The 57,671-nt window shown below is 54.1% G+C and carries 48 protein-coding genes, 3 pseudogenes and 1 other annotated feature; of the genes and pseudogenes, 38 read left to right on the top strand and 13 right to left on the bottom strand.

Annotation, left to right across the window (positions count from 1 at the left end):
* Nucleotides 1-18 precede the first annotated feature (18 nt).
* From hutC to FS819_RS28375, 3 genes are all read right to left on the bottom strand, one after another.
* The gene (gene hutC, locus FS819_RS28385) at nucleotides 19-768 is read right to left on the bottom strand and encodes a histidine utilization transcriptional repressor HutC (RefSeq protein WP_060716469.1); all 750 of its coding nucleotides are present in this window, start codon (nucleotides 766-768) and stop codon (nucleotides 19-21) included.
* 229 nt (nucleotides 769-997) lie between these two features.
* Nucleotides 998-2,527: a histidine ammonia-lyase gene (hutH, locus tag FS819_RS28380; RefSeq protein ID WP_060716468.1), complete on the bottom strand. Its 1,530-nt coding sequence runs from the start codon at nucleotides 2,525-2,527 to the stop codon at nucleotides 998-1,000.
* Nucleotides 2,528-2,695: 168 nt separating this feature from the next.
* The gene (locus tag FS819_RS28375; RefSeq protein WP_060716467.1) at nucleotides 2,696-3,658 is read right to left on the bottom strand and encodes a cucumopine synthase-related protein; all 963 of its coding nucleotides are present in this window, start codon (nucleotides 3,656-3,658) and stop codon (nucleotides 2,696-2,698) included.
* 403 nt (nucleotides 3,659-4,061) lie between these two features.
* Between FS819_RS28375 and FS819_RS28370 the strand changes: the two genes are divergently transcribed.
* The 5 genes from FS819_RS28370 to FS819_RS28350 all read left to right on the top strand — a co-directional run bounded on the left by FS819_RS28370 (nucleotide 4,062) and on the right by FS819_RS28350 (nucleotide 9,328).
* Nucleotides 4,062-5,009, top strand: coding sequence for a cucumopine synthase-related protein (locus FS819_RS28370; protein ID WP_071208191.1), 948 nt, complete (start codon nucleotides 4,062-4,064; stop codon nucleotides 5,007-5,009).
* A 510-nt stretch (nucleotides 5,010-5,519) separates the two neighbouring features.
* On the top strand, nucleotides 5,520-6,542 hold the full coding sequence (locus FS819_RS28365) for an ABC transporter substrate-binding protein (RefSeq protein ID WP_060718526.1): 1,023 nt from the start codon (nucleotides 5,520-5,522) through the stop codon (nucleotides 6,540-6,542).
* Nucleotides 6,542-7,624 (top strand): ABC transporter ATP-binding protein, encoded by a 1,083-nt coding sequence (locus FS819_RS28360; protein WP_060718525.1) that lies wholly within the window; start codon nucleotides 6,542-6,544, stop codon nucleotides 7,622-7,624. The genes FS819_RS28365 and FS819_RS28360 overlap by 1 nt, the downstream gene beginning before the upstream one ends.
* Entirely contained in the window at nucleotides 7,602-8,504 is a 903-nt protein-coding gene (locus tag FS819_RS28355; RefSeq protein WP_060718524.1) for an ABC transporter permease, read from the top strand. The genes FS819_RS28360 and FS819_RS28355 overlap by 23 nt, the downstream gene beginning before the upstream one ends.
* Nucleotides 8,501-9,328 carry an ABC transporter permease gene (locus FS819_RS28350; RefSeq protein ID WP_060718523.1) on the top strand — a complete coding sequence of 276 codons (828 nt, stop codon included), beginning with the start codon at nucleotides 8,501-8,503 and terminating at the stop codon, nucleotides 9,326-9,328. The genes FS819_RS28355 and FS819_RS28350 overlap by 4 nt, the downstream gene beginning before the upstream one ends.
* Before the next feature lie 145 nt (nucleotides 9,329-9,473).
* Here FS819_RS28350 and FS819_RS28345 read toward each other — a convergent pair whose 3' ends face one another.
* Nucleotides 9,474-10,835: a formimidoylglutamate deiminase gene (locus FS819_RS28345; RefSeq protein WP_060718522.1), complete on the bottom strand. Its 1,362-nt coding sequence runs from the start codon at nucleotides 10,833-10,835 to the stop codon at nucleotides 9,474-9,476.
* A gap of 121 nt (nucleotides 10,836-10,956) precedes the next feature.
* Here FS819_RS28345 and hutI point away from each other — a divergent pair, with 121 nt between their 5' ends.
* From hutI to FS819_RS28325, 4 genes and pseudogenes are all read left to right on the top strand, one after another.
* Entirely contained in the window at nucleotides 10,957-12,204 is a 1,248-nt protein-coding gene (hutI, locus tag FS819_RS28340; RefSeq protein ID WP_060718521.1) for an imidazolonepropionase, read from the top strand.
* A gap of 73 nt (nucleotides 12,205-12,277) precedes the next feature.
* Entirely contained in the window at nucleotides 12,278-13,090 is an 813-nt protein-coding gene (gene hutG / locus FS819_RS28335) for an N-formylglutamate deformylase (protein ID WP_060718520.1), read from the top strand.
* A 7-nt stretch (nucleotides 13,091-13,097) separates the two neighbouring features.
* A pseudogene (gene hutU, locus FS819_RS28330) lies at nucleotides 13,098-14,784 on the top strand (urocanate hydratase).
* Nucleotides 14,785-14,841: 57 nt separating this feature from the next.
* Nucleotides 14,842-15,585, top strand: coding sequence for a HutD/Ves family protein (locus FS819_RS28325; RefSeq protein WP_060718519.1), 744 nt, complete (start codon nucleotides 14,842-14,844; stop codon nucleotides 15,583-15,585).
* A gap of 106 nt (nucleotides 15,586-15,691) precedes the next feature.
* On the opposite strand, the gene FS819_RS28320 is transcribed toward FS819_RS28325, so the two are convergent.
* Nucleotides 15,692-16,213: a hypothetical protein gene (locus FS819_RS28320; protein WP_498724795.1), complete on the bottom strand. Its 522-nt coding sequence runs from the start codon at nucleotides 16,211-16,213 to the stop codon at nucleotides 15,692-15,694.
* A 145-nt stretch (nucleotides 16,214-16,358) separates the two neighbouring features.
* Here FS819_RS28320 and FS819_RS28315 point away from each other — a divergent pair, with 145 nt between their 5' ends.
* Nucleotides 16,359-17,393 carry a cucumopine synthase-related protein gene (locus tag FS819_RS28315; protein ID WP_234889422.1) on the top strand — a complete coding sequence of 345 codons (1,035 nt, stop codon included), beginning with the start codon at nucleotides 16,359-16,361 and terminating at the stop codon, nucleotides 17,391-17,393.
* Between the two features lie 572 nt (nucleotides 17,394-17,965).
* Here FS819_RS28315 and FS819_RS28310 read toward each other — a convergent pair.
* A complete protein-coding gene (locus FS819_RS28310) occupies nucleotides 17,966-18,460 on the bottom strand; it encodes a RolB family protein (RefSeq protein WP_234614366.1) in 495 nt (164 codons plus the stop codon).
* Between the two features lie 221 nt (nucleotides 18,461-18,681).
* On the opposite strand from FS819_RS28310, the gene tnpA reads away from it, so the two are divergent.
* The 4 genes from tnpA (at nucleotide 18,682) to FS819_RS28290 (ending at nucleotide 22,720) form a co-directional block, all read left to right on the top strand.
* A complete protein-coding gene (tnpA, locus tag FS819_RS28305; protein ID WP_060718545.1) occupies nucleotides 18,682-19,134 on the top strand; it encodes an IS66-like element accessory protein TnpA in 453 nt (150 codons plus the stop codon).
* On the top strand, nucleotides 19,131-19,484 hold the full coding sequence (tnpB, locus tag FS819_RS28300) for an IS66 family insertion sequence element accessory protein TnpB (protein ID WP_010975401.1): 354 nt from the start codon (nucleotides 19,131-19,133) through the stop codon (nucleotides 19,482-19,484). The genes tnpA and tnpB overlap by 4 nt, the downstream gene beginning before the upstream one ends.
* A 62-nt stretch (nucleotides 19,485-19,546) precedes the next feature.
* Nucleotides 19,547-21,235 (top strand): IS66 family transposase, encoded by a 1,689-nt coding sequence (gene tnpC, locus FS819_RS28295; RefSeq protein ID WP_060718544.1) that lies wholly within the window; start codon nucleotides 19,547-19,549, stop codon nucleotides 21,233-21,235.
* Nucleotides 21,236-21,628: 393 nt separating this feature from the next.
* A complete protein-coding gene (locus FS819_RS28290; RefSeq protein ID WP_060718542.1) occupies nucleotides 21,629-22,720 on the top strand; it encodes an NAD/NADP octopine/nopaline dehydrogenase family protein in 1,092 nt (363 codons plus the stop codon).
* Between the two features lie 163 nt (nucleotides 22,721-22,883).
* Here the strand turns inward: FS819_RS28290 and FS819_RS28285 are convergent, their stop codons facing one another.
* Together FS819_RS28285 and FS819_RS28280 are read right to left on the bottom strand one after the other, a co-directional pair.
* Nucleotides 22,884-23,609 (bottom strand): isopentenyl transferase family protein, encoded by a 726-nt coding sequence (locus FS819_RS28285; protein WP_060718541.1) that lies wholly within the window; start codon nucleotides 23,607-23,609, stop codon nucleotides 22,884-22,886.
* Nucleotides 23,610-24,230: 621 nt separating this feature from the next.
* Nucleotides 24,231-24,986: a RolB family protein gene (locus FS819_RS28280; RefSeq protein ID WP_147274085.1), complete on the bottom strand. Its 756-nt coding sequence runs from the start codon at nucleotides 24,984-24,986 to the stop codon at nucleotides 24,231-24,233.
* Between the two features lie 696 nt (nucleotides 24,987-25,682).
* Here FS819_RS28280 and FS819_RS28275 point away from each other — a divergent pair.
* Nucleotides 25,683-26,768 carry an IS3 family transposase gene (locus FS819_RS28275; RefSeq protein WP_422387234.1) on the top strand — a complete coding sequence of 362 codons (1,086 nt, stop codon included), beginning with the start codon at nucleotides 25,683-25,685 and terminating at the stop codon, nucleotides 26,766-26,768.
* Between the two features lie 148 nt (nucleotides 26,769-26,916).
* Here the strand turns inward: FS819_RS28275 and FS819_RS28270 are convergent, their stop codons facing one another.
* Both FS819_RS28270 and FS819_RS28265 read right to left on the bottom strand, forming a co-directional pair.
* On the bottom strand, nucleotides 26,917-27,996 hold the full coding sequence (locus tag FS819_RS28270) for an IS630-like element IS870 family transposase (RefSeq protein WP_060718543.1): 1,080 nt from the start codon (nucleotides 27,994-27,996) through the stop codon (nucleotides 26,917-26,919).
* 183 nt (nucleotides 27,997-28,179) lie between these two features.
* Nucleotides 28,180-30,471, bottom strand: a complete 2,292-nt coding sequence (locus tag FS819_RS28265) for an FAD-dependent oxidoreductase (RefSeq protein WP_060718048.1) — start codon at nucleotides 30,469-30,471, stop codon at nucleotides 28,180-28,182.
* Between the two features lie 437 nt (nucleotides 30,472-30,908).
* On the opposite strand from FS819_RS28265, the gene iaaH reads away from it, so the two are divergent.
* Nucleotides 30,909-32,327, top strand: coding sequence for an indoleacetamide hydrolase (gene iaaH, locus FS819_RS28260; protein ID WP_032489515.1), 1,419 nt, complete (start codon nucleotides 30,909-30,911; stop codon nucleotides 32,325-32,327).
* A 471-nt stretch (nucleotides 32,328-32,798) separates the two neighbouring features.
* Nucleotides 32,799-34,361 carry a C protein gene (locus FS819_RS28255; RefSeq protein ID WP_081089037.1) on the top strand — a complete coding sequence of 521 codons (1,563 nt, stop codon included), beginning with the start codon at nucleotides 32,799-32,801 and terminating at the stop codon, nucleotides 34,359-34,361.
* Between the two features lie 353 nt (nucleotides 34,362-34,714).
* On the opposite strand, the gene FS819_RS28250 is transcribed toward FS819_RS28255, so the two are convergent.
* Nucleotides 34,715-35,473 carry a RolB family protein gene (locus tag FS819_RS28250; RefSeq protein WP_060718050.1) on the bottom strand — a complete coding sequence of 253 codons (759 nt, stop codon included), beginning with the start codon at nucleotides 35,471-35,473 and terminating at the stop codon, nucleotides 34,715-34,717.
* A gap of 1,069 nt (nucleotides 35,474-36,542) precedes the next feature.
* Here FS819_RS28250 and FS819_RS28245 point away from each other — a divergent pair.
* The 4 genes and pseudogenes from FS819_RS28245 to FS819_RS28230 form a co-directional block, all read left to right on the top strand.
* The gene (locus FS819_RS28245) at nucleotides 36,543-37,592 is read left to right on the top strand and encodes an agrocinopine synthase (protein WP_233741840.1); all 1,050 of its coding nucleotides are present in this window, start codon (nucleotides 36,543-36,545) and stop codon (nucleotides 37,590-37,592) included.
* Nucleotides 37,593-38,050: 458 nt separating this feature from the next.
* Complete coding sequence (locus FS819_RS28240) at nucleotides 38,051-38,248, top strand: hypothetical protein (protein ID WP_156536362.1); 198 nt, start codon at nucleotides 38,051-38,053, stop codon at nucleotides 38,246-38,248.
* Nucleotides 38,232-38,378, top strand: a pseudogene (locus FS819_RS28235) (IS3 family transposase); the annotation flags it as partial. The gene FS819_RS28240 and the pseudogene FS819_RS28235, both read left to right, overlap by 17 nt.
* Nucleotides 38,294-38,410 (top strand) — a sequence feature (AL1L pseudoknot). Its footprint overlaps the pseudogene before it by 85 nt.
* 53 nt (nucleotides 38,411-38,463) lie before the next feature.
* Nucleotides 38,464-38,653, top strand: a pseudogene (locus FS819_RS28230) (IS3 family transposase); the annotation flags it as partial.
* Nucleotides 38,654-39,016: 363 nt separating this feature from the next.
* Here FS819_RS28230 and FS819_RS28225 read toward each other — a convergent pair.
* Nucleotides 39,017-40,168 carry an ROK family transcriptional regulator gene (locus tag FS819_RS28225; protein WP_060718053.1) on the bottom strand — a complete coding sequence of 384 codons (1,152 nt, stop codon included), beginning with the start codon at nucleotides 40,166-40,168 and terminating at the stop codon, nucleotides 39,017-39,019.
* Nucleotides 40,169-40,402: 234 nt separating this feature from the next.
* Between FS819_RS28225 and FS819_RS28220 the strand changes: the two genes are divergently transcribed.
* The 9 genes from FS819_RS28220 to traR all read left to right on the top strand — a co-directional run bounded on the left by FS819_RS28220 (nucleotide 40,403) and on the right by traR (nucleotide 50,124).
* Nucleotides 40,403-41,482 carry an ABC transporter ATP-binding protein gene (locus FS819_RS28220; protein WP_060718054.1) on the top strand — a complete coding sequence of 360 codons (1,080 nt, stop codon included), beginning with the start codon at nucleotides 40,403-40,405 and terminating at the stop codon, nucleotides 41,480-41,482.
* The gene (locus FS819_RS28215; RefSeq protein WP_060718055.1) at nucleotides 41,479-42,339 is read left to right on the top strand and encodes an ABC transporter permease; all 861 of its coding nucleotides are present in this window, start codon (nucleotides 41,479-41,481) and stop codon (nucleotides 42,337-42,339) included. Before FS819_RS28220 ends, FS819_RS28215 begins: the two co-directional genes overlap by 4 nt.
* Nucleotides 42,340-42,350: 11 nt before the next feature.
* Nucleotides 42,351-43,184, top strand: coding sequence for an ABC transporter permease (locus FS819_RS28210; protein WP_060718060.1), 834 nt, complete (start codon nucleotides 42,351-42,353; stop codon nucleotides 43,182-43,184).
* Between the two features lie 46 nt (nucleotides 43,185-43,230).
* The gene (locus FS819_RS28205) at nucleotides 43,231-44,337 is read left to right on the top strand and encodes an extracellular solute-binding protein (RefSeq protein ID WP_060718056.1); all 1,107 of its coding nucleotides are present in this window, start codon (nucleotides 43,231-43,233) and stop codon (nucleotides 44,335-44,337) included.
* Nucleotides 44,338-44,401: 64 nt separating this feature from the next.
* Complete coding sequence (locus FS819_RS28200) at nucleotides 44,402-45,178, top strand: glycerophosphodiester phosphodiesterase family protein (protein ID WP_060718057.1); 777 nt, start codon at nucleotides 44,402-44,404, stop codon at nucleotides 45,176-45,178.
* Nucleotides 45,126-45,944: an inositol monophosphatase family protein gene (locus FS819_RS28195; RefSeq protein ID WP_233741839.1), complete on the top strand. Its 819-nt coding sequence runs from the start codon at nucleotides 45,126-45,128 to the stop codon at nucleotides 45,942-45,944. The genes FS819_RS28200 and FS819_RS28195 overlap by 53 nt, the downstream gene beginning before the upstream one ends.
* Nucleotides 45,945-46,126: 182 nt before the next feature.
* On the top strand, nucleotides 46,127-47,788 hold the full coding sequence (locus FS819_RS28190) for a Na/Pi cotransporter family protein (RefSeq protein ID WP_060718059.1): 1,662 nt from the start codon (nucleotides 46,127-46,129) through the stop codon (nucleotides 47,786-47,788).
* A gap of 44 nt (nucleotides 47,789-47,832) precedes the next feature.
* Complete coding sequence (gtfA, locus tag FS819_RS28185) at nucleotides 47,833-49,299, top strand: sucrose phosphorylase (protein WP_498724791.1); 1,467 nt, start codon at nucleotides 47,833-47,835, stop codon at nucleotides 49,297-49,299.
* A 120-nt stretch (nucleotides 49,300-49,419) separates the two neighbouring features.
* A complete protein-coding gene (gene traR, locus FS819_RS28180) occupies nucleotides 49,420-50,124 on the top strand; it encodes an autoinducer-binding transcriptional regulator TraR (protein WP_114387043.1) in 705 nt (234 codons plus the stop codon).
* 22 nt (nucleotides 50,125-50,146) lie between these two features.
* Here the strand turns inward: traR and FS819_RS28175 are convergent, their stop codons facing one another.
* A complete protein-coding gene (locus FS819_RS28175) occupies nucleotides 50,147-51,049 on the bottom strand; it encodes a LysR family transcriptional regulator (RefSeq protein ID WP_156629902.1) in 903 nt (300 codons plus the stop codon).
* Nucleotides 51,050-51,198: 149 nt separating this feature from the next.
* Between FS819_RS28175 and FS819_RS28170 the strand changes: the two genes are divergently transcribed.
* From FS819_RS28170 to FS819_RS28135, 8 genes are all read left to right on the top strand, one after another.
* On the top strand, nucleotides 51,199-51,912 hold the full coding sequence (locus tag FS819_RS28170; RefSeq protein ID WP_156545328.1) for an ABC transporter permease: 714 nt from the start codon (nucleotides 51,199-51,201) through the stop codon (nucleotides 51,910-51,912).
* Nucleotides 51,912-52,649 carry an octopine ABC transporter permease OccM gene (gene occM / locus FS819_RS28165; protein ID WP_060718062.1) on the top strand — a complete coding sequence of 246 codons (738 nt, stop codon included), beginning with the start codon at nucleotides 51,912-51,914 and terminating at the stop codon, nucleotides 52,647-52,649. The genes FS819_RS28170 and occM overlap by 1 nt, the downstream gene beginning before the upstream one ends.
* Complete coding sequence (gene occP, locus FS819_RS28160; protein WP_060718063.1) at nucleotides 52,642-53,430, top strand: octopine ABC transporter ATP-binding protein OccP; 789 nt, start codon at nucleotides 52,642-52,644, stop codon at nucleotides 53,428-53,430. Before occM ends, occP begins: the two co-directional genes overlap by 8 nt.
* Nucleotides 53,431-53,485: 55 nt before the next feature.
* The gene (gene occT / locus FS819_RS28155; protein WP_060718064.1) at nucleotides 53,486-54,316 is read left to right on the top strand and encodes an octopine ABC transporter substrate-binding protein OccT; all 831 of its coding nucleotides are present in this window, start codon (nucleotides 53,486-53,488) and stop codon (nucleotides 54,314-54,316) included.
* Nucleotides 54,317-54,389: 73 nt separating this feature from the next.
* Nucleotides 54,390-55,505 (top strand): opine oxidase subunit OoxB, encoded by a 1,116-nt coding sequence (gene ooxB / locus FS819_RS28150; RefSeq protein WP_156551592.1) that lies wholly within the window; start codon nucleotides 54,390-54,392, stop codon nucleotides 55,503-55,505.
* Complete coding sequence (locus tag FS819_RS28145; RefSeq protein ID WP_060718066.1) at nucleotides 55,486-55,809, top strand: (2Fe-2S)-binding protein; 324 nt, start codon at nucleotides 55,486-55,488, stop codon at nucleotides 55,807-55,809. The genes ooxB and FS819_RS28145 overlap by 20 nt, the downstream gene beginning before the upstream one ends.
* Nucleotides 55,806-57,314 carry an opine oxidase subunit OoxA gene (ooxA, locus tag FS819_RS28140; RefSeq protein ID WP_060718067.1) on the top strand — a complete coding sequence of 503 codons (1,509 nt, stop codon included), beginning with the start codon at nucleotides 55,806-55,808 and terminating at the stop codon, nucleotides 57,312-57,314. Before FS819_RS28145 ends, ooxA begins: the two co-directional genes overlap by 4 nt.
* The gene (locus FS819_RS28135; protein ID WP_060718068.1) at nucleotides 57,311-57,655 is read left to right on the top strand and encodes a RidA family protein; all 345 of its coding nucleotides are present in this window, start codon (nucleotides 57,311-57,313) and stop codon (nucleotides 57,653-57,655) included. The genes ooxA and FS819_RS28135 overlap by 4 nt, the downstream gene beginning before the upstream one ends.
* Nucleotides 57,656-57,671: the final 16 nt, after the last annotated feature.

Raw genomic sequence — 57,671 nt, 5'->3', positions numbered from 1 at the left:
ATCGCCCGACGAGGCAGCCTAGGACACGCCCGGTTGTGCTGACGGCTTGAAGCGCACCACGAAACGGTGGCGGTCGCCAGGATAAATAAGACGGACGAAGGTAATAAGCTGTTCATCCAGCCAGGTCCGGCGCGCGATGGATATGCATGCGGTTCGCTCAACCACTTGCAACCGGCGAGCAAGTATGGCGTCAGCCGACACCGCTCGTATCGAATGTTCTCCGTCTGTGAACGGAACGTTATGAAGGAGCCAACTGCCGGGCGGTTCGTCCTTGAACTGAAGTCTCTCCACCTGGGGAACCGCGTCGAGGTTGATTTGGCGGGTTTCCATGGTGAACGGGAGATTGTCAGCGTAGTGCATGACTTCAAGGGTCAAAAGACGCGTCCCGACAGGAACGCCGACATGACGCGCATCTAGAGGGTCGGTCGCCTTGCGAATGCTCCGATCCGTGATCTCAAACGTGTAGGTCCGGTCAATCGCCATGACCTCTGCACGGATGTCCTGAATGTGCATCAACGGCTCTTCGATCCGCGGCGGAGCTACAAAGGACCCGGATCGGCGCTTCCGGGTAATCATTCCCGAAGCAGCCAGGCTCGACAGAGCCTTGTTCACCGTCATCCGAGAGCAGTTATAGATGTCGACCAACTCACGCTCCGGCGGAATCCGGGCACCTGGGCCCCACTCACCCGTGGCAATCTTGTTCTCGATGTCACGCTGGATCTCCGAGTATCGAGATGCGGCATGCTTTTCTATTGCAAGATCATCCATGGGCAAGCGACGCTGCCTTTGAAATATTGGAACTGCTCACGATCGTACCTCTTTCACCATCTGCAAAAACCGTATCAATGGTCTATAACATATGGTTGATTAATCGTACACCAAACGAAGGCCAGATCGCGATTGCTAAGGTCCATGGAAAGAAGGGTTTTCGACCGAAATGTGAAAATGCATGGCGGCGAGATTAACGTCGCCGCCACCAGGACAATATCACTGCCAATCAGAGAACCGGCAGGAGGCCCTTCGTCAACGGAGCAATCAAGCGACCGCTCGCGACAAGCTCGGTTGCGCGCTTGAGATCGTCAGCCATGTAGCGGTCATCTTCGAGCTTGGGTATTACGGCGCGGATTCCCTTGCGGACCGTATCAAGCGCCGGGCTCGAGGAAAGAGGAGCCCTGAGATCAATGCCCTGAGCGGCGCTGATAGCTTCGATCCCCACGATAGAGAACAGGTTTTCGGTCATCTGCAGGAGACGCCTGGCACCATGGCAAGCCATGGACACGTGGTCCTCCTGGTTTGCGGAAGTTGGTGTGGAGTCAACCGAAGCAGGATGCGACATCTGCTTGTTTTCCGACATGAGAGCAGCAGAGGTCACCTCGGCGATCATGAAGCCGGAATTCAGACCTGGTCTGGGTGTCAGAAATGCGGGGAGACCGTAGCTAAGAACCGGATCCACCAGCAGGGCGATACGTCGCTGTGCGATTGCACCGATCTCGCAGATGGCGATGGCAATCTGATCCGCGGCAAAGGCTACGGGCTCGGCGTGGAAGTTGCCGCCAGAGACGATCGTTCCATCGGAGAGCACGAGGGGATTGTCGGTGGCAGCGTTCGCCTCGATCATCAAAGTGTTGGCAGCCTGACGCAGGAGGTCCAGGCAGGCTCCTGCCACCTGTGGCTGGCATCGCAGGCAGTACGGGTCCTGAACCCGCTCATCGCCTTCTTCATGACTTGCGCGGATTTCGGAGCCATCCATGAGCGAGCGCAGCGCCTGTGCAGCGTCGATCTGACCCTGATGGCCGCGAAGAGTGTGGATCTCCGGGTGGAAAGGCGCGGTCGATCCCATCGCGGCGTCGGTTGAGAGCGCACCGGATACCAGCGACGATACCAGTGCCCTGTGAGCCCGAAAGAGGCCAACAAGTGCGAGGGCGGTTGAGGTTTGAGTACCGTTGATCATCGCCAGGCCTTCCTTGGCCTTTAGCGTAATCGGGGTGATACCGGCTTTGGCCAACGCCTGCTTTGCCGACATGACTTCGCCATCGAACATGGCGTCGCCTTCACCGATCACAGCCGCCGTCATGTGAGCGAGTGGCGCGAGGTCGCCCGATGCGCCCACAGATCCCTTTTCGGGAATGATCGGAAGGACATTCTTCTCGAGCATGGCGGCGAGCACGTGAATGACTTGCGGCCTGACGCCCGAAGCGCCCCGTCCTAGCGAAATCAGCTTTAACGTCATGATGAGGCGCACGATGCCGTCGGCGAGTGGAGCGCCGACACCGCAGCAATGAGAAAGGATCAGATTCCGTTGCAAGGTTTCGACGTCGTCGGCGGGAATGCGCACGCTCGCCAGCTTTCCGAAGCCGGTATTGATCCCGTAATGCGCCTCATCTCCTCCCGCAATCTCGGCCACCCTGTCGGCGGATGCCTGTACCCTTTTCAGGGAGTCCGCATCCAGCTTTGGGATCAATGCGTTCTCATAGACGGCTGCCAATGTTTCGAGCGTTACTTTTCCTGGGACGAGCGTGTTGGGCATATTCAAACCTTTAGGATGAGGGAGGGGCAGACATATTCGCGTTGTGGCCCCATATTTGTATATACCATACCAAATCTGCCCCTGTGTAAAGCTCCATCCCAAAAAATGGAGCGGGCGACCACGTCGAAACGGGCCGCCCGGAGGAATGGATATATTCTATGAGACTGATTAGTTTGGCTTAATCTGGTTGAATCGACCGGAAAATTCCTGACCGTTCACTGCACGCCCATAAAACATCCCAAGGTACCAGGGGAAGTAATGATATGACCAGGCGCATAGCCGATTGCCATACATAATGAAGGTTCGCAGCAGCGTGCGGAGCTCTTCCTTGTCGTCAGTCTCACGGATGGCGGCACGCAGCTTGTTGGAGAAGTCGAGCAGCGTGTTCAGTCCGGAGTAGCCAAGATATTCCGAATAGGCAGGATCAAACGCCTCGACCGCCGCCACAAAATCCTCATGCGAGAGTGTGTCGATCAGCTTCAGAAGTGGATACGCAGTGTACATGATGTAGTCGCGGAGCATGCCGTTGGCGAAGTCCCACGCAGTGAAATACTGACCATACGTTCCAGTGTCACCAATCTCACCCGTCCGTATGCGACGCAAGTCTTCCGGTTCGTCCGTCTGGATCCTTTTGGCTTCCGCATAAAATACCGCAGCAGCGCCCTTCAGATTTGCAAACCTGCCTTCGCCTTTGAACGCCTGTGACACGTCGTGCGGCCTTACCTCCACGAAGATCTTTTCCTTTACGAAAAACAGGTTGTTCCAGATCGCCTTGCCGACGACTGGCAGCAGATGATGATATTCCTCCAGGACTTTTCCGAGGACGGGCTGAGCGAGCGGCTCAAGTCCCTTGCCGTACTGGATCGAAAACTTGTTGCCGGTGGCTTGGGAGTATCTCAGGTCACCGATTGCGCAATCGACAATGCGTCGGCGCAACCGAACTGGTGCCGTGCTGATCGTTGGCGTCCACGCATAAAGCGACTCTCCCGACACGACCGGATGCGCCTGCATGACCTTGAATGGCAGGTCCTGCCAAAACTCCTCGCAGAGTTCGGGATTTTCCTCGTCTGCGAGCTCGGCCACCACGACGATGTCGAGCTCTGGCCACGCGATCTCAACCAATCTTCCCATTTCGCTTCCCCTTTTGGAATTTTTTCAGGTCAAACCGAAAGCCATAACCTGAATAGGTATAGACCATATTTGTTTATTCGCCGATCTCAAGCCGAAATGATGATAAAAATAGTCGTTCTCGCAGATTTATGCTATACATAATGCCATATTTGTCTACTTATCCCCCAATTTTGACCATTTATGGAAAATATTTCTCCCCAAGCAGTCACCCAGAGGACATCGACCTAGAGTGCCCGGCGTGGCTTCACGGCACTTATGTTCGCCGTACGTTCCAATTTCGGGAAGCTAAGAGCATCATCGTCCAAACCAGAATGGATAAATGGTCTATACAAAATGGCATTATTGGATATGCTTATCCCCGTGCGGCCTCGTAGCCGCACGATCAACGATAGGGATCTGCGAAATGTCGTATAATAGCTTGAGTGACGTCGTGAAGGCGGTGAAGGAGGCGACCCGTGCTTATGAAAGCACCGAGCCGAAGGAACTTCACGATATCCGCACCGGGACCTTCGCGGTCGGCACAAACAACCAGTACTTCACCAACCTGGACTTCGTGAACGGCATGCTTCGCGACCAGTCGATGTACACATGGTACCCCCTCCTGCTCACGTTCCAGGACGAGCGCTTCACCCTCGAGCAGTGCTGCGCACTGGTTCATCGCTTTGATTACGCATACAGCAACTACCTGCGTTATAGCGGCCTGCAGGAAATGGGCGCGTTCGCCGAAGCGATCACGAAGCACCTGCCGACAGCTTCCAGCCGCGGGGAAGCGGTTGAGGCGGTCAAGGCGTTCCTCGGATATCTCAACCGACTGGCTGCCTGGTCCTTCCACTATTTCCCCTGGAGCATCGGCAAGCATCTCACCTACGAGACCCCCGAAGGTTCTATCGCGGCACTGGCCGATCTCTCGCGGCGCGTGAAGATCAACGAAGGCCAGAAGGTACGCCTCACATGGCAGCCACTCGGCATAAGCGTCATTGCCTATCTTGCTACCAAGGAAAACCCGGAACTCTGCAATGACCTCATCGAGGCTTTGCCGTTCACCGTCGTTCAGGACCACGCTGTTGTCAGCGGTGAATCCATGTACGCCTGGGCTCCCGTGGTCAGCACTTCGCCGGTTCATGTGAAGGAACGTCAGTGTGACGCTCCGGTCGGCCGTATCCGCTATTCGCAGGGCACCGGCAACAAGGTCATCGTGCAATACGGCGAAGTAACCGAAGACATCGCAACGCCGGTGCTCGGTGAGATCCTGCCGCAATACGCCGAAGACCTCGCCAAGGTTGGCCGGGCGGTTCTGGACAGCAACTTTGGCGACAAAACGCCCATCATGTTGACGGTCGAACTCGCGTAAATGCGTTCAACCATGCGGCCCCCGATAGCGGGGCCGCCTTACGTTTAGGCCTGCATAAAAATTGACTTGATTGGCCATGCCAATCTGTTAATATGTATAGACCAAACCGCAGCAAAGAATGCGGAAAGAGGAGAACAGGAAATGGCATTCTGGTTCGAATTCGAAATGATCAATGAAGTTCCGAACAAGACGCTGCGCGCCGGACTAATCGCCGGCGATCCGTGGGTGTCTGGGCGTGTACACAGTTTGACAATCCGCTCGATCCGGAATGGTCTCGAAAGACTTTTGAGCTTCAGGGCTCATGCAGGACTTGCCCGACCACGCTGATTATCGCCCGTCGCCGGCAACAGACTCCTCGAGCGAGCCGCTCGTTTGCGAGTTGACGCGCCCCAGGAGGGGCCAGTCATGAAATCCGAACTCAACTGAGTGTCTGCGCGCGGCAAAGATTCCGGCGCGGAGCGGTTTGTCTCGTCTTAGTGCGGGTCGAACTTCAACCAAAGGGGAACTGATATGAAATGGCATTTTGGTAAAGCCATCGCCGGTGGCATGTTGCTGGTTGCAGCCTGCGCATTGAGCTCGGCAGCGCTCGCGCAACAGAAAGAACTTATTCTCAGCGGCTTCGGCGGCGCTTACGACGAGGCGATGGCTGCGAGCGTCAAGTCCTTCGAGCAGGAAAACGGGGTGAAGGTGACAATCGTTGCGGGTTCCGGTGCCAGCAACATCGCGCGCGTCCGCAATAAGGAAGTCGATGTGATCGTTTCCGATCCGGTCTTCGCCCTCCGTATGGAAGCTGAGAAGGCCTTTGCGCCCCTCGACCCGAAGCTTGTTCCCAATCTCAAAAACATCTACCCGAAGGCAATCTACTCCGATGCGGTCGTTGCCGCGAATTTCGGAGCATACGTCATCGCCTACAATCCGGCCGAAGTTAAGGCCCCGGAATCGTGGTACGATCTCGCAAAGCCGGAATATAAGGGCCGGATCGCACTGCGCGGCTTCCGACCCGAAAACATCGATCTGATCACGCTCTTCGCAAAGCGCGCCGGCGGCAGTGAGCGCAGTCCGGACGCCGGCTTCGCTGAAATGGCAAAAATTGCCCAGAACATCGATGTCTGGGTCGATTCCCATGCCAACCATCTCGAACTGTACCGCAACGATCAGATTTCCATGAGCATGTGGACCGATGGTCGAATTGCCTGGGCGCGTGACACTGAAGGCCTGAAAATCCAGGGTGCCATTCCGAAGGAAGGGTTCTTCCCGCTCTCATCGACACTCAGTGTCGTTGCTGGACGCCCGAACGCGGATCTCGCCCAGAAGCTGGTGAACGTACTGCTGAGCCCTGAAGCCGGTGTCATCATGGCGCAGAAGCTTGGCTACTTCCCGACGAACAAAGAAACCAAGTTGCCGCAGGATGTTCAGGCCAAGATCATGATCACGCCGGACAACGTCAATGACCTTCAAAGTGCCGACTGGAAGTACATTGTGTCGGTCTATGATCAATGGCAGCAGCGCTGGGAACGGGAAATTCAACGCTAATGGCTGAAAATTTTGACATTGAGCTTTCGCATTGCCGCAAGGCTTACGGCGACGTCATCGTTCTCGATGACGTTTCTCTCCAGGTCAAGAACGGTGAGTTCATCACCGTTCTTGGTCCGAGCGGCTGCGGCAAGACGACAACGCTGCGCATGATCGGTGGGTTCATCATCCCCGATAGCGGTCGCGTGTCGATCAGAGGCAGAGAAGTAACCCATCTGCCTCCATACAAACGCAACATCGGCGTGGTTTTCCAGAATTACGCCCTGTGGCCCCATATGACGGTCGCGGAGATACTCTCGTTTGGTCTTCGCATCCGCAAACTACCCAGAGAAGAAATTGCTCGTCGTGTAGATCGGGCGCTTGGCATGGTACAATTGACCGGGTTGAAGGATCGCTATCCGCGCGAATTGAGCGGAGGCCAACAGCAGCGCGTCGCAATGGCGCGCGCCCTTGCCATTGATCCGGAGGTCATCATTCTCGATGAGCCGCTATCCAATCTGGATAGGCGGCTGCGTGAAGAACTCCGCATTGAACTGAAGCGGCTGCAACGGTCTCTTGGCGTGACGATGCTATTCGTCACCCACGACCAGGAAGAAGCGCTCTCGATGTCCGATCAGGTCGTCGTCATGCAATCCGGCAAAATTCAGCAGATAGCAGACCCACGGACCGTATACGAACGACCAGCGAACCGTTTCGTCGCGGGCTTCCTTGGTAGCGCCAATTTCATGCATGGCGAACTGGTGCAGAATACTCAGGAGAGCAAAGCCGAGATCAAGCTTGGCAATGGTGCGATCGTGACCGCGCATGCGCCCGCGGCAAAGCCGACAGGCGAGAAGGTTACCGTCATCGTTCGACCCGAGTGGCTTGTGCTTGAGCGGCAGGGAACCGATCTGACTGCAAACCAGCTCGAAGGCACCGTGAGTGACGTGGTCTATGAGGGATCGGCGATCCGTTACGGTATCCATCTCACGCACGACCCCGAGGCGCCGATCTTCCTTCAGGAGCGATCGAACGCCGATATTTTGAACCCCGGAGATAAGGTCAGGATCAATGTCACCAATGCCGTCATTGCCGCAGACTGACGATCAGGGCGGCCTGCGGGGCCGGGTAGTTGCCTGGGCCGCGCGTGCACCGCTATTCGTGCCTTTCATCTTCGTCATCCTGTTCTTTTTTGTCCCCATGGGCTGGCTTGTCGGAACAAGCATGTCCACGCATGAGGTTGGCAGTGCGCCTGTGTTTACCGGCACACTCGAGCATTATGCGCGGTTCTGGACAGATCCCTTCTATCTGGAAACAGCGCTTTGGACGACCGTAAGGCTGTCGGTTGTCTCCACGGTCTTTGCTTTAATTATCGGCTATGTGCTTGCCTACTATATCGCTGAACTTCCCCCGCATCGGAGAGGTTTTCTCACCAGCATGGTGGTCGTCTCGCTCTCGGTAAACATTGTCATTCGGATTTTCGGCTTGAATGTGCTTCTGATGAGCGGCGGACTTGTCGACAGCGCCCTGACCTTTATCGGCATGCCAAAGGTCCGCATTATGTATACCGAGCTTGGCGTCTTGATCGGCTTGATCCAGATTGCCGTGCCTTACGTTGTTTTGCCCCTTATCGGCGTAATCGCCGCGATCGACCCGGCGCTCAAAGAGGCGGCAGAGAGCGTCGGTGCGAACAAGTACAGGACTTTTTGGGCCGTGACATTTCCGCTCTCGCTGCCGGGAGTGGTCGCGGGCACCCTGATTGCTTTCACGCTAAACGCTGCAGCATTCGCCATCCCGTCCCTGATGGGGGGTGGTCGAGTGAGAATGATGGGGATGATGGCGTACGAACAGGCAACCGTGCAAGGCAATTTTCCCTTCGCCGCCGCGATCGGGATTAGCCTGACAATCCTGAGCATCCTGATTACCGCAATCTATTTGTTCGCCATCAATCGAACATTCCGAACGGCGAGGAGAGCGGCATGAGCACCACCTTAATAGCTCCAGGCAGGAAAGTGCGGTTACCGCTTCCTTCGGCACTGGGAATTGCCGCATTTTGTGCATTTGTCTTTGTTATCGCCCCGCTTATCGTGGTCGCGGGCGCAGCCTTGAACGCGGAAGCGATGTTTTTCCCACCGCGACAGTTGACCTTGCACTGGATGACTGCGGCGCTGACCGACGGCAGCTTCGTTAATGGTGCGCTCATCAGTTTTGTCGTCGCATCGGTGGCAGCTTCTGTCTCGACGCTCTTTGCCCTTCCCGTTGCGTTGCAATTGCGAAAAGCCCCGCCGACGGTGGCGAAAATCCTGACCTTGTCGTTCATGGGACCGTTGCTGGTGCCCTCGGTGATCTTCGCCTTGTCCCTTTATTCCGTGATGATCTACGTGTTCGGTGTGACCAATCTGTTCATCCTCATGATTGGCCACGTGATAATCACCATGCCGTATCCGGTTCGTACCATCACGGCGGTTACCGAGCATCTTGATCCTGCGCTGGAGGATGCAGCCAGCAGCATCGGGGCAAATCCATGGCGGACTTTCGTTTCGGTGACACTGCCCTTGATCAAACCCGGAGTCATTGCCGGCTTCCTGTTTGCGTTCATAACGTCATGGAACGACTTTTCGATCTCCGTGTTTCTCACGCCGCGCGAATTGCAGCCGTTGCCCATCAAGATCTACGAATATCTCTTGTACCAATATAGACCGCTGATTGCTGCCGTCTCCACCTGGTCGGTCATTGGCTCGGCAATTGTCGTTCTGATCATCGACCGCCTTGTAGGCCTGAATGTCTTTACCGGCCGGCGCAACTAGATCGACCGGATCAACATAAAAGACAAAAGGGGCGCTCGACGCCCCTTTTGCAGTTGATGCTGCCAAGGAGTTATGTTCTGGACGCCGGGCCAAATATCCTCGCAGCGTTACGGGAAGTGTTTCCCGCGCTCGCACTTGCAGCCCGCTATCGACGAAGCAACTTATGCATCGTGGCGAGAAAGCGACGATTGATTTCGTCGCGAGCGACATGGCGTCCCGCAACGACTTGTCTGCGGCCGCGAACCCAGACGCTGTCGATCGTCACCCCGTCGGCAAATATCCAGTGGTCCAGAATTTCATCTCTCTCAAGGTAGGAAACGGCATCGACATTGAGCGACAGCAAATCGGCTGAGTTGCCGGCCTCGATGCCAATCTCCGATCCCAAAGCCACAGTGCCACCGCGGCCCGCTGACTCAAGAAGATGACGGCCCGTGGATTCATTCGGCGCCGCCAGTACGTTTCTCATCTGACGTCCCAGCCTCTGCGAGTATTCGAGTTGCCGCAATTCACCAGCGAGGGAGATCAGGATGTTCGAGTCCGATCCGATGCCGATCCTGCCTCCCTCCTCAACGAATGCATGGCCGGGAAATATGCCATCCCCGAGATTGGCCTCGGTTATCGGGCAAAGACCCGCAACTGCACCACTACGCGCAACTCTACGCGTTTCGGTTTCGGTCATATGGGTCGCATGAATGAGGCACCAGCGCTGGTCGACCGGCGCATTGTCCAGCAACCATTCGACCGGGCGGGCGGAGGACCAGGCGAGACAATCTGTGACCTCCTTCATTTGCTCGGCAATGTGAATGTGGATCGGCCCTCTGGCCCACCTTTCAGTGATCTGAAGCAACTCTTGCGGCGTGACGGCTCTCAGGCTGTGGGGCGCCACGCCGAGTTCGGCGCCAGCAATTTTCCCGACTAGCGATTGGCACTCGCTCATCAGTTGGTCGTAACTGTCGAGCGAGTTGATGAACCGCCGTTGCCCCTCGACCGGAGCAAGGCCACCAAACCCCGAATGAGCGTAAAAGACCGGCAGTAATGTCAGACTTATTCCTGTGGCGCTGGCCGCCGCGATAATGCGTTCCGCCATCTCGGCAATATTTGAGTAGTGGCTGCCATCTGGGCTGTGATGCAGGTAGTGAAACTCACCGACACGGCTGTAGCCAGCTTCAAGCATCTCCATGTATAGCTGCGAAGCGACGGCCTCGACATCATCGGGGCTCATTGTCAAAGCGAACCGGTACATCACATTTCGCCAGCTCCAAAAGCTGTCATCGGTTGGTCCGCGTGTTTCGGCCAAGCCTGCCATGGCGCGCTGAAAGGCATGGCTATGAAGATTGCCCATCGCGGGCAAGATGAGGTTGTGGCGCTCGTCGGCCGGCGTTGCCGCCGTACCTGTTTCGACGGACGCGATAAAGCCGCCCTCGATCCGCAGCAGAACGTTCTTATGCCAACCGGTGGGCAAAAGGGCGCTCTTCGCAAATAGTGTGGTGCGATCCAACTCTCCCATAACCTCTTCTCCGAGCTTGATGCGATCGCCAAAACGATCAACTTGGTTCTTGCAATTTACGCCATTGGTATATACAAAATACAGATAAGGAAAGACAAATCCAATTGATGGGGGGATCGCGATGTCTGAGGCAAAACCCACATCCGATGAGGAGATCGTCATCTGGAGGAATGCGCGACTGGCAACCGTCGCGGAGGGAACGGATGGCCTTGGCGTCATCGACGGTGGCGTAGTCATCGTCAAAGGCGAGCAGATTTCTTATGTCGGCACAGACAATGATCTCCCCTCCTCCCTGACAAAGGGAGCGATCGAGGTTGATTTGGGAGGTCGGTGGGTAACGCCCGCCCTGATCGACTGCCATACACATCTGGTTTTCGGCGGCGACAGGGCGTTGGAATTCGAGATGAGGCTTTCGGGCGCAACCTATGAAGAGATTGCGAGAGCCGGCGGCGGCATTGTCTCCTCTGTCAAGGCGACTAACGCGCTTTCGGAGGACGAATTGGTTCTTCAGGCACTTCCCCGATTGGACGCTCTCCTCTCCGAAGGAGTCGGCACCGTGGAGATCAAGTCGGGCTACGGCCTTAATGTCGCAACGGAATTGAAGATGCTTCGAGCTGCGAGGCGGCTCGCGGCGTTACGCCCTGTGCGGATCGTAACGAGCTATCTGGCAGCGCACGCGACGCCGGAAGCTTATCGTGGTAACAACGGTGGGTACATCGAAGATGTTGTTATTCCTGGCCTCGAGGCAGCCAGACGAGAAGGGCTGATTGATGCTGTCGACGGTTTCTGTGAGGGTATTGCCTTTTCTCCTGACGAAATGTCTCGGGTTTTCGACGCTGCCAAAAGGCATGGATTGCCTATCAAATTGCATGCCGAGCAGTTGAGCAATCTCGGTGGAGCAAAACTCGCGGCTTCTCGCGGGGCGCTTTCGGCAGACCATCTAGAATATCTCGATGAACATGGCGCCAGGGCTTTGGCTGCGTCTGGGACCGTTGCCGTCCTCCTGCCCGGAGCTTTCTACACCCTGCGGGAAAAGCGGCTACCACCGGTTCAGGCGCTGAGGGACGCAGGTGCCAGCATCGCCATCGCGACAGATTGCAATCCAGGAACCTCGCCTCTGACGTCCATGCTGCTGGCCATGAACATGTCGGCCACGCTTTTCGGATTGAGTGTCGACGAATGCGTTGCTGGGGCGACCCGGGAAGCTGCGCGTGCACTCGGCTTGGTCACGACCACAGGCACGCTTGAAGTTGGTAAATCCGCCGATTTCGCTGTGTGGAATATCGGGCGACCGGCCGAACTCGTTTATCGCATCGGGTTCAATCCGCTGCATGCCCGAATATTCAAAGGCCGCAGATTGCGGCCCTGAAATCAAAAACCATGACTACTCGTGCGTCGCGATCAGCACCCCACGAGTCGTCTTTTGCAATAGAGAGCAATCGATGAGCGTTTTTGAAGTCCAACAAGGTACTTCCCCCATCATTCTTGGTATGCCGCATACCGGAACTGATGTTCCAGGTGATATATGGCACAAACTGAACGACAATGGTCGACGGCTTGCTGACACCGATTGGCATATACATAATCTGTACGATGGCTTGCTGGAAAACGCTACTGTCGTTCGAGCAACCTTCCATCGCTACGTCATCGACGCCAATCGCGATCCGGCTGGGACGTCCTTATACCCAGGCCAGAATACGACCGGACTCGTTCCGACGACAGATTTCGACGGCAATCCTATCTGGACTATCGGCGCCGAGCCTAGCGCCGAGGATGTGGCCGCACGTGTCGCCAGCTTCCACGAACCTTATCACGCCGCTCTGCTGGCGGAGATAAAACGGATCAAGGCGATCCATGGTATCGCCATCATCTATGACTGCCACTCAATCCGATCACATATCCCCTTTCTGTTCGAAGGCAGGCTTCCGGATTTCAACATCGGTACTGACGGAGGTGTGACCTGCGATCCGCGGATCGAAGAGGCCACAGTGGACGTCGTTGCGTCGGCCAAAGGCTTTAGTGGCAACCTCAACGGCCGCTTCAAGGGCGGGTGGACGACGCGCCACTATGGCAGGCCGGAGACGGGCGTGCATGCGATCCAGATGGAGCTTGCCCAGTCGACGCATCTCCAGACCGAAGCGGCGCCCTTCGCCTACGACCCGGCGAAGGCAGAACGCCTTCGTGTCCATCTGAATGAAATACTGACGCGCCTGGAGCGCGTTGCAGCTGATCTCAAGAACGAAGCGAGGAGCTAAAAACTAGATGACCAACCCACGCCATAACATCCGCGAAATCCGCGCGCCGCGCGGCCCGGAGCTCAACGCCAAGAGCTGGATGACCGAAGCGCCGCTCAGGATGCTGATGAACAATCTTGATCCGGATGTCGCGGAAAACCCAAACGAACTGGTCGTCTATGGCGGCATCGGCCGCGCCGCCCGCACCTGGGAGGATTTCGACCGTATCGCCGCGACGTTGAAGACGCTCACCGAGGAAGAGACGCTGCTGGTGCAGTCCGGCAAGCCGGTCGGCGTGTTCCGCACCCACAAGGATGCGCCGCGCGTGCTCATCGCCAATTCCAACCTCGTGCCGCATTGGGCGACCTGGGATCACTTCAACGAGCTGGATAAGAAGGGTCTCGCCATGTACGGCCAGATGACCGCCGGTTCGTGGATCTATATCGGCACGCAGGGCATTGTGCAGGGCACTTATGAAACCTTCGTAGAAGCTGGCCGTCAGCATTATAACGGCAGCCTCAAGGGCAAGTGGATCCTGACCGGCGGGCTCGGCGGCATGGGCGGCGCGCAGCCGCTGGCGGCCGTCATGGCCGGCGCCTGCTGCCTTGCCGTCGAAAGCGACGAGACCCGCATCGATTTCCGCCTGCGCACCCGCTATGTCGACGAGAAGGCGACGACGCTCGACGAAGCGCTCGCGATGATCGACCGCTGGACCAAGGCCGGAGAAGCGAAGTCGGTGGGCCTGCTCGGCAATGCCGCCGAAATCTTCCCGGAACTGGTCAAGCGCATGAAGGCCGGGCGGCCCACGCCCCGACATCGTCACCGACCAGACCTCCGCGCATGATCCGCTCAACGGCTATCTGCCGCTCGGCTGGACAGTCGCCGAAGCCAAGGCGAAGCGCGAGAGCGATCCGAAGGCTGTGGAAGCCGCAGCTCGCGCCTCGATGAAGGTGCATGTCGAAGCCATGGTCGCCTTCTGGGACGCCGGCGTGCCGACGCTCGACTATGGCAACAATATCCGCCAGGTTGCCAAGGACGAGGGCCTGGAAAATGCCTTCGCCTTCCCCGGCTTCGTGCCGGCCTATATCCTACCGCTGTTCTGCCGCGGCATCGGCCCCTTCCGCTGGGCGGCACTGTCGGGCGATCCGGAGGATATCTACAAGACCGACGCCAAGGTGAAGGAACTCACCCCCGGCAACACCCATCTGCACAACTGGCTGGACATGGCGCGCGAGCGCATCGCCTTCCAGGGCCTGCCGGCGCGCATTTGCTGGGTCGGCCTTGGCGACCGCGAACGTCTCGGCCTTGCCTTCAACGAAATGGTCAAGAACGGCGAGCTGAAGGCTCCCGTCGTCATCGGCCGCGACCACCTCGATTCCGGCTCCGTCGCCTCGCCGAACCGCGAGACGGAAGCGATGAAGGACGGATCGGACGCCGTTTCCGACTGGCCGCTCTTGAACGCGCTGCTCAACACCGCGTCCGGCGCCACCTGGGTGTCGCTGCATCACGGCGGCGGTGTCGGCATGGGCTTCTCGCAGCACTCCGGCATGGTTATTTGCGCCGACGGCACCGACGACGCGGCACGCCGCATCGAGCGCGTGCTGTGGAACGACCCGGCGACAGGCGTTATGCGCCACGCCGATGCGGGCTACGACATCGCCATCGATTGCGCCAAGGAGAAGGGGTTGCGGTTGCCTGGGATTCTTGGAAATTGAAGGCCGCCAGCGGGGAGGTCGCCAACCCCGGCCCTCCGCGAAGCCAGGAGATGCAGCATGCAAATTGTCCGAAAGAGCGACTTTTGTTCCATGCCATGGAAGAATGGCGGCGGTGAGACGCTGGAGGTTGCCGTCCATCCTTCAGAAGCCTCAGTAAACGATTTCGATTGGCGTGTCAGCATCGCTAAAGTGGCGTCTGATGGCCCCTTCTCTATTTTTCCGGAGATCGAGCGGACACTCAGCGTGCTTGATGGTGACGGTATCGAGTTTGCATCCAAAACGGGATCAACTAGAACACTACAACGCGGCAGTGAACCGTTTTCTTTTCCTGCGGATCAACCAATTGATGCTCGCCTTTTGAATGGGCCGATCACTGACCTGAATGTAATGAGCAGAAGAGGGCGCTTTACGCACCGAGTGCAACGCCGCGTCATCGACAATACTGTTTCGATCCCGGCATGCGTAGGCGCCACTTTGATCATTGGCAACTCATCGTGGGTTGTCCTTCAACCAAAGGCCGAAATGCAACCTTTCGATCTCGTCATATTGACAGGCAGCGAAATTAAAGTGCGGCCGCATAATCGGTTCGCGGTTATTTTCGTTGTCGACTTCATCCCTGTTACGAATGACTCACGACGGGGTCCCGGTAGGGGCGATGGCGCAACCATCGTCGTCCCTACCGGGATCACTCACGGCGCTCTCACGAAAAGAGCTCCACAAAGCCGATCAATGATGAAACAGGCGTCCCCTCATGCGCCATCAGGCAATGGGTTGAAGATAACGCAGCATGATAACACGTAAAAAAGCGGGCAAATCGGTCGGGCTCTCCAAGCGGATCGCTTGTCTTCTAAACATCCGGAAAGCGGGCCTCTCACTGCCAACTACGGGCCGGTCGGCATCAAGGCGGTCATCGCAGCTTGCCTTGCCGCGAAGACAACGGAAAGCTGCTCTTCAATGTGGCATAAGGCAAGCAATTCCCGACCATCGTCCGCTCTGGAACGAACAGGGCAGCATGGGGAGCGATCTCCTCGCCCGGCTTTCCTGGATACAGGAGCCTGAAGCGTCTTATTCTGAGCGATAACGCAACAACAATTCGGATTTGAAGATCGGATGACTTCGTTTCTACGACCCTGAAGAATATCGCGCACTCCACCTCCGTGATCAAATAGCTCACGTCTAATCGTAATTTACCAACGCCATCGTCCATCTTATTTGAACTTTTGAACTTTTGAACTTTTGAACTTTTGAACTTTTGAACTTTTGAACTTTTGAACTTTTGAACTTTTGAACTTTTGAACTTTTGAACTTTTGAACTTTTGAACTTTTGAACTTTTGAACTTTTGAACTTTTGAACTTTTGAAGTTGACTCTATAATATATCCTGTCAACGCCGTACTTGTGGATTTTTCGTGGACTAATAACTGAGTCATTTCCTTTCACCGCTATATTTGACGAATATAGAAACTTTCCATCTCCTCAAATAAATAATTTTTTCACGCCGGTCCCATCCAACGTCCACACCACATCGATCTCTACTAAAGGAGCAACCTCCGCTTTTCCTTGAGCTCGCAATTATTGAACGAAGCAACAAGTCCCCAATCACCTCTTCCCAAATTGAAATTTGGCCGGCTCCATTTTTCCGTCAACTTTATGGCCAATGTACCATATGCGAATCTCTCTGCGGTTTTAACCGCCATAAAGGGGAAAACGACGGCTATCGAGAGCACCGAGCCGAAGGAACTTCACGATATCCGCACCGGGACCTTCGCGGTCGGCACAAACAACCAGTACTTCACCAACCTGGACTTCGTGAACGGCATGCTTCGCGACCAGTCGATGTACACATGGTACCCCCTCCTGCTCACGTTCCAGGACGAGCGCTTCACCCTCGAGCAGTGCTGCGCACTGGTTCATCGCTTTGATTACGCATACAGCAACTACCTGCGTTATAGCGGCCTACAGGAAATGGGCGCGTTCGCCGAAGCGATCACGAAGCACCTGCCGACAGCTTCCAGCCGCGGGGAAGCGGTTGAGGCGGTCAAGGCGTTCCTCGGATATCTCAACCGACTGGCTGCCTGGTCCTTCCACTATTTCCCCTGGAGCATCGGCAAGCATCTCACCTACGAGACCCCCGAAGGTTCTATCGCGGCACTGGCCGATCTCTCGCGGCGCGTGAAGATCAACGAAGGCCAGAAGGTACGCCTCACATGGCAGCCACTCGGCATAAGCGTCATTGCCTATCTTGCTACCAAGGAAAACCCGGAACTCTGCAATGACCTCATCGAGGCTTTGCCGTTCACCGTCGTTCAGGACCACGCTGTTGTCAGCGGTGAATCCATGTACGCCTGGGCTCCCGTGGTCAGCACTTCGCCGGTTCATGTGAAGGAACGTCAGTGTGACGCTCCGGTCGGCCGTATCCGCTATTCGCAGGGCACCGGCAACAAGGTCATCGTGCAATACGGCGAAGTAACCGAAGACATCGCAACGCCGGTGCTCGGTGAGATCCTGCCGCAATACGCCGAAGACCTCGCCAAAGTTGGCCAGGCCGTCCTAGAAAGCACCTTCGAGACAAAAGCCGTTATCACCTTCACAGCAGAAATTCTCGAATAGAAGCGGAACCCAGCCCTGATAAAATTGCAATACTGTATTCTAATATCCGGATACTATGATTTTCCGTCCACCTTTACATTTTCTGTATTTTTGCTTTATTTAATAAAACGACGCCCGTGATTATTGTCGAATAATTTCGTCCTTCGATGCATACAGACATCGCCCATAACTTTTAGTTGCGTGGTTGTTAATGGTTACCTTGCAATAAATTTCAGTCTTCAGTAATAAGAAAAATCGCAATTTGACACCTATTAGAATAATGATTTCGACGGCTATCGATGGGCATTTAAACAGGCCATGATATCAAGTGTTAAATTACTAAAATATTTTGGATATTTTGCGGTTTCTTTCGTCGGGGGGAAATTCCATATTTTGTGACAAACACCTCGCAAATCAGGCAACGCAATAATAAAATGACAATCCATTGGAACTTAGGGCATAGAAGTACTTTTTATCTATTTTTTACAAAAAAGCGTTGATAGGACTATTAATACATCACGACATCCAGATTAATTTGAAACAAACACCGTTTTCATTACAGAATTATTAAAGTAGAAAATTCGAACTAGCCATCAGTCATCTGGATCCGGAGGATCAAGAGCAGCCTCAGGAAGAAAAGATGAGCGACCCACAGCAATTAGATCGTAGGGTAGCAGCTCACCAGCGTGCTGAACGTTCCTTTTCCACACCGCCTTGGTAACGCCAGGTCCGTCCTGGATGGCCCCGACCTCCTCAAACTCGTTGCTGGCCTGTATCATCAAAAAGTATGAGCAAGACAGTTCATTTGCAGCGTAGTTAATCACACCGTCGCCGCAGAAAGCCTGCAACTGTTCTCTCACTTGCCGGTAGGTATAACTCTCAGAGTGCGGCTCCAGTGCTGTAGCAAGCACTCCATCGCCCGCGTTTGGAACAAGAACGTTCTTCTCTCGGCATTTTTTGTAATTCTCTTCATCTAGGTAAACATAGAGAAAATCTCCTTTAGGATCTACGATTTCGCCAGACGGAGCACGCAGGGCGGCTTGGAACTGCCGCCGATAAGCTTTTCCTATCTTACGAAGATCACCCACTAGTTTATTATCTTCGCCATGAGTAAAGCCTGGAACAAACCAACCCCTTCGAGCCATTTGCATTTGGCGATACGGGAGCCAATCGGCACAAGTAAACCTATAACAAACCAATCGAAAATTTGCCGCAACTTTGTAAGCGCGGTCTCCGCCCCATTGGATTGGGTGTATTTTGAGGCTTGCTGCGTATGCGAGAAGGTTTCCAGTTTTATCTGGAGATTTGCATGGCAGATGATGGATTTGTTGGTCGCTACGAAGTTGTCGAGCCGCGCCGCGGTAACCGGCGTTGGCCGGATGATGTGAAGGCGCGGATCGTGGCGGAAAGCTTTGAGCCTGGTGTTCGTGTTGTGGATGTCGCGCGCCGTCACGGCGTTATAGCAAACCAGCTTTCCGATTGGCGACGTCAAGTGCGTGACGGCATTCTGGTGCTGCCGTTTGCGGCGGCAACGACGCCGTCGGAGCACGATGGTGTCGAGCCGTCATTTGTTCCTCTGGCAATCGCTGCGGAGCCGCCTGAGCCTGTCAATCGTTTGCCGCTGCCGAAGCTGGCCTCCGACGGGCCGAGTGTGCAGGTTTTGACGTTGGAGATTGGCTCAGACGTTGTGATGCGGGTTCCTAATAATGTGCCCGTTGAACGGGTCGCCGCTCTGGTTCACGCTGTGCGAGGAGCGTCATGATCGTCGCGGGCCAACGACTGCCGATCCTGATCGCAACCCGTCCGGTTGACTTCCGCTGTGGGCATCAGGCGCTGGCTTTGATGGTGCAGACCGAGTTGAAGCTGGACCCGCATTCCGGGGTGACGGTGATCTTCCGGTCGAAGCGCGGGGATCGTCTGAAGATCCTGGTGTGGGATGGCACAGGAATGGTGCTAACTTACAAAATTCTTGAACATGGAAGCTTTGCCTGGCCCAAGGTTCAGGATGGGACGATGCGTCTTTCCAGGGGTCAATATGAGGCTTTGTTCGAAGGTCTTGACTGGCGGCGGGTGATGGCGCAACGGGTGACCGCGCCGTCGGCGGCAGGATGATTGTTCGGCCGTCTTTCTATTGTTTTATTTGGATTTTTTGAGCTGCTTTGCTATAAAGCGGCATGTCGCAACCTATTGATCTCAGCCTGTTTCCGGACCTTCCGCCAGAGGTAGTCAAAGCCTTTGCGGCGATGCAGTTCGAACTGTCGGTCGAGCGTGCGGCACGCCAGCATGAGCAGGCGGTCGTTGCCGAAAAGGACGCGTTCATCACTGAGCTGAAGGAACTGATCGAGAAGCTTGAGGGGCAGGTTCACGACTACAGGCGCACGAAGTTCGGGCCAAAATCGGAAAAGCTCGATCCGGCGCAGATGGAACTGGCACTGGAAGACCTTGAAACGGCGATTGCCGAAACACAGGCGCGGATCGCCGCCGTCGAGAAGAAGATCGAAGCCAGCGCAGATGATCCCGAAAAGGCTGGCAATTCTGGAGAGGTTGGCGATCCGGACAAGGCCGTTTCTCGCAAGGAGCGCAAGGCCCGTGCACTGCCCGAACACCTGCCGCGGGTCGAGCGCGTGATCGAGCCCGATAGCATCGTTTGTCCCTGCGGTTGCGGCAACATGGTCCGGATCGGCGAGGACCGGACGGAACGGCTCGACCGGATCCCGGCGCGCTACGAGGTGATCGTCACGATCCGCCCGAAATACGCATGCCCCAAGGGTCGAACCGGCGTCGTCCAGGCCAGAGCGCCGGCGCATCTTCTGGAAGGGAGCTGGCCGACGGAGGCCCTTCTGGCGGAGATTGCCGTCTCCAAGCATTCCGAACACATGCCCCTCAACCGTCAGGCCGAGGTCATGGCGCGACACGGCGTGCCAATCGACCGCACGGTGCTGGCCGATTGGATGGGGCGCACGGGTAGCGAAATCGCACCGGTGGTCGACCACATGGCCAAACGGCTGCTGTGGGAAAGCACGCGCCTCTATGTCGACGAAACGACCGCCCCGGTGCTGGATCCTGGGCGAGGCAAGACAAAGACCGGCTATCTCTGGGCCGTGCTGCGTGACGACCGCGGCTGGAATGGTTCTGCTCCGTCAGGTGTGGTGTTCCATTATCGGCCCGGGCGTAAAGGAGAATATGCCGCTGAGATCCTTGACGGGTTCAACGGCACAATCCAAGTGGATGCCTACGGCGGTTACTCTCATCTCGCTACGTCCGATCGTATCGGCGGCGCTCCGCTGAAGTTGGCTTTCTGTTGGGCACACGGGCGCAGAAAGCTGATCAAGGCCACGCCAAAGAGCGGATCGCCCATCGTCGACGAGGCGTTGGTGCGGATCGCCGCGCTCTACAAGATCGAAGACAGTATCCGAGGCTCAGACCCCGAACATCGCCGGGCAGTTCGACAGGACCTGTCCCTCCCGCTGGTGGAGGAGTTCTTCACCTGGCTGGCAGCCCAGGCCGCGCGCGTCTCACGCAAATCTGACCTCGGAAAAGCCCTGGCCTATATGCTGACGCGACAGGACGGATTCCGGCTGTTCCTGGACGATGGCCATGTCGATATCGACTCCAACCTGGTGGAAAACGCGATCCGCCGCCCGGCCATGAACCGCCGCAATGCGCTCTTTGCGGGGCACGATGAAGGGGGCCGCAATTGGGCTCGGTTTGCCAGTCTTATCGGCACTTGCAAAATGAACGGCGTTGAACCTTACGCCTATCTTTGCGACCTCTTCACCCGCCTCGCAAACGGCCACCTCGTGAAAGACATCGATGCCCTGATGCCTTGGGCCTATGCCACCCGCATCAAGGCCTCACAATGAGCTCGTCAGATACTCATCGGTGAGCTCACATCCGGCCCCCAGGCAAAACTATCAAGCCGCTGCAACTGAAAAATCAATGGGGCGTGGACGCCGCATACGCAACTTTTGACTTCTGCCCATAAAGTTTGCGATCATATCTCCCGCTGATTGCGCGGCGCTAAACATGCTCTTGAGCGCACGATAGACATGGTTCGGGACCTTTAGCAGCGTGGCAAGTCACGCAAACAGATCACGCGCACTGACCCTAAAGTCCGCATAATTCGGCCCATGATTGCGGTGCGCACTAGCTCATTATGATGGGCACCTCGGCCTTTCTCCAAACGCCACCGATCTCTTTGACAGCTCCTCGCGTCGCCCAATCTTCGACCCCACACGCTCTGAATTTCCACCAAAATGATCACGGTTACGATCTTAGGGCTAGAAGATGTGGCCTTAGCGCTAGCTGGTGATATTTTGGTTCGTCTTGGACGTGTCGTTGAGGTGAGAGTCTGGGTGCCGACAGGACAACGTGAGGTCTTAGATTCTATTGCTAAGCATAATCGCCTTTACCTAGTTGGTCCAAATATTAGAAGAGGCGAGTTCTTTCCCCACTTTGAAACGGTGTTGGGTGAAGCAGTTCACGACGCAAATTTCATTATCGTCACAGGTCCAGCTTCCAGACACTCAACGGTGCTCAAGATCCTTACTCCGCATGATCTGAGCAACTCAACTCTCGTTGCCCTGCCTGGCTGCGCGTTTGCTCTCGAAGCCCAGCGTTTCTTTACCCCCGAGCGAAGAGCTAAAGTCATAGTGGAGACCAACACGAAGCCATATGTGTGCAACCGGAAGGAGAATGTTGTCACTATTGAAATTCTGAAGTCCCGGATTGCCATAGCTGCATCTGGGAAAATTGACGCAAACGTTAAGGGTACGGTCGAGTTACTTTTTCCTCAGAGCGTCGAATGGTACCAGGACCTTGCCTCGATCTTCTTTTCCAATACTAATCCCGTTAGCCGTCCTGTTGGTCTAATCAAGGCGAGAGCGTACCTTGTCAGCGGAGGGTGCCCACCACCACTGTTCTACAAAACGCTAGTTGCGAGTGCGATAGATTGGGTTCTTGCCATCGATTACGAACGGCTCGTCATTGTTGAAGCACTTGGACTAGAGTCTGACACACATCTCGGTTTCTTTGAGAAGTGGTTTGAACTGAAAGCAGCCGACCTAACGACGGTTTTTCAAAATTATGAGGGGTGCACCAAGATTCACACCCCCAATCCGATCGATCTGCGCTATCTTGAGGACGATGTGAAATACAACATGGTTCTTTGGGTGGAGATCGCCTCGGCCTGCGGCATCAAAGTTCCCGTGATGGAAGCGATCCTTGTCCATGCGAGCGCAGCGTTTTGCTACGAATTTCGCAAGAATGGCAGGACCTTGAGCTCGCTCGGGCTTACCAATGCTAGCAAGGATGTCATCCTAGCACGATTAAACGGCGTTGTAGCCTAAATCAAATTAGGTTTTATGTATGAATGTATTTGCAAAGAAAGAAATAAAACCTGAAATCCGCTTATAGCAGATAAAATATCCATTCTACGATATATTACAACGTATATTGCACACGCCCATCCTTATTCATATTTCACATCCGGGTAAACGGCACGTATGTGGCTTAAGGCCACCGCAGCTGAAATGGATGTCCTTCATAAACTCCTCCAACTTGAGCGGGTATTGGAAGTTCCCGTTCCTGCAAGCGGGCATGGATAAGATATTCCCGAGCTATCCCATCCACCAATTTTTCCATCTGATCGGGCCCAAGATGAACCAGCTCATCCACTGCAAGATTGTTGAGCTTCGAGAAATGTATAGCATATCGATAGCCGTCAATCTTTTCCAGCTCAGACCTCACTGCTCGGTGCGTCCACAGGTATGCCAACTCCTGCAAAAGCGACTCACCCTCTTGCGGCCGCAACATATTTCGAACTCTTGTCTTGGCCGCAGTCAGGAATGCCTCCTCATCTCGAAGTTCGTGGCGAGTGATATGCCACCGAAAATGGTTATCCCAGTAGCGACTTCGAGCCATGCACTTCATTAACGAGATCGATCCGCCTTCAAGGATCAGCCCTCCTTGTGGCTCGTGTAAATAGACTTCCCCTATAAGATTGTCATGTGCACGTTTGGCGGTGATGATGCCTTCGGTTAACGGGAGTTCCGTCAGATAGATGCGCTTGGTTTCCCGAAGTTCGGCAACCGTTGGCCGACCGCTCCCGGTCGAAAGCTGAGGGCAGCACTGTACACGGTCCAACGCCACGACCGGGACGCCAGTCTGCTTACTGAGGGTTATCGCTGCTGCAGTTTTTCCCGTGCATGTTGGTCCGAAAATCAGGTACATGTCCATGATGCTTCTGATGGCGGTAGCACTTGATGAACCATTAGGTGGAGATTTATAAAAAATCCGTGGCACCAAAGGCAGTCCTTTTCCGGGACATAGCTAAAGTCGCCCACTGCCGGATAATTTGACATCACCCAGCACGCGTCTCAATTGTCTTTAGGGGCCACCGCAGGGCGAGATGCTTTCATTGACAGCTGATGAGCATCATTTCCACTCATATGACACACCGCACTCAATGCTTTTGATGCTTCAATTGGTCGTAGGGCTTATCATTTTGCAAAACTTTATCCACAACTTTTCGTAAAATATCTCGCAATTTATTTTCAAACGCCATTATGTTATTGACATCGTCAGTAACATAATTGATATTCTTCACCATTATAAAATTACAACAGCACACTATATCATAATAATAATTATAATACATGAAACTGATACTCTCCTTTCCTAAAGAGGAGACACATTACATAACTTATTATCGGAAATACATATATTGCAACACACCATCACACATAAAACTTCGATACAAATTTAAATGTTGCCACAGTAATGGAACAACTTCAAATCGGACCTTCTAGCTTCACTCCCGAAACACCGGTTTGATTTTTCAGGTAGCCGTAACCACCTTCAAGCGGCGCTATAACCGAGGCAACCGAGGACGTTCTTCACGATCCCTCTCGAGGAAACCGATTCCTCTAAGTCACCAGGGAAATACGCCCTGCCGAAAGACACAACTTCGCAACAAAACCTGGCCGTGGAAGACAAAGAGAAAAAGATATGCGCCTGTTCCTTGAGAACATCCAAGCGAAAGCGGATTGACCGCCAAAGTGACGTCGTTGGCAGGAATGCAATAAAGGCTTCCAGAGCATCCTCTCCGACGAATGACGCACTGCGCATTATCTTGTGGCACGAACGCATTTCTCCTCTTGTAATGGACTTCGAGTAGGGCGGGGTTGTGCAGACTACTGCTACACGTCCCGGACTTCCGTCATAGAAGCGTTTATGTGCATAGCCTTCCATCTTCGTGAGAGGGCCATACAGGTACATCAGAGGTGCATCGAAGATCGCGTTGAGCGGGCTCAGCGTCGGGCCATGAAGGCAAGGAGTGGTGGCAAATTCTGTCAGAATGTCCCCAATGACATCATAGGGAAAATCTTTATGGCCTATGAGGGTGCTGACCCATGAAGATTGGGCGCTGCCGACCACTTGTACGAACTCCAAGTACGCACCTCGCGCGTCGCTCAACACTAGCTCGGCCTTGTTCGGGTCTATTAAGTGCTGCAGATCGAACACATTGAATATGGGACGCACATAGCCCATGCCTTCTTGCATAAATTTGGCGAAGCAGCGAAAACCGCTCTCAGGGTGTGTAAAATGCAGCACCGCGCCCTTTATTTATGGACTGAATTTGCGCTTTGAAGTATCCGAGGCACTTCACATGCATGAAGGCACTGTGCACGATGTGGCTGTAAGAGACTGTGTCACGTGAATGAAGATTTCACCATTTTTCCCGACACTATAACAAATGCATAGTCCCCTATATTATGAGTGCTTTAGATTATGACATAAAGCACTTTAGAAAAAGGCGTGAACAAGAAATCTGTAAAGGGTCAAAAAAAGTAGCGAGCGAATGATTCTAATTTAGTGTGTATTATTAGACTTTTTGTCAATAATGCTCGAAAGCGTTAAATCGACTCATCTTTTCAAATAATGGAGGCCTCTTTTTGGGGCGGCATGGGTTTTGATGGATCTCTATTGCGAAACACCAATAATCGCCACAATTCAATACATTTTTTAATTGTGTAAAAGAACACTAAAGCATTACCCAATTCTTACTAATCGTGCTTCCGAATGCGCAACTTGTTTTTCAACCGATGGCAAAATGGAGGTCGCAATCTTGAAAAAATCAACAAAAGTTAGGCACACATCCCCCTACTCGCCGCGAATGTGGAATTTCTCTTTCAATTAGTGCTGGGTATTATTGGAACCACGTTGGTTACTGTCGTCCGGTAATCCCCCCGCGAATTAACGGGCTTCAAAAGTAGAATTTTCTCGAGCTTTATGATCGAGGAGATTTTGATGAAGACGAGCAGATTTAGCGAACCCCAAATCCTTGCCATCCTTCGCCAGGCGGAAGGTGGTGTCCCTGTCCCCGAGCTTTGCCGGGAACATGGAATGAGCACGGCGTCATTTTACATGGCGATCCAAATACGGTGGCATGGATGCCTCGATGATCAGCCAGATGAAGGCTCTGGAAGACGAGAACCGTCGGCTGAAGAAGATGTATGCCGAGATGAGCATGCAGGCCGAGCTTCTGAAGGAGGCTCTTGCAAAAAAATGACGCGGCCATCTCAACGCCGAGAGATGGCTGCAAAAGCAGTGGCGTTGCGCGGGGTCAGTATTACGCTGGCCTGCCGCACCTTCGAGGTCAGCGAGACCTGTTATCGTTACAGTGCCAAGCTGAACGACGAGAACGAGCAGATTGCCGATCTCCTGATCGGACTGACACAGGCAAAGAAGACCTGGGGTTTCGGCCTGTGTTTCCTTTATCTACGCAACGTCCGGGGGCATCGCTGGAACCACAAGCGCGTATACCGCATCTACCGGGAGTTGGAATTGAACCTGAGGATCAAGCCACACAAGCGATTAAAGCGGGACAAGCCCGATGCACTAACCGTGCCGAATGCGCCGAACATGGTCTGGTCCATGGATTTCATGGCCGACCGGCTGGAGGACGGTAGGCAGTTCCGGCTGCTGAACGTCCTGGATGACTTCAACCGCGAGGGACTGGGCATCGAAGTGGATTTTTCTCTACCTGCCGAACGCGTCATCCGGAGCCTCAACCAGATCATCGAATGGCGCGGCAAACCGTTCGCAATTCGTGTTGATAATGGGCCGGAATATGTCAGTGGCAAACTGATGGAATGGGCTGCGAACCAAGGCATCGCCCTGAGCCATATCCAGCCCGGCAAGCCACAACAGAACGCTTATGTCGAACGCTACAACCGCACCGTTCGGCATGAATGGCTCGACCAATACATCATCGAAAACATCGAGGAAGCACAGGAATTCGCCACACAATGGCTCTGGACGTATAACAACGAACGGCCCAACATGGGCATCTGCGGCATAACGCCTGCACAGAAACTGAAAATGGCCGCGTGAATTCTACGAAAGAGCCCCGCTAAAAACGGGGGGATTACCGTCCCTCTTTGATTTCCCACCCAAAAAACTCGATGTTTCTCTACAATATTGCGCATGCAATAATTGCGAATTTATCTCAGCGTCAATTTTGAAATGGACAGTTTACCAGCTAGTGGTTTGATTCCAACACTTGGTGCCCACGCTTGACGGCTGCGATGATGTCGTCAGGGTCTGCTTTCCAGATGAACGGCTTCGGCTCTTCGTTGTGCTCTTTGATAAAGCGGTTGATGGCTGCCTGAAGATCAACGACCGAATGAAAGACACCGTTCTTCAGCCGTCGACGGGTGAGCTTTGCGAAGAACCCCTCGACGGCGTTCAACCAGGAACATGATGTCGGAACGAAGTGGAAGGTCCAGCGTGGATGCCGTGCCAACCAGGCCCGGACTTTGGGCTGTTTGTGTGTGGCGTAGTTGTCCAGGATGACGTGAACCGCCTTATCCTTCGGCAACTGAGCCTCAATCGTGTTGAGAAAGCGGATAAACTCCTGATGCCGGTGGCGCTGCATGTTGCGGCCGATGACGGAGCCGTCGAGAACATTCAGGGCAGCGAAAAGTGTGGTGGTGCCGTGGCGCTTGTAATCATGGGTCATTGTGCCGGCGCGCCCTTTCTTCATGGGAAGACCCGGCTGCGTCCTATCCAGCGCCTGGATCTGACTTTTCTCATCGACGGAAAGCACAATCGCATGGGCAGGCGGCGAGACGTAGAGACCGACCACATCGTGAAGCTTCTCGGCGAAAGCCTTGTCGTTCGATAGTTTAAAGCTGCGCCACCGATGGGGTGCGAGACCATGCTCATGCCAGATCTTGACGACTGAGGACGCCGCAATCCCCACAGCCTTTGCCATCGCGCGAACCGTCCAGTGAGTGGCTTCCTGCGTGGGCGGCTCCTGCGTCAGAGCAACAACCCGGTCGACAAGGTCAACCTCAAGCGGCGCAGTGCCGGGCGGCCGGCTCTTGTCGCGCAAAAGGCCGTCTACGCCTTCCGTCATGAAGCGCTCCTGCCATCGCCAGACGCAGGTCTTCGACTTAGCCGTCGCCTCCATGATCGCGACCGTTCCCAGCCCCTCGTCGGTCATCAAGATGATCTTCGCCCGCCACACATGCTTTTGCGGCGAGCTGCCTGCCGAAACGATTGCGTTCAGCCGAACCCGGTCGGCAGCGGAAACCTCAAATGTGACACCTGTGCGCATGCAGGACCGTCGCATATTCATGCAGAAATTGGAATCCAAAATCGGACTCTTTTGTCTCGATCAAACCACTAGGTCAGCAATAACTATTGAACTTAAATTGCGCTCATATCATTTTAATAATTTAAAACACGTGCATTATAAAGTAAAAATTCGATACAGTACCAACAGATTCACGTAACTAAATTATTCGTAAGTACGTATACCGACACTCCTGTACTCGACCCCATAATTATACTGTTTCCATGGGTGCGTGAGGGGGTTACCCTCTGCTAGAACCCCTCCTGAACTGTGGATAACTGCACAGGCAGCATTGCACGCGGTCTGAATAGCACCGTCCGCCCATCCTCCGGTGAATGAACAGCTACAGCCAGCCAAGTATAGCCCTTTATCTTTCAAGCTATTCATTACGTCAAATGGCTGAAAAAAAAGCCTTTGAGAATACACGTCCTCACCGCGACGATTGAGCTTGAAAGCACCGCCGGCGTTCGGGTCAGTCAGCCAATCATGCTGAACGACATTTCCGTCATAGTTCCCATTTGCAGGAACCAGGTGTTTAGCAAAGTCAGGGAGTGTTTTCCCAATATCTCGCCGTAGCAATGCCAACCTTTCTCTCTTATCCGGAACAGCCAGAAGCTTATGGGAATCATCCTCCCATGTGTAACTTATTAGCACTAGCCCTTTACCTCGGGGATCCTTCGGCTCATAGTCGAAGCAATAAACCGCTCTCGCCACCCCAGTGGTGAGAACACAGGGCGGTAGTTGATGTTCGAGCCAGAATTTTCCCTCAGTCAATACGAATAGCTTTGACGATCCGGTCATATGGCTATTCTCAACCGCTCCGTTTACTTCTGCTTGCAAAAAGGTGGCATCTAACGTCAAAAGGTGCCTAAGCTGAATATTTGTCAGTCCAGATGTAACAACTACCCTGTCATAAAGGTCAGAATTTCCACCTTTAACCCTTACCCTTATTTTTGTGTTTTCCTTCTCAATCGCCTTAACTTGAACATGGCGTATGCGCTCCCGGATTGAAACACCGTGAACCACCTGGGCCCCGATTCGACGAGGCAGTTCTGAAATCCCTTCATAGATCAACTGTGCATTATCTTCATATCCGTTAACGACTAGGCGAAGGATTTCAATAAAGCCGCTTTCAAAGACTGGACCAAACCCACCGGATCCGATCCCTAGTAGCTTGAAAAGATCCCAGTCATGAGGAAACGCCCATTTTTCACCACCTGGTGGATGTGAGCCGAGGAAAATTTTCTCTATACCGGAAGAGAAAGATTCTCTGCCGAAACATGTTAGCCAACTCTGCCAGAAGTCATGCGCCTGCTGTAAATGCCCTAACTTCAAGGCCTCACCGATAGCACAGGGCGAAGCCAACACCATGTCGTCATTAAGATATCCCTCTCGTATGAATGCTTGCCATCCGTGGTAAACGCGGCGAAACAGCTCCGGTGGCCCCTCTCCCGCCTTCCAGATATATTGGTGGCCGTCATAAATCAGTGTGGTGTCAACGCTTCCGGGATTAGGGAAGCGCCCCATGGAATCCAAGCCATACTTCTTGAGAAAGAAAAACAAACAGGATTCACTGGGAGGAAATCGCATCGCCCCCATTTCGGCGACGACGTTTGGAGCGTTGTCAAATCTGTATGACCACAATTTTCCTCCAATCCGATCGCTCGCCTCATACAGCGTGACATCGTCGATGCCGGCATGAAGCAGTTCACTCGCTACGACGAGACCTGAAAGCCCTGCTCCCACGATAGCAACTTTTGGCTTGCTAACACCCTCAGGAAAGTCGCCGATACGGCCGGTGGCCCTACAGCTCTCAAAAAAATTGCGATAGTCATATAGTAGATCGACCGACGGAAAGGATTCCGCGCAGGCCTTTGGCATCAAGTTGCGACCATAAGCTACCATCTCAAATGCTGCATCACCTTTTGAGGTGATGGGGAAGCCCATGAAGCTCCGTGCCAAGTCTCCCTCGAATGGTGCCATGGTTAGGGTTTTAGAGAAGGCGTCCTTGGAGATAGCAATTGCGATAAAGTGACTAATATCATCGAGGCCGCATCTGCCACTTCGCAGCAGGTTGATGGATTGAAGGAGTAGCGCTCTTGAGACATTGGTGCGAAACGGCGCAACATTGATGGCGACAAGACTGGCGGTCGTTGCCTGCGCAAGGGATCCCGAATCTATGATCAACTGCAATGTCGCGTCATTGATGTAGATGAACGCGACGGTAATTTTGGCCCTTTGATCAGCCGAGCTTTCCGGAAAGCCATCCTTGGCTGGCCCTTTGCATGCCAACCCTGTCTCGCACTGACAAGAAGCCTTAGTACTTATCTTTCTCGTAATTTGCCGCTGCAAGAATGTGTTGAAAAGGCTAGTTCGTAGCTCATCCACATCAACCAGATCCATCATATTGACGAGAAACTGATTGCCTTGGGGCTGCGAGCAAGATAATTTCTCCATTCATACAGTTGAAAAGAGTGTTCTTAGTTGGGAAGTTGGCTGAGTTGTAGCGATACACATCAACGCAATCTACCATCAATTTATGTTATAATTTCGGAGACAGAAATATAATTTGAAATATTAATTCAGGTCATTGTCACTTGATGGAGTGCACGCCATTCAATAGTAGAAAATAATTGAGATTTCCTCTGGCCAAAAGAATCTAACGTGATGATGATACTACACCATGTATTCAAATAAATACTATTAAATTTTTGAATTTAGCTAACGGTGGTTGACCGTTTTTTATACATTTATCATGGCGCATGCATTTTTGACAATTTGTCTCTACAATAATTACATGCTTTCATTGCAGCTACGATACATATATCCTATGTGATTATCTTATTACAAATGAGATCTCTGTTATCTCTGAACTTCCTCAATAACATTCAAGAATGGTGACCCTAGGTTCAATCAAGGAAACCCTGGAATGTCTCAGGCTGAAAAAATACTCCTGTTCCGAACTGGCTGAAACCATAATAGCCCGTTGCGAAGCCGCGAAATCTCTCAATGCTCTTCTGGCGACTGACTGGGATTACCTGCGGCGTAATGCCAAGAAAGTAGATGAAGATGGAAGCGCCGGCGAGGGTCTTGCCGGCATCCCGCTGTGTTTTAAAGCGAACATTGCAACAGGCATATTCCCAGCAAGCGCTGCCACGCCGGCCTTGATGAAGCATTTACCTACAACACCAGCCGGCGTCGTAAAACCGCTTCTAGACGCTGGGGCACTGATAGGCGCTTCGGGAAACATGCATGAGTTATCGTTTGGCATTACCAGTAACAACCACGCCACTGGTGCGGTGAAAAACCCCTGGGATCCAGCTTTAATACCAGGAGGCTCGAGCGGCGGCGTGGCTGCTGCTGTAGCAGGCCGGCTGATGCTCGCCGGTATTGGCACCGACACGGGGGCATCGGTCCGCCTACCTGCATCCCTATGTGGCGTAGTGGGATTCCGCCCGACGATCGGCAGATATCCTGGAGACCGAATCGTGCCGGTTAGCCCCACCCGCGATACAGCCGGAATTATCGCACAGAGCGTTCCTGATGTGATACTCCTTGACCAAATCATTTGCGGGAAGCTCACGACCCACCAACCTGTACCCCTGGAGGGATTACGTATCGGCTTGCCAACCACTTATTTTTACGACGATCTTGAGCCTGACGTCGCTGTGGCCTCGCAAACCATTATCACGCTGCTGGCCAGCAAGGGTGTAACCTTTGTTAAGGCGGAGATTCCAGATCTGCAGCGTCTGAACAACGGGGTTAGCTTTCCTATTGCCCTGTACGAGTTTCCGTTCGCCCTACAAAAGTATATCGATGACTTTGTGAAGGATGTGTCTTTTTCTGACGTTATCAAAGGGATAAGCAGCACGGATGTGGCGAAAATCGTCAATGCTCAAATTGAGGAACACCAAATTCCCGAAGCGTCATATCAATCGGCGCTGAAATGCTTGAGACCAAAGCTGCAAGCCGCCTACTATGATTACTTCAAGCTGCACCAGATAGACGCGATCCTTTTCCCGACAGCTCCCCTGACAGCCAAACCGATCGGCCAAGATTTATCGGTGATGCACAATGGCGTAATGGCCGACACGTTTAAAATCTTCGTGCGAAATGTGGATCCGGGGAGCAACGCAGGCCTGCCAGGATTAAGCCTTCCCGTTTCTCTTACTTCAAAGGGTTTGCCTATTGGAATGGAAATCGATGGATTAGCGGGCATGGACGACCGTTTGCTAGCAATCGGAGCGGCACTAGAGGAAGCGATAGCTTTTCAAAATTTACCTGACTTCCCGAAAGTCGAGACAAACTACTGATGTGAATTCTATATGTCGGATCGAATAATTTAATATTATTAGTGCAATAATATATTATAAGTAGAAATCGATTTTACTTTCCCTCTTTTTATAGCTGTATAAATAAAATTATTCCATTATAAATTAGAAAAGAGATGTTCGCCGAAATATCAATAGTTTATATTCATCGAATCGCATTTATATTGATAATATTCAACGAGTAGTTCTAGCGAATATATTTATCAACATTAGGTGTATCTGTGTTGATATAAAGCGTAACGCAATATTGTCTCTCCCACAGGAAAAACGTTTTACTTTAAGAAAACAATTAAGTATTTTTTTGACCTGCACCGCTGTTTTGACTTATAGGCTGAAACAGGGCCGAGCCTTACGCGTTGTCTTTTATTCCATAGGTAAGAGAACAATTATAAAAGCGCTTTTGCATTCCTTGGATGCCCCAAGCCTGGGTAAATTAGCTGTGCCAAGTTATCAATGGAGAACCAGAGCACTGCGGGCGCGACGATAGATAGAAAGCTCAAAAGTAGCTGGCTTCACACCCTCCATTTCAGGAAAATTCTCCCTTCACCATTCTTGGGAGGACCTTACTCTTACATCACTGAGGAAACCGATGTCGGTCAGGAAGCGGACTGTATTCGAGGCTATTCCGTCAGTCCCCTACCAGAAGATGACCCCACGGTGTCACACCACATGCAGCTGATATTTGGTTCAACGGCCCAACCAGATCCTCATGGATGCGTAGACCCCCTTCCTTCAAGAGCAGCGCCGGAACCGGTCGGCTTACCATTTGAAGAAGGTATTACCGACAAATCTTATCATCCATTCACTAGCTCGAACGGCAGTTTGACGGATATGCTCACGAGCATGCCTCTATCTACACGAAACGCTTGTGCTGCTCGAGCACGCAAGGAAAGAGATGACGCCTTTCAAGTTATTGCTGAGCTCCCCTGCCTGCCCAAAGAAGTTAAGAAGTACTTGCATGAAAGCGCGCAATCCATTCATAGGCAGGAAATGAGGTGGCAACTAAAATCCCACATACCCATTCCGGAGAGAGTTCTGTTTTGGCTGTGGTTGGTCATCATGCAGGCAGCGGTTGTCGTACCCGACATAGTATCAGCATCTCTCGGGGCGGAAGTTGCCGTTCTGCGGTCTGGGCCCATCACTCTACAAACACAGCTCATGGTGCTAGCGATTCTTGATTTTCCTTGGGCGGACACGAGGCTCGCAGCTTTCCTGGCTTGCGAAGTTTTCCTCGGAGGATTGCCAGCTGTCATTTTTGGCTTATTGGCCATTTCTATGCCACATGCGCGAACCACATTCCACAGCGCCAAAGATGTTGCGTGGAAGGCGTCATTTTGTATTCTGTGGCAGATGTTGATGCAGAACAGAAAGAACATCAAAGATTTACTGAAATACTCTTCCTTGAGGATGAAAAGGATCGCTGTCGCTCAACGTCCCGATTTCACGTCTGAATACACGAGATTGAGGAATTCCAGCACCATCATCTATTCCTGGCTTGACACCTTTGATGTGAGCAATCGTCTCCGTGTCCAGATCGGTTACCACAAACAGGACCATGAAGATGTTCTGAGGGTTCTTCGGTGGGTTGGCCACATTACCGATGATAAAGGCGGCAATCCCCGAGGACGCAAAGTAGGCATACTAGTAGCAATCCTGGCGATGGCTGTACTGATATGTCTCTCCACGTTTCCAACCGATCCGTATTCAGGCCTTATTGCCGCGGCGAATCTTGTGCCGCTAGCTGCACGGGCCGCTGTTGACGTTATGGATAAATCACAAAGCTCGCACGATTTGCTGCGCCTTTTCACCGCAACCGCCGGCGTCAGTTTTCCAAGCACATTATTCGTGGTCGGCAATTCGTGTTATTGGCTTTTGAAGAAAAAATCTTTCCTGGATGGGTTTTCGAGCATTCAATTCTGGCTGTCCTTTGTATTGATCTTTTTCCTGAGCCTTTTTCCAAAAATTTGGGGCAAACTATTCATGTATCTTGGTTCAAGGTGCATGAATTATCGTTAGCATCCTAATAGTTCATTGAACCGGTTCGAAGAAAGTTGAAATAAATTGTTGGTCAGAAATACTCCATGGAGTTCATCTGCGCTTTCAGATGCCATTATCTCTACATAGGATTCCGGTAGTAAATACTATTACTACGGGATTTTCTTCAATTCGCATATGACATTATTCTCGCTAACCAATACATTGCATTTTTATTGCTAAAATATGAAATACCAAGCAAACTTAAGGAAATACATACATCAAAACAACATACTTCAGGAAATGTTCTTTTATCAGAAATGAGCGACAATCCAATCTCGCTAATTATACATAGTTAAAAAGATAGCATACGATGACTAGGGCACGAAGAAGCCTTAGATGATATGGTCAGGCTCTTCAAAGTCCCTTTCTTGCAGCCTCCGATACTGCGCCACGGGAACCGTGCGCCATTGGAGTGAGCTTTTGAGATAGTTCTTGACGAAATTCGACAACCATTTCTTAGATTTCTCTGCAAGGGTGCTGCCTGCAAAAAGAGCCCGCCCGACAGCAAATATTTCACAAGAAAAGGTATCCTTCTGCGACGGAGCCAAGAAGCTATAGGTACCATTGCTCATGTGCCAATAGTTCGAATTCAGCAGCGAATGGGTTGGCAAGAACGCAATATACGCGGCCAAATCCTTCTTGCCGCTGCAGGTGTTCGCGCAGGTCTGATTTTGCCACACACTCATGGCGCCCCTCGTTACCTCCTCAGCATAAGGCGGTACAGTACAGATCACCACGCCGCGGCTGGAAAAACCATCATAGGACCCTCTATTTGCATAACTTTTCATCTCTTCGACAGAACAATAAACATACATCGGAGAATCTTCGAGTATCAGATTGATCGGCCCGATTTCCGGACCAGGCGCGCGGGGTTTGTCAGCAAAGCCTTTCAGCATCTCACCGAGCCAAGGCAATTCAGAAGCAAAGAGCTCGACAACCGAGGCAACCCAGGAGCACTGAGCAGGGGCAACCGTATTCTGCAAGAAATTGCGATAGTCTTTTTCCGCCGCACTCAGAGCGCGTCTGAGTTTCTGCCTTTTTCTTATCTTCCAGGTATTGAATATGTTGAATGTCGGTCGGCGGTACTCCATGGCCTTGGTAGCGCTTCCAAGTTAGCTCGTGGGATTATCTGCACCTGCTGTGCATACCAGCTACCTAATAAATATCTTGGACATCTATTCAGTTCCGTAGCTCGTCAACATTGAAGACTGTAAGAGGCCCGGGCTGCAAATAAGTCAAATCGTCATGCTGTAGGATTTGAACATTATGGCATCCGATGCAATCGCAGCCGACACGGATCTATCTTTTCAAAAAAAGCGCCTGGATTCCCGGGCATGTCATTTCTGATGCAACCCAAGGCACATTTTCCTCGACGTCCAACTGGCAGCCCAGATGAGCATGATTTCACATCACTCACCTAGGTTTACTCAACTCACCGATAGATCGAACGATGTGGCTCCATCGCAGCAGCCCATGGCATCATTCGGTATAAAGAATGCGTGCCAGCGGAAACCTGCTGCTCACTTCGGCAACGCCTTATTTCAATTATGAATGCGTTTGACACTTCAAATTTTTAAATTGGAATAATACAGCAAACCGAACAATCGAGCGCGGCTATGATTTCCCTCTAGAAAGCAGGCGTGCATTGAAATTTTCAAACGCTTGGCCCCACGCTATTATTAGGCGGGTTCACCATCCGCTAAACTTCTGATATCTCTCTTTTATCCACTTGAAGGAAATAAAGTATTATTCTGAACATACACTGCGATTGAATGTTTATTATTTAATCGATATTTATCTGACACTCCTCTTCCTCCTGCCAACCTCGTTTCCGGAACAAATCCGTCACCGCAAAGCTCGCCATGGACGTAAGCTTTCAGTTTTTTCCCGGTATTCATTTGCAACCCTCACTAGAAGCCTTGACTTCTATTCTTGCAGGTCCTTTGTCAGCGCAAACCATTCTCCGTCGTAGGTACGTGTTGGCCCGGGTGGAGACTCCAATGGGATCTTCCGGAAGACGTTACTGCGGAGGAAGTCCTCGCGCGCCACTCCGTACCACATCTTCTCGAACACCTCGAAGAGCAACTGCCACTTCAAGTCATAGAACACAGGGGTATGTACAACTTGGGGAAAGGCATACAGGAGTGTACCGAAACTTCGTTGCTGTCTGCGGTCGACAAGTTAGGCAAGCGCAATCTTGTTGAGCTTGATGCGGCGCTTTGCGCCGATGAGGTGCCTATCGCGTCACATGATCTCAGTCTCTGGAGGATCGCAGATGTACCCCGTAAGCCCATCCGAGAGTTCCACTCCACTGAGGTCGTTGGAAAGACGGTAGTCATCCGAGAAGTGCTCAATGCTAACGTGTCGGATTCGTATGTTGCCACTGGTGACACAATTCAAACTGTGGACTATCTCTTAGAAAGGGTGTTTCAGGAGAACGACGGAGCAACGGTCTTTTTAGACTGTCGCGAGTTCGAAGCACACATTGTTGCCGCCCAACTAAGTCATCGGCCCAGATATCACCAAAAAGTTGTTATCACCTTCTACACCTTCAAATATGCAAGCGGTGAGCATCTGGTTGAATCGATCGAAAAGGCTAATCCTGCTACTGGATGGAGAACGACCGTTGCGCTTATGCCGATCCTGTTTCCAGAAGAACTATCACGATTAGCGAAAGGTTTGAATCTCAGCGAGGACAAGGAAGACGACCTTTTTGAAGCGGGAAAATTGTGGATCGATTCTATACTTCGGCAACCGATAAGAGTCGTGGCTGTTGAGATCGTGATGGCCATGGTCACTTGTGAACAACTTGGTGACAATACCGAATCAGACGTAATTAGGGCGTTCTTGGCAGATTTTGCTGCAGTACGGCTCGCCGCTTACTTAAAAAATGAAGTGGTGGTGAGGACAAAACCTCACCTCAAGCTGGCAACTCTCACGAGGTGCTATGACTTTTCCGTCGAGCTAGAAAATATGGAACGAGCGGAATTTAATTTTGACTTTCTGTCGGGAAGAGCGCGACGAAGGGAGACAGATGAACGTCGGCACATTCGCCGAGGATACGGCATACCAGGCAACGCGGCAGTTGGAGCAGATTGGGTAATTTCAGATAGACCTGAAGATGATATGGCTTATCTCGAATGGCTCGCAGTGGGGATTCGACGACAGGTCGATCACTGTGCCCCGCATCTCGATTTACTGAGCTTATAGGCTGATGTTGCGCCCAACTAATCTGTTGAATCTTCTTTAATAAGTTTGCATCTCAATTTATAGATTTGCAGACTTGAATTTATTATCTATCTTGCCCACAATTTATGCATTTATGCGATAATAACTATATATGCCTCGTAACAATAGAATAATATTTTTCTACCTGCATTATAAAATTATTTTTTGCATGACTTACATTAAATGCCTAGCCGATACCCACAAATCTAAATTTCTATTTCCCGCACGCGAGATAGACTTGCCCGTCTAAACAGATCCTATACAAATCGAACGTCAGGCAATTTCCTTAAGATTCCCTGGCTAACAAAACACCTTGCGCCAAAAGTGCATCCAATCAAAAGATTACATAACGATATATCCTGCCACTCATTTGGGTAAAGTCTTATGTTGAACTGCACCGAATTTGCCGGAGACGCAACTTCTGGGAGAGTGGAGCCGATATGAGCAAGACAACGAACAACTTTTTAACTGAAGTCCGTGAGCATGCGATCCGCATGGTTGTGAACATGAAGCAGAACATCAGTCAAGGTCGGCTACTCTGCGCTGCATGGAGGGTTGAAGAAGACCAAGGTCGATACCGGGAAATGAGCAGGCCTGCCGAGCGATCTGGCCGAGAAGATGAATGCCCTGGAGCGTGAGATCCGCGAGCTTCGTCAAGCCAACGAGATATTGCGCAAGGCGTCTGCCTATTTCAACCAGGCTGACCTCGACCGCCCCCTTCAAACGATGATTCGTTCATCGACGAACACCGTGGCGTATTCGGGGTAGAGCCGATCTGTAGACTATTGCCGATTGCCCCATTGTCGTCACCGGAGCAATACTTCCCCAATTGCGGAAGAGCCTGCTATAGGGGGGTATTGCTCCGGCACTCACACGCTATCGCCGGCTTATGAGGTCGATGAGCTGTAAGGCCTCATTCGAGGAAAGCCGGTTCGCACGACATTCTCCGACAAGACAAGACGGCCTCGACCCCGTTTGACCGGGTTAACCGGCAGTTCAAAGCCCCTGCACCAAACAGGCTATGGGTTTTTGACTTTATCTATGGTGCGCCTCGCCCCCATCGGGTATGGCATATGACTGGAATGCAAAGAGAAAGGAGGTTTCAAAGATTTGCCCGTCCCCTGCTGCGAAGGAGCAGGAACCCAAGCGGCGGTGACCTGCCGTCAACTGGTGATGACATAGCCCGCAGGCAAAGGGGATTGAGACGAAGTATCATCGCGGAACAACGGGCGGCTTGATCGGAATCGGCACTATAGGCAAGACGATGGAGGAGGTCGTCGGCGTGGGCGCCGTCAAGTACAAGAGCTTCCGCGTCCAACTTAGGGAAGCCCTGAAGCGCTCGACATCCTCACCAATCAGAAGATAGTTGATTTGAGATTTTAAATCCCCTGACCACAGATATCCGGTTAGTTGAAAAACAGCTCCTTGAGTGGAACAAGCGCCGCACCAATCACCGCGGGATCGCCTTCAATCTCGCTTAGAAGAATTCGCGGGTACTCTGGGGGGGTGTTCATTCGAACAAAGCGCGGAGTTGGTGGAACCTCTAGCAATAGGTCCCCCAGTCCCTTGGGCAATTCCCCGCCAAGGACAATCGCAGCCGGGTCGATGACAGCCCACATTGCGTCGATGGCGCGATTGAGGAATGGCGAAACCTCCTCAACCCACTCGCGTACACCCGGCCATTCGGGATCGAAGTTTCTACGAAGGTCTCTGATTCCTTCCACGACGACACCACGTTGCTGAAGCTGCGACAACAACCCTCCCAGTGCCGGCCGATGCACGCCTTCCTCCGTCGTGTAAATGCGGCTAATCTCGCCCGCGTTGCGGAAAGATCCGAATACGGGTTTCCCGTCAACGACCACGCCTGCCCCAAAACCATAGTTGAAAGAGAGATATCCGAACGTCGGATAGGTCAGGCCGGCACCCAAAATGGCTTCGCCCACCGCGCCTGTTGTGCAATTGTTCTCGGTCCAGATCGGCACCTCAAAAAGCGCGGCCAGTTCGCTTTGGAGATCGACCAGGGACCAATCAGCGAGCGGCTCCGGTGCATTGAAGTAGTGATCCCGGCCAACAAAAAAACCCGCCATCGCGAAGCCCGCTCCAACAAGCTTGTCACGTGGCACATCGTTAGACTTCATCGCCCGCCAGACACGCTCCTTAAGGAGCACCAGAGTTCGGGAACGATTAGTAGGAGGGATGTCGAGTATTTCTTCGTGGATGACATTGCAGCGCAGATCGCAGAGACAAAACGAGGCGCTGTCAGTGTTCACCGAAATACCGATCGAGTAAGCTGCCCTGGCGTTAAGCTGAAGCCCCTTGCTTGGCTTGCCTCGCCCTTCAATGACGGTGTCCCCGAAAATCAGATAGCTGCTCTCAATCAGGCTATCAATGATCCGGTGGACCGACGGTTGGGTAAGATTGGTCATCGACGCAATCGCCGATCTCTTTATCCCGTTATTTCGTCGGATGATCTCGAGGATCATTCTCTCATTTTGCGAGAGGGGCTTGCTGAAAGCCTTCTGCGGACTGACCGGAACCAAGGATGAGTTGTCCGCCATTCTCCAACTGCCTTCTTACGTTGCTCCAACTCGAATATTATAAGCAGCGTATGTGAAACATACCTAGGTTTCAAGTCGCCTTGGACACCGGTATCCTTTCAGAGATTTTTATCCAATGAATTTCGTAGCTTGCGCGAAATATCGGCAATATGATCGAAAATTCATTTGCATTTCAGGCGCTAATTTTTATTATACACAACGCATTATAAAGGAATTACCAGTCTGGGAGGACAAATGAGCGTACTCGATGTGGCCAATGCAAGGATCCGATTTGGGTCTTATGAAGCCCTGAAGGGGATAACGTTTGGAGCTCAGCAAGGGCAGTTCGTAACGCTGCTCGGACCTTCCGGCTGCGGGAAGACCACTCTACTGCGCGCCATTGCCGGCTTCATCGATCTTGACGATGGAAGGATCGGGATCGATGGCGACGATATGACCGGCGTTTCTCCGGAGAGGAGGAACACCGCGATGTGTTTCCAGTCTTACGCGTTGTTCCCGCATATGACGGTGTTTGAGAACATCGCTTTCGGGTTGAGACAAAAGCGGACACCAAAGGCCGAGATCGAGAAGCGCGTGGCCGAATCCGCTGCACAAGTGTCACTCCAAACTCAACTAAGCAAGCTACCCGGCCAACTGTCGGGCGGACAGCAGCAACGTGTCGCGCTCGCGCGTGCTTTGGCCGTGCGACCAGGCGTCATCCTTTTTGACGAACCGCTTTCCAATCTCGATGCCCGGCTTCGCGATCAGGTTCGTTTCGAGATCCGCCAACTTCAGAAAACCCATGGTTTCACTGCAGTCTATGTCACACATGATCAATCGGAGGCTTTGGCGATGTCCGATCTCGTGGTGGTCATGAACGGAGGAAAGATCGAACAGAGTGGCACACCGAACGAGGTCTACTATCAGCCGGTCAACCGCTTTGTCGCCGACTTCGTCGGGACGGCAAACATAATGGCTGCTCATGTCACCGGACGGGACGACGCGACCGGTCACTATCGAGCGACCACGCCGCTTGGCGAGACTTTGATCGCTTCGGAAACGCCGCCAGTGGCTAAAAGTGTCTACGCCAGTTGGCGACCGGAAGATGCCGTCAGTCGCCCGGACGATGGCCCGGGCGCCAATATCTATTCCTTCGAGGTGCGAACTCGCAGCTTCCTTGGCAACCTCACTGACCTCACAGTCGCTGCTCCGGAAAAACAGGAGAGCACTTTCCGAATTCAGGTGCTCGGACAGTCATCCATCAACGAAGCTTCCACATACCGCTTCGAGATTGCGCCGGAGAAGATCCGTTTCCTGAAGGAGGCCGTCGAATGACCCTCCGCAACAGTCTGCAGGCCTATCTTCTCCTTCTTCCCGGTCTTGGCGTCATCCTCGTATTCACCAGCGTCGTCATCGGAATGGCCGTCTCACAATCGTTCGGCTTCCTGAATTTTGCTGGTTCAAGCGGATTTTCCCTTCGGTTCTGGCAGACCATGCTGTCGGACGGCCAGGTCTGGCGCGCCTTCTGGTATTCCGCCCGGATTGCAATCATCAGTTCAGTCCTTGCAGTTGCGGTTGCCTATCCGCTTGCATTATGGCTTCGCAAACCGTTTCTCGGATCCGGAGTGATAAGTGCTGTTCTGAAAGCACCACTGCTCGTTCACGGGCTTGTCGCCGCTTTCCTGTTTATCAACTTTATCTCATTTCAGGGATTTTTGAATCTCGCGCTGGTGAAGCTCGGCATCGTCGCCCGGCCGATCCGAATGCAAAACGACAGTTATGGCATCGGCGTGATATTCCTTCAGGTTTGGAAGCAGATGCCATTTGCACTGCTTCTTCTCACCGGTGCGGTTCAGGCCATCGGGGATGACATTCTCAATGCTGCCCGAGATCTGGGCGCAGGCGCTATGGACCGGTTCCGAAAGATCATCGTGCCACTCACAATACGCTCTTTGCAGGCGGCTCTTGTCCTCATCTTCATCGGAGCTGCCGGTGACTTTTCCTTCCAGGTCGTTGCCGGACCGACCACCATCAACTCGCTGGCGCAGCTGATGCTTCGGACACAGGACGCAAGCGCTGACGGATGGAACCTTGCGGCAGTCGTCGCGATGCTTTTGATGGCCCTTTCTCTTTTCGGGGCAATCCTGCTGGCTGGTGTTGCGCAGCTTCTATCCCGTCTTGGGAGGGCATGACGATGGCGAGCATGTACCTCAAGAACCATCACTGGCTTAACCGCCTTCTTGTTGCAACCGTCATTATCGTCGGGGCAGTTTGGCTTCTCCTGCCCTTTGCAATGGCGGCCCTGTGGTCGCTTGTCGATGTCAATCATCCATGGGCCTATCCTGACGTTTTGCCGCCGGTACTTTCCTTCTCACGCTGGATTGAGGTCTGGAACACCACGGCGCTGCCGGAGGCGCTGAGAAACAGTTATACGCTGGCCCCTTGCGTTGCCGCGATTACTCTCGTCCTTGCTCTACCCACGGCCTACGCCTTCGGCAGGCTGGAATTTCCGGGAAAGCCGGTGTTGCAGGCGCTGACGCTACTGCCGCTCGTCCTGCCGGGTTTTGTGGTCGCAATTTTCTTCTCGTCGCTGCTTATAAATCTCGGGCTCTATTCGAGGTTCCTGGGTATTCTGATCGGACACACGGTTGTTCTGCTGCCTTATGCGATCCGCATTCTGACGGTGTCGTTGTCGCTTATTCGACAGGACCTCATCGATGCTGCACGCGACATGGGCGCATCTCGCATTGCAGTATTCCGCATAGCTTATATGCCAATTATTAAACCTGGCCTGATCGCTGCATTTATTATCGTTTTCATCCTCTCAATCGAAGAATTCGGCATCGCCTATATTGTTGGCGCACCGGATTTCACGACAGTCCCGACGATTCTTTACTCTTATCTTGGCTACAACTTCATTCGACCCAATGCCGCGGTCGTTTCCCTGATCCTCGTGGTCCCCAACGTCCTTCTGATGCTGCTCGTCGAACGCTTCCTCGCAAGCAATAACCCAGCGGCAATCACCGGCAAGGGATGACGAGGGTGTCCAACAGCAAGTCAATCCAAACGGGAGGTAAAGTGCGATGCTGAAGAAACTCGCCGCAATAAGTGTAGCGGTACTGACGATGAGCGTGCCGGTCCAGGCACAGGACTTGAAGTCGATGTCGTGGGATGAAATCGTCACGCAGGCAAAGAAGGAGGGTGAACTCACCTGGTTCAACTGGTTCAATCAAGCAAAGTTTCGCGAACAGGTGAAGCAATTCGAGTCTGAATACGGGATCAAAGTGACGATCCCCGATGGAGATTCGAAAGCCAACATGAACAAATTCCTTGCCGAAAGGGGACGCGCCGAGGGCGATATCGACGTCCTTTCCACCGCCGGCAAGGAAATCAAGAAACTCCCTGAAGACAGCTTCTATGGGCCGCTGAGCAAGCAACTGCCCGAGGCCGCCAAACTTCGCTATTCCATCGAGGGCACCGATAGCAAGGGATATGCAGTGGCGTTCTGGGGCAACCAGACGGTCATTGCCTATGATTCCGCCAGGACCCAGGAAGCCGATCTTCCGCGTACGCTCGACCAATTCTCGGCGTTTTTGCAAAATCATCCCGGAGAACTCGGATTCAACGTTGAAAACGGGGGCGCAGGACCAGCGTTCATTGAGGGTGTCGTGCGCCAATTTGCGCCTGATGTGGATTATACCGCCGGAACGACCAACTCAGAGATACAGAAAAAGTTCGCGCCGGCGTGGGACTGGTTCAACAAGAGAAAAGACCAGTTCGTGATAACCGCGTCTTATGCAGACAGCGTGACCCGGCTCACCTCGGGGGAATTCACGATCGTCGCGGGATGGGAGGACTATATCGCTGCGCTCCAGAAGAGGGGTGAAGTGCCAAAGACTATTAAAGTTTACGTCCCTGATTTCGGCATGCCCGGCGGAGGCAACGTCGTGTTCATACCGGCCAATGCAAAGCACAAGGCTGCAGCCCTTGTCTTCATCAACTGGCTGACCAGTGCGAAGACCCAAACTCAATTCACTCAGGAATTTGGCTCGGTCCCGCAAAATACGGATGCAGACAGCAGCGCAGCGCTCGTTCCTGCCGCGCAGCGAAAGGCCAGCTTCACCTGGGCAGCCCAGCCGCTGAGTGACGATATCAAAAACGAATTCATCAAGAACGTCACCCTTCAGTAACCGATGAGCGAAGGGCGGTTCAGCCGCTCTTCGCGTCCTTTTTTCGTATAAGCAAGGATCTTCCATGTCTCAGAGCTCGGCGCTCAAACGCGCAACAGACACTGGCCGCCATTTCGTTGTTCCCGAACCCATCATCGCCCATCGCGGCGCACCTCGCCTTGCGCCTGAGAATACGCTTGCAGGGATCAGAGCTGCTGTTGAAAAAGGCGCCAGATGGGTTGAGGTCGACGTTAAACTGACGCGTGATCAGAAGCCGATCATCATCCATGATGATACTGTCGACCGCACAACGAATGGCAAGGGTTTTGTCGCAGGCATGACGTTTGAAGAGATCCGACGTCTCGATGCCCGCGCGTCATTTGGCGAGGAATTCTCGGGCATTCAGGTTCCAACGCTCGAGGAGTTGATCGAGACCGTTCTCGACCTTGACGTCGGCTTGCAGCTTGAATTGAAGCCCACACCGGGCGACGACATCGAAACTGCGGAGATTGCGCTCAATGTGCTAAAAGCCTTGTGGCCGAAAGATCGCGAACGACTCTTTGTCGGAAGTTTCTCCATTCGCTCGATCCACGCTGCCGCCCGCATCCTGCCTGACGTGCCACGGGCATACTTTGTATGCATTCCTCCAAAGGATCCGGTTGCGCTACTCAACGAGACAAAATGCCAGTTGCTTCACGTCACGAAAGACGTGCTGGACGACGAAGCAATGAAGGTGCTGGCGGACAGCGGCATTGAATTTGCGGTTTCTGTCGTTAACGATCCGCCCGTTGCCAGGAGATTGCTTAATCTTGGAGCACAAACCATTTCGACTGATATCCCTGACCTTCTTGACGCGCATTGAAGGTCAAACCATGGATTATCTCAAACGCCTGGATGCGGCAAACACGATCATGACCGAGGCTGCGGCGTTGGCTCTACAGCTCTTTCACGAGCGTGGCCAATTCGTTGCGGAGGAGAAGACGGCAAGCGAGTTTGTCTCGGAAGCGGATCGGCGCGTCGAGGCACTTATTCGAGAGACGCTTGTTACATGGTTTCCCGACGACCACGTGATGGGAGAAGAGATGGGCGGAGGCGGATCGGACGCATTCTGGTCTATCGATCCCATAGATGGCACGGTGAACTTCCTGCGCGGCTCCCCGCTCTGGGGAGTTTCAATCGGCTTCGTGGAGAACGGATTATCCCGTGTCGGCGTTATCGCTTATCCGTGCCTTGGATTACGACTTGGTGCCGCGACAGGGGCGGGCATCTTTAAAAATGGCGCTCCCTACCAAAGAAGGGTCGACTTCCCTTCCGTCCGTCTCGCCTCTGTCGGTGAAAGTGTTCGCTGGCCCGCCAGAGAAGTTGCCGAGGTCGAGCTCGCACTGAGAGAGGCAGGATGGGGAGTGACGGAATATCGGTGTGGAACGGTCGGTCTTGGGTTCGCGGCACTTGGAATGACCGATGGCTATGTCGAAAAGAACACGAGTATCTGGGACATCGCCGCAGGATCCGTCATCTGCGAAGAAGCAGGCCTTCTTGTGGTAACCAGCGGATCGCACGAGGTAGCCGGCCAGAATATCGTCGCGGCTACCGAGGACATTCACCGCGTCGTCGCCCCTTGTTTCTAGCCGGCTGACTGCCGGTCTCAAGGCAGAATGACAACCGTGCATGATATGTCGGGTAACCTGCCCGCGCGGCGGTGTGGGCGGGCCGCCGGTGGGCAGCATTCCTCCCGGTTTGCCCACCGGCACTTTGATTTGACTGCATTGAAGGCCCACGGACTGGCCTGTTTTCAGTTGCGGAGTCAGAATTGGAATCACTGATCGTCATCATAAACCTGTCCGGCGCCGTGGCATTGCTACTGTTCGGCCTCGCCCAGGTGAAAGACGGGGCATCGCGCGCACTTGGGTCAAAGTTGCGAACCGGCCTCGCCACTGGGACGAGAAGCAGCACCCGGTCGTTCCTCTCCGGTCTTGTTGCGACCGTGGCGCTCCAAAGCTCCACGGCGACGGCATTGATGGTCTCATCATTCGTCGAGCGGGAGCTGATCAAGCCGCGCATGGCGCAGGTCGTTTTGCTTGGGGCCAATGTCGGGACAGCCGTCACAGCCTGGATCGTTGCCACTGGCATTGAGTGGGTCTCGCCGTTCCTGCTGCTTGTGGGCATCGTTCTTTATCGCGGGGGCTCGACCACGCGCCAGGGCGCCGGCACGGCAATCATAGGTATCGCGCTGATGCTGCTCTCGTTGCATCTTCTCAGCGCAGCGACCGAACCCTTACGCCATTCTCAGGCGCTTGGAGCATTCATCGGGCTGCTCAACAACGCGTGGCCTGTCGCGATGATCTTTGCCGCAGTGATCGCATTTGTGTCATCCTCAAGCCTTGCCGCGGTCGTCCTCATCCTGTCATTGGCTTCTACCGACCTTCTGTCTGGTGGCCTTGTTGTCGCGCTGGTTCTGGGGGCTAATCTGGGAGGCGCGATCCCGCCGGTGATTGCCGCTCTGTCGGGGCCGGCAGCCTCCAGACGCGTCACGTTGGGCAATCTGATCGTTCGGGCGATAGGCTGCGTGCTCACTCTGCCTGCGGCCGACATTTTGGCCGACTGGCTTTCGATGTTGCCCCTCCCCTACGCCAAGCTACCAGTCGATGCGCATCTGGCCTTCAACATCGCCCTGGCACTGCTTGCATGGCCCTTTTCGCGATTGCTAGCGCGCTGGATGACTATCCTCATTCCGGAACAAACGCAGAATGAGAGCGCGCCCAAATTCCTTGATCACGAGGCACTTTCGACACCGCTGGTCGCCCTGACCAGCGCGACCCGTGAGGTGCTCGGGGTTGGAGACCTGATCGAAAGGATGCTTTTGAAGGTCTCCGATGCGTTCGACCAGAACAATGCCGCCAGACTCAAGGAAATTCCTCTGCTCGAACGCCAGGTCGATCGGCTGCAGCAGGAGGTCAAGGTCTACCTTTCCAAGCTCGGGCGGACCGGACTGTCCGAGGAGGAGGGACGCCGCTCCATTGTCATTATCGACTATGCCATCAACCTCGAACACATCGGCGACATCATCGAGAGGGGTCTTCTGACTGAAGTCACCAAGAAGATCGGGCACGGCCTCAAGTTCTCCGAAGATGGCTTTGCCGAGCTCCAGCAACTTTTCCAGCTGACCATCGACAATCTCAGAATCGCGCAAACGATCCTCATCACGCGCGACGTCAACCTCGCGAGACAACTGATGGAGAGGAAGATCGAGGTCCGCAACATGGAGAAACGGTCTTCGGAGCGACACCTCGAACGATTGCGTGACGGACGGACCGAAAGCCTGCAGACCAGCTCCCTTCATCTCGACATCCTGCGTGATCTCAAACGCATCAACGCCCATATCGTTTCCGTTGCGCATCCGATCATGGACGAACAGGGTCTGCTTGGAGAAAGCCGTCTCATCACCGGCAGTTCAACTGAAAGACCCCAATGACCCATGCGCCCTCCTCAGTGGAGGGCCCCAGACGAAGAGACCGTATGAAAAACAGTGTACAACTTATCACCTACGTCGACCGGTTAAGCGGAGGTGGTTTCCCCGAGTTGAGAGCTTTGCTCGACGGGAGGCTACAAGGCCTGTTCGGCGGCGTCCATGCCTTGCCTTTCTTCAACCCGATCGACGGCGCTGATGCCGGGTTCGATCCCACCGATCACACGATTGTCGATCCTCGCCTCGGTAGCTGGGATGATGTTCGCGCCCTCGCCGGCTCCGTGGAGATCATGGCCGATCTCATTGTCAACCATGTCTCGGCGCAATCGAGCTGGTTCCAGGACTTCATCGCAAAAGGATCTGATTCAGAATTCGCAGACATGTTCATGACATTTGGCAAGGCCTTTCCCCGTGGTGCCAGCGAGCAGGATCTCCTGAATATCTATCGGCCACGCCCTGGGCTGCCGTTTTCAAAGGCCACGCTTGCAGATGGCCGCCAGCGGATGCTGTGGACCACATTCACCCCCCAACAGATCGACATCGATGTCCACAGTGCCCATGGCGCTTTATACCTGGAGACTATCCTCGATCGCTTTGCTGAAGCCAACGTGACGGCAATCCGCCTCGATGCCGCCGGCTACGCGATCAAGAAGGCCGGAACCAGTTGCTTCATGATTGATGAGACCTATGCCTTCCTTGCCAAGCTGGCCGAGAAGGCACGGGATCGCGGGATGGAGGTTCTTGTCGAAATTCACAGCTACTATCGTGACCAGATCGAAATCGCCAGCAAGGTTGACCGCGTATACGATTTTGCGCTGCCGCCACTGATATTGCATTCATTGTTCACGGGCGATGCGACAGCGCTGGCGCGTTGGCTGGAGATCAGCCCTCACAACGCAATCACCGTCCTCGACACTCACGACGGGATCGGCGTCATCGATGTCGGCGCGCACAGTGATGGCCGACCCGGACTTTTGGAACCGCAGGCAATCGACCATCTGGTCGAGGAGATTCACAGGCGCTCAGAGGGACAGAGCCGTTTGGCAACAGGCGCTGCAGCCTCTAACCTGGACCTCTATCAGGTGAACTGCACCTATTACGACGCGCTCGGCCGTAACGACGACGACTACCTCATCGCCCGCGCAATCCAGTTTTTCGCACCCGGTATCCCGCAAGTCTATTACGTCGGCCTCCTGGGCGGGATCAATGACATGGAATTGCTGGGAAAGACGGGCGTCGGGCGTGACATCAATCGGCACTTTTACGAAGACCGGGAAATTGATCTCGCTCTTGAATCGCCGCTCGTCAAACGACTGTCGGACTTGATCCGCTTCCGTAACACCCATCCGGCCTTCAATGGATCGTTCGAGGTAGCAACCGATGACACCGGAAGCCTTGTTCTAAGCTGGAATTTCGACGCCGAGTTTGCTCGGCTAGTAGTTTCGTTCTCCCAAGGCAAGGCAACGATCACGGCTTCAGGCTGCTACGATTTCACATTCTCAGGAGAGGCCGCATGAGCAACCTGGTGAGACCGGGAAGCCACATCCCATCTGAAGTTCAGCCATCGATGTCCTCGATATGCTGTCGGACGAACAGCGACGACGAGGATACTGGCGACACCTAGAAGGAGATAGAGAATGCAGCATTGGCTGGACAAGCTGACCGATCTTACGGCAATTGAGGGCGATGGGTGCATCCTCAAAACAGGGCTGGCGGACGTCGCCGACCATTTCGGCTTCACCGGCTATGCTTATCTCCACATCCAGCACAAGCACATCATCGCCGTGACCAACTATCATCACGATTGGCGGTCGCTCTACTTCGACAAGAAATTCGACGCTCTCGACCCGGTCGTCAAACGCGCAAGATCCAGGAAGCAGGTCTTCGCCTGGTCTGGCGAACAGGAGAGGCCGAAGCTATCGGAGGAAGAACGCGCCTTCTATGCACAAGCGGCCGATTTTGGCATCCGCTCCGGCATCACCATCCCCATCAGGACCGCCAACGGTTCGATGTCGATGTTCACGCTGGCGTCGGAGAGGACGGCAATCCCGCTTGATCGGGAGATCGATGCGGTTGCAGCAGCGGCGGCCGTCGGGCAGCTCCATGCCCGCATCTCCTTCCTTCGGATCACGCCCACCGCGGAAGATGCCGCGTGGCTCGATCCGAAAGAGGCGACCTATCTGAGATGGATTGCCGTCGGCAAGACGATGGAGGAGATCGCAGACGTGGAAGAGGTCAAGTACAATAGTGTCCGCGTCAAGCTTCGCGAGGCCATGAAGCGCTTCGACGTCCGCAGCAAAGCTCATCTCACCGCGCTCGCGATCAAAAGAAAACTGATTTGAACACTTGTCCCCTTTGCGGGATTCACGCCGAACACATCAGACCGTTTTGTGACATCAAGTCATCGTGGAAGCTCCAGAATTCGGTCGCGAAACGATCCACTATGGTCGAAGGTGCTGCGTTGTTTGAACGTACCAATAGGAACCCTGCATCGACGAAAATCGAGAAAGGCCGCAGCACAATCCTGTCTTTGAACTCGATGGCTGCGGCGGGATCGATTATTGCAATTCCCGCCCCTTCTCGGACCAGACTGAGTGCCGTATGCGACAGGCTCACTTCGAGAGAGGGTCGCCGTTGGATGCCGCCAAGAGCGACGTCAACTCGCATGGCGAAGAGTGTGCCAGTTTCCTGCTTTATGATCCGTTCGCCAGCCAGGTCCGGAGGAGTTATCCGCTCGAGACCGGCGAGCCTGTGTCCCATCGGAACAGCAACGATTGCAGCAAGCGAACGGGTTTCCAGAAGAAAGCCGGGACGATCCGAAGGGCCGTCGGCATAGCCAATGTCGGCCCGGCCGGAAGCGACAGCCTCCATGACCATGGTGGAAGGAAGGCCTGTCAATGACGCTTGCAGGTTTGGTTTGTCATGCAGGAACTGAGCGAGAAACCGTGGCAGAAGGCCGTTCGCCAGAGCAGGCATCGCAGCTATGCGAAGGGTGCCGGCCGCCTGTCTGCCGATATCGGCCGCAAGGTTGGCAATGTGATTGAGCCCGACGAATGCCCTGTCGACCTCTTTCCAGAGGGTCGTCGCCTCCTGTGTGGGAATTATGTGGTTTCCGCGCCTTTCGAACAAATGAAGCCCGGTTGCATGCTCGAAGTCCTTGATAAGCCGGCTGACGGCTGGCTGGGTCACCAACATCAGCTCTGCTGCCGCTGTCATCTGCCCAGTCAACATGACGGCCCGAAATGCCTCAACCTGCCTTAGGTTCATAGCCTCACCATAACATCTGCTTATTCTCGCCTATCCATTATGAATTTGACCTAATGCGGGTCGAATGTAAACCTGAACTCATAAATGACAACTCTTCCGGACCAACCGGGGTCAGACGTGCGGCTAATCGGTCGCGCGCAGGGAACGATATGGATTATTTTCAACTCATGGGCTTCGGCCCTGATGGCTGGGGCTATGATATGCTCAAAGCGACCGGGATGACGGTCGCCGTGGCATTCAGCGGCTTCGCAATCGGCCTTGTCTTCGGCTGCCTTGGTGCCGCCGCAAGCTTTTCAAGCTCGCGCGCACTTCAGGCAACGGCATCCGCTTACACGACAGCGCTTCGTGGCATTCCGGACTTGCTTATCATCTATCTGTTTTACTTCGGATCGAGCTCCGTCATTACCGGTGTTGCCTCACTTTTCGGAAGTAGCGGTTTCGTTGGGGCTCCGACGTTTCTGATCGGCGCGCTTGCGATCGGCGTTGTTTCCGGGGCTTATCAAACCCAGGTGCTGCGCGGCGCGGTTCTGGCGCTCAACAAGGGAGAGGTCGAGGCAGGTCGAGCGTACGGCATGGGTTCTTTCCTGTTGTTCCGCCGGATCGTTCTTCCCCAAGCGGCGCGCTATGCCCTGCCCGGCGTCGGCAACGTCTGGCAGCTGGTCCTCAAGGAATCCGCCCTTATCTCGGTGATCGGCCTTGTCGAACTGATGCGCCAGGCGCAGGTCGGTTCGGGGTCGACGCGCCAGCCGTTCAGCTTCTATCTCACTGCCGCGGCACTCTATCTGTCTATTACTTTTGTCTCCGGACAGGCTTTCCGCCTGGCTGAGGCGCGCTCAATGCGCGGATTGCGGAGGGGCGTGTGATGCCGTTCGATCCCGCATTCCTCTGGCAGACCTTCGTTGCTTTGCTGGCCGGTATTCCGCTCGCGCTCAAGCTCGCGGTTTTTTCGGTTGCGGCAGGTACGGTCCTTGCTTTCGGATTGGCTCTGATGCGTGTGTCGCGCCGCTGGTGGCTTGATCTGCCAGCGCGGTTCTACATTTTCGCGTTTCGTGGCACGCCGCTCCTCGTCCAGATCTACATAATCTACTATGGCCTCAGCCAGTTTCCGGAGCTTCGGCATAGTTTTATCTGGCCATTCCTGCGCGATGCCTACTGGTGCGCGATGGCGGCGCTTGCATTGAATACGGCTGCTTACAGTGCCGAAATCATGCGAGGCGGACTGCTCTCCGTGCCCGCAGGTCAAATTGAAGCCGCCAAAGCCTGCGGTATGGGCAGGGTAAAACTGTTCCGGCGGATCGTCGTCCCGCAGGCGATACGCCAGATGCTGCCAGGCTACAGCAATGAAGTGATCTTGATGGTCAAGTCGACGTCTCTCGCGTCGACCATCACCATCATGGAAATCACCGGAATTGCCGCGAAGCTGATCTCGGAAAGCTATCGCACCGTCGAGGTTTTTGCCTGTGCCGGCGCAATCTACCTCATCCTCAACTTCATCGTCGCGCGTCTCTTCACGTTGCTCGAATGGGCTTTGTGGCCCGAGCGACGCAAAGGGAGACGCACGTCCGATCCCGTCGATCGAAAAGGCGAACTCCATGCCTAACCTTGCTCGCCCAGCTGTTCAGCTGAAAGACATCAGGAAAAACTTCGGTAACCTGGAGGTCCTCCACGGTGTATCGCTGACGGCCAACGAGGGAGAAGTGATCTCGATCCTCGGCTCGTCGGGCTCTGGCAAGTCGACGCTTCTGCGATGCGTCAATATGCTCGAAGTCCCGAATGCCGGAAGCGTTGCGATCATGGGCGAAGAGATTGCCCTGGAGCATCGAGCCGGCCGGCCCGCTCGTCCAAAGGATATCAAGCAGGTCAACAGGCTCCGGGAGCGGGCCGCAATGGTCTTCCAGGGCTTCAATCTCTGGTCACACCTGACGATACTCCAGAATGTTATGGAAGCGCCCTTGCATGTTCAGGGCCGTGACCGGAAGTCGTGCCGCGATGAGGCTGAGGCATTGCTTGAGCGCGTTGGTATTGGCTCCAAGCGCGATGCCTACCCATCCGAGCTGTCCGGCGGCCAGCAGCAACGTGCAGCAATTGCCCGTGCCCTGGCGATGCGACCGGATGTCATGCTGTTTGATGAGCCCACGTCGGCTCTTGATCCGGAACTCGTCGGTGAAGTTCTAAAGGTTATGCGTGATCTGGCGGCCGAGGGCCGAACCATGCTGATCGTCACTCACGAAATGGATTTTGCCCGCGATGTTTCATCGCGCACAGTCTTCTTGCACCAAGGTGTCATCGCCGAAGAAGGCCTTTCGTCCGAAATGTTCGCCCACCCCCGCACGGATCGCTTCCGGCAATTCCTGCGGCGCGACGGCGGTACATCCCACTGACGATCAATTCGTCACGGCTCGCGTGTCCAGGAAACAAATGAACAGAGGTGAACTTATGAAACTCAAAACTATTCTGTGCGCAGCGCTTCTCCTTGTTGCCGGTCAGGCAGCAGCCCAGGAAAAGTCGATTACAATCGCGACCGAGGGCGGGTATGCGCCCTGGAACTTTTCGGGACCAGGCGGCAAGCTCGACGGCTTCGAGATCGATCTCGCCAACGCCCTGTGCGAGAAGATGAAGGCGAAATGCCAGATCGTCGCGCAGAACTGGGATGGCATTATCCCGTCGCTGACCGGTAAAAAGTACGATGCGATCATGGCCGCCATGAGCATCACCCCAAAACGGCAGGAAGTGATCGGCTTCTCGACTCCGTACGCAGCAGGCATCAACGGTTTTGCCGTCATGGGTGACAGCAAGCTGGCGGACATGCCAGGTACGGGCGAAACCTATTCGCTCGACAGCCAGGCAGATGCCGCCAAAAAGGCCATTGCCGATATATCGAGCTTCCTGAACGGCACGTCGGTCGGCGTGCAGGGATCGACCACAGCATCAACATTCCTGGACAAGTACTTCAAGGGTTCCGTGGATATCAAGGAATACAAGTCCGTCGAGGAGCACAACCTCGACCTGACCAGCGGTCGCCTGGATGCTGTTCTGGCAAACGCAACCGTACTCGCCGCTGCAATCGAAAAGCCGGAAATGAAGGGCGCGAAGCTCATCGGGCCGCTTTTCTCCGGTGGCGAGTTCGGCGTGGTCGCTGTTGGCCTTCGCAAGGAAGACACCGCACTCAAGGCCGATTTTGACGCAGCCATCAAGGCGGCAAGCGACGACGGCACCATCAAGACGCTCTCGTTCAAGTGGTTCAAAGTGGACGTCACCCCCCATTGATCGGTCGCTTCCAGGGGATACGGCGTTCGCGCCGTATCCCGGTGCTGCGAATAAACAAGAACGCCGAGATACGATGTACGAAGTTGATATGACCATTATCGGGGGCGGCCTGGTTGGCGCCTCCATTGCCTGGGGTCTAGCACGCTCAGGAACGAAACCACTCGTCCTCGATGGCGCGGATCTGGATCTGCGAGCATCGCGCGCCAATTTCGCGCTGGTCTGGGTGCAGGGTAAAGGGCTGCATGCGCCCCATTACGCTCTTTGGTCAGATGCGTCCGCCAAGAGATGGCCGACGATGGCAAAAGCCCTGTTCGACGACAGCGGCATCGACGTCGGTCTTCAACAGGACGGAGCATATACCTTCGCACTCTCTGAAGAGGAACTCGAGGTCAATCGCGAGGATATGGAAAGCATTGCGCTCGAAACAAACGGGCGAGCTCCGCAATTTGAAGTTTTGAATCGCCAGCAGACGCTTGACCGCGTGCCGGGTATCGGCGCGGAAGTTCTAGGCTCGATCTATTGTGCCGCGGACGGGCACGTGAATGCGCTTCGCCTCTTCCACGCGCTTCACGCAGCGATGGAAAAGAAAGGGGCGACTTATCGTCCAAATCATCATGTTCAAACCATAGAACCAACGACTGAAGGCTTCGTTCTCAAGGGTGGTGGGTTTTCCCTATTTTCACGCCGGGTCGTTCTCGCCGCCGGCTTGGAAAACGAGAGGCTTGCGCCAATGGTCGGGCTGTCTTGCCCGCTCAAGCGTAGCAAGGGCCAGATCCTCGTCACGGAAAAGAGCCAGACCGCCCTGCCGTGCCTCTCTGCCGGAATGCGGCAGGCCGACGAAGGTGGTATCATGATCGGCGATAGCGAAGAGACCGACAGCGCCAAAATCTCATCGTCATCCGAAATCAGCGCCGTGCTGGCCAGCCGGGCCTTAAGAATTTTCCCCGCCCTTTCTGATCTGAACGTCCTGCGCAGCTGGACGGGTTTCAGGGTCAAAACGGCGGATGGAATACCCATTTACGATCATTCCGAGCGCCACCCGGGTGCATTCCTCGTCGCCTGCCATTCTGGCGTAACCTTGGCTGCCAATCACGCACTGATCGTGGCACCGCAGATTGCCGCGGGTAAGCTTGAAGACGATCTGTCAGCCTTTTCCGCCCGGAGGTTCCATGCTCAACAGGCTGCATAGGATAGAACAACCCGTACAATTCACCTTCGACGGCGTGGTCATTCAGGCCGAGGAGGGGGATATGCTCGCCACCGCTTTGCTGGCCGCTGGGATCGACCATGTTCGGCAATCCGTCGTTAGCAAGAGCCCACGAGCGCCCTACTGCCTGATGGGCGTTTGCTTCGAGTGTCTGGTCACCGTGGATGGCGTGCAGAATCGTCAAGCTTGTCTGACCGAAGTCGAAGACGGGATGACCGTTTTGAGCCAGAGGGGCGCACCCACATTCCCGAAGCTCGCGGCAAGCCAAGAGGGGATAGTCCAATGAGCCTTCGCGAAGTTTCAACAGCATCGGACCTTCTGGATTTTTACGATCTTATCGTCATCGGCGCTGGACCTGCAGGTATGGCTGCCGCTGTTGAAGCATCTGCGGCTGGCGCTCGCGTTGCTGTACTCGACGAGAACCCCCGTCCGGGCGGACAGATCTACCGTGAGATCACAAGAAACAGTCCCGACAGAAAAACCTACCTCGGCACTGACTATTGGAAGGGAAAGCCGCTCGCAGAAGCGTTCGGTCTCAGCAACATCGATTATGCGCCGCGCGCCACGGTCTGGAGCCTGGAGAGCCGGGACCAGACGGCTGGTCAGACGTGTAATGTTGTCGGCATAACCATAGCCGGCTCGGCTCGGATGATTGAAGCTGAGGCCATTGTTCTTGCCACCGGCGCGCAGGAGCGTCCCATGCCGGTGCCCGGCTGGACCTTGCCAGGTGTGATGACCGCGGGCGCTGCTCAGATCGCGCTAAAGGCGGCCGGAGCGATGCCATCGGGACCTGTTGTCATGGCCGGCTGCGGACCACTTCTCTATCTGCTCGCAAGCCAGCTCGTCGATGCAGGCGTATCCGATCTCACCGTGCTCGATACTGCTCAATCTCCCTTCCGGGTCGGCGTGCTCCGACACATGCCCGAATTCATGCTTTCACCTTACGTGTTGAAAGGCATCGGCTTGCTGGCGAAGGTAAAACGTCATGCACGCGTGGTTTCCGGCGTCAGATCCATCGCGATTACCGGCATTGAGCGCGCTGACGGCGTGCGCTTCATCACGACGGGTAACGAACAAGTCCTCCCTGCCAGCTCGGTGCTCTTGCACCAGGGGGTGATTCCGTCGACGAGCCTGACCAATGCAGCAGACTGTGAGTTGAAATGGAATGACGAACAGCGTGCGTTCGAGCCTGTCGCAGATCATGAAGGTCGGACCACCAAGGCAGGCATTTATGTCGCCGGCGACGGAGCCGGGATCGCAGGTGCTCAAGCCGCGGAGGTCAGCGGACGCATAGTTGCACTTGCGGCACTTTCTGACTTGGGGCTTGGCAGTACGACGGCAGTGCCTACGCAGATCAAATCTCTGCACAAGAAAGCCCGCCGCTTCCTGCGCGGAAGGGCGTTTCTGGATGCTCTCTACACACCCCATTCGGGCTTCCTCGCACCGGCGGACCCCGAAACGATCGTCTGCCGCTGTGAAGAAATCACAGTGCGCAAGCTGCGGGAGGCCATTGCGCTTGGGCCGCCCGGTCCGAACCAGTTGAAAACATTTGTTCGCTGCGGAATGGGCCAATGCCAGGGCCGTCTTTGTGCCGCGACCGTTACGGAAATCATGGCGGAGGAAAGAAAGGTCAGCCCCGGCGACGTGGGAACCTATCGCCTCCGTTCGCCGGTCAAACCCGTTCGGCTTGCTGAACTTGCACATCTCCCGCACACGCCCCACGCGCTGAAGGCGGTAACCGGCAGGGATCCTGTCGATCACGACACCAACGAAGCAGGACATTTCTCATGACAGAGCGACTTATCCGGATGCCGACATTGCATCGCGTCGTCAAGCACAACGGCATCGCCTACATCGGCGGGATCGTCGCTGACGATGAAAGCCTCGACATGGAAGGGCAGACCCGTCAGGTCCTGACCAAGCTCGATGCATATCTCAAAGAGGCAGGCTCAGAACGCGCAAACCTGCTCTCCGCCACGATCTTTATCACTGACATGAACGTGAAGCCGCAAATGGATGCGGTGTGGAAGGAATGGTTTGCGCCGGAGGAGTTGCCCGCCCGCGCGACCATCGGCGTCGCTGATCTCGGCGACACGGCGCTTATCGAGCTCATCGCGACCGCTCACTACTGAACCTGGCGAAGCCTTG

Origin of the sequence: Allorhizobium sp. Av2, from assembly GCF_021462805.2 — a bacterium.
GTDB classification, from domain to species: Bacteria; Pseudomonadota; Alphaproteobacteria; order Rhizobiales; family Rhizobiaceae; genus Allorhizobium; species Allorhizobium vitis_G.
Note: the sequence above shows the minus strand (reverse complement) of the source record. Positions and strands in the feature narration are given on the sequence as shown.

Coding starts and splice junctions, on each gene's coding strand:
- hutC (WP_060716469.1), bottom strand. CDS start 768: ATGGATGATCTTGCAATAGAAAAGCATGCCGCATCTCGATACTCGGAG.
- hutH (WP_060716468.1), bottom strand. CDS start 2,527: ATGCCCAACACGCTCGTCCCAGGAAAAGTAACGCTCGAAACATTGGCA.
- FS819_RS28375 (WP_060716467.1), bottom strand. CDS start 3,658: ATGGGAAGATTGGTTGAGATCGCGTGGCCAGAGCTCGACATCGTCGTG.
- FS819_RS28370 (WP_071208191.1), top strand. CDS start 4,062: ATGTCGTATAATAGCTTGAGTGACGTCGTGAAGGCGGTGAAGGAGGCG.
- FS819_RS28365 (WP_060718526.1), top strand. CDS start 5,520: ATGAAATGGCATTTTGGTAAAGCCATCGCCGGTGGCATGTTGCTGGTT.
- FS819_RS28360 (WP_060718525.1), top strand. CDS start 6,542: ATGGCTGAAAATTTTGACATTGAGCTTTCGCATTGCCGCAAGGCTTAC.
- FS819_RS28355 (WP_060718524.1), top strand. CDS start 7,602: ATGCCGTCATTGCCGCAGACTGACGATCAGGGCGGCCTGCGGGGCCGG.
- FS819_RS28350 (WP_060718523.1), top strand. CDS start 8,501: ATGAGCACCACCTTAATAGCTCCAGGCAGGAAAGTGCGGTTACCGCTT.
- FS819_RS28345 (WP_060718522.1), bottom strand. CDS start 10,835: ATGGGAGAGTTGGATCGCACCACACTATTTGCGAAGAGCGCCCTTTTG.
- hutI (WP_060718521.1), top strand. CDS start 10,957: ATGTCTGAGGCAAAACCCACATCCGATGAGGAGATCGTCATCTGGAGG.
- hutG (WP_060718520.1), top strand. CDS start 12,278: ATGAGCGTTTTTGAAGTCCAACAAGGTACTTCCCCCATCATTCTTGGT.
- FS819_RS28325 (WP_060718519.1), top strand. CDS start 14,842: ATGCAAATTGTCCGAAAGAGCGACTTTTGTTCCATGCCATGGAAGAAT.
- FS819_RS28320 (WP_498724795.1), bottom strand. CDS start 16,213: ATGACTCAGTTATTAGTCCACGAAAAATCCACAAGTACGGCGTTGACA.
- tnpA (WP_060718545.1), top strand. CDS start 18,682: ATGGCAGATGATGGATTTGTTGGTCGCTACGAAGTTGTCGAGCCGCGC.
- tnpB (WP_010975401.1), top strand. CDS start 19,131: ATGATCGTCGCGGGCCAACGACTGCCGATCCTGATCGCAACCCGTCCG.
- tnpC (WP_060718544.1), top strand. CDS start 19,547: ATGTCGCAACCTATTGATCTCAGCCTGTTTCCGGACCTTCCGCCAGAG.
- FS819_RS28290 (WP_060718542.1), top strand. CDS start 21,629: ATGATCACGGTTACGATCTTAGGGCTAGAAGATGTGGCCTTAGCGCTA.
- FS819_RS28285 (WP_060718541.1), bottom strand. CDS start 23,609: ATGGACATGTACCTGATTTTCGGACCAACATGCACGGGAAAAACTGCA.
- FS819_RS28275 (WP_422387234.1), top strand. CDS start 25,683: ATGAAGACGAGCAGATTTAGCGAACCCCAAATCCTTGCCATCCTTCGC.
- FS819_RS28270 (WP_060718543.1), bottom strand. CDS start 27,996: ATGCGCACAGGTGTCACATTTGAGGTTTCCGCTGCCGACCGGGTTCGG.
- FS819_RS28265 (WP_060718048.1), bottom strand. CDS start 30,471: ATGGAGAAATTATCTTGCTCGCAGCCCCAAGGCAATCAGTTTCTCGTC.
- iaaH (WP_032489515.1), top strand. CDS start 30,909: ATGGTGACCCTAGGTTCAATCAAGGAAACCCTGGAATGTCTCAGGCTG.
- FS819_RS28255 (WP_081089037.1), top strand. CDS start 32,799: ATGGAGAACCAGAGCACTGCGGGCGCGACGATAGATAGAAAGCTCAAA.
- FS819_RS28250 (WP_060718050.1), bottom strand. CDS start 35,473: ATGGAGTACCGCCGACCGACATTCAACATATTCAATACCTGGAAGATA.
- FS819_RS28240 (WP_156536362.1), top strand. CDS start 38,051: ATGAGCAAGACAACGAACAACTTTTTAACTGAAGTCCGTGAGCATGCG.
- FS819_RS28225 (WP_060718053.1), bottom strand. CDS start 40,168: ATGGCGGACAACTCATCCTTGGTTCCGGTCAGTCCGCAGAAGGCTTTC.
- FS819_RS28220 (WP_060718054.1), top strand. CDS start 40,403: ATGAGCGTACTCGATGTGGCCAATGCAAGGATCCGATTTGGGTCTTAT.
- FS819_RS28215 (WP_060718055.1), top strand. CDS start 41,479: ATGACCCTCCGCAACAGTCTGCAGGCCTATCTTCTCCTTCTTCCCGGT.
- FS819_RS28210 (WP_060718060.1), top strand. CDS start 42,351: ATGTACCTCAAGAACCATCACTGGCTTAACCGCCTTCTTGTTGCAACC.
- FS819_RS28205 (WP_060718056.1), top strand. CDS start 43,231: ATGCTGAAGAAACTCGCCGCAATAAGTGTAGCGGTACTGACGATGAGC.
- FS819_RS28200 (WP_060718057.1), top strand. CDS start 44,402: ATGTCTCAGAGCTCGGCGCTCAAACGCGCAACAGACACTGGCCGCCAT.
- gtfA (WP_498724791.1), top strand. CDS start 47,833: ATGAAAAACAGTGTACAACTTATCACCTACGTCGACCGGTTAAGCGGA.
- traR (WP_114387043.1), top strand. CDS start 49,420: ATGCAGCATTGGCTGGACAAGCTGACCGATCTTACGGCAATTGAGGGC.
- FS819_RS28175 (WP_156629902.1), bottom strand. CDS start 51,049: ATGAACCTAAGGCAGGTTGAGGCATTTCGGGCCGTCATGTTGACTGGG.
- FS819_RS28170 (WP_156545328.1), top strand. CDS start 51,199: ATGGATTATTTTCAACTCATGGGCTTCGGCCCTGATGGCTGGGGCTAT.
- occM (WP_060718062.1), top strand. CDS start 51,912: ATGCCGTTCGATCCCGCATTCCTCTGGCAGACCTTCGTTGCTTTGCTG.
- occP (WP_060718063.1), top strand. CDS start 52,642: ATGCCTAACCTTGCTCGCCCAGCTGTTCAGCTGAAAGACATCAGGAAA.
- occT (WP_060718064.1), top strand. CDS start 53,486: ATGAAACTCAAAACTATTCTGTGCGCAGCGCTTCTCCTTGTTGCCGGT.
- ooxB (WP_156551592.1), top strand. CDS start 54,390: ATGTACGAAGTTGATATGACCATTATCGGGGGCGGCCTGGTTGGCGCC.
- FS819_RS28145 (WP_060718066.1), top strand. CDS start 55,486: ATGCTCAACAGGCTGCATAGGATAGAACAACCCGTACAATTCACCTTC.
- ooxA (WP_060718067.1), top strand. CDS start 55,806: ATGAGCCTTCGCGAAGTTTCAACAGCATCGGACCTTCTGGATTTTTAC.
- FS819_RS28135 (WP_060718068.1), top strand. CDS start 57,311: ATGACAGAGCGACTTATCCGGATGCCGACATTGCATCGCGTCGTCAAG.